Origin of the sequence: Petrotoga sp. Shatin.DS.tank11.9.2.9.3, assembly GCF_003665005.1 — a bacterium.
Classification (GTDB): domain Bacteria; phylum Thermotogota; class Thermotogae; order Petrotogales; family Petrotogaceae; genus Petrotoga; species Petrotoga mobilis.
Genome location: NZ_JGVT01000004.1, coordinates 142606 through 187189 on the forward strand (window position 1 = coordinate 142606; position 44584 = coordinate 187189).

A 44584-nucleotide genomic window follows, 5' to 3' on the forward strand; every position below is an offset into this window, starting at 1 on the left:
AGCAGTTCCCTGCTGGTCATCATGAAAAACTGGAATATTCATTGTTTTATTCAATTCTTCTAATATTAGAAAACATCTAGGAGCAGAGATGTCTTCTAAGTTTATACCTCCAAACGAAGGTTCTAAGTTCTTCACAATAGAAACAATTTCTTCTGGATCTTGTGTATTCAGGCAAATTGGAAAGGCATCAAGCTGGCCAAAAAGATTAAACAATAATGCCTTACCTTCCATAACGGGAAGCGCACCATATGGGCCTATGTTACCGAGACCTAATACGGCACTTCCGTCTGAAATGATACCAACGGTGTTCCAACGTCTTGTGTATAAAAATGTATTTTCTGGATCTTTAGAGCATTCTTCTGCAACATCTGCTACCCCAGGAGTGTATAGTAGGGATAACGATTCTTCGTTCAAATTGTCAACATTTGAAATTGTCCTGATTTTTCCCTTGAGTATTTTGTGTAATTCTTTTGCGTCCAAGATTAACTCTCCTTAAAAGTTAGAATATCTGACTACCGTTTGTATCTATTGCCACCATTAAAGGAAAATCCTCCACGTTTATGTTGTAAATAGCTTCTGGGCCTAATTCTGGGAAGGCTAGAATCTTTATATCCTTCACACACTTAGAAAGGTACGCAGCTGCACCACTTGGAGTTATAAAATAAACTCGCTTGTATTTTATACATAACTTTACTGCCAAATCACTTCTTTTTCCCTTTCCAACAGTTCCTAGCACACTTAATTTAAAGATCATTTCAAGATATTTGTCCATTCTTTCACTCGTTGTCGGACCTATAGAACCTATCTTAGAGTTCTTTGGAGGATTCGCAGGGCCTGCATAAAATACAATTTTTTCGTTTAAATCTACAGGAAGCTGAGAATTTTTTGAAAGTAATTCTAAAAGTTTTTGGTGGGCAGCATCCCTCATAACTATCAATTCGCCTGTGTATTGTAAGAGTTCTCTGACCTTTAATTTTTCAATTTCATCTATCTTCAAATTTTATCACACCTTTTCTACAAAGGTAACAATCTAAAGAAACCCCAACCGGAAGTGTTGCAATATGGGTGGGAGCATATTCTACATGTACCGAAAAAACCGAAACCCCCTCTTTTAATCCTTGAAACCCTATTTTTAAAGTATTTAAATCTTTCAAAAGCTCTTCCTCAAAAACTGCGTATACAGGGTCTTGATTTCTTTCTTTGAAACTTTTGGTCAATGCTAATTTGGATAAAACCATTGCTTTATCAGAAGTTCCACCTATTCCTATTCCAACATGTAAAGGCGGACAACCTTTTGCTCCGTTTTCTTTCACATGCCCAATTATTACATCTTTTAATTCTTGGACCCCGATTGATGGCTTTAACATGAACAAGGCTGAGAGATTTTCACTTCCCCCGCCTTTCACCAAAAATTTGATCTCTAAACTCTTCCCAGAGACTTGGAATATGTGTACCACAGGTGGAGTGTTGTTTTTAGTGTTTTTTCTTTCAAAAAGGGGATCACTCACCAGTGAAAATCGGAAGGGATTTTCCGTATATACCTTTTCAACCACCTCATTTAAAGTGGAAAATATAGGTTCTTCAAGTATAACTTCGTTTCCTAAAAAGACAAAGAATTCAACAATACCTGTATCTTGACAGAGGGGTAATTTTTCAGCTTCTGCGATTTTATAATTTTCTTTTAGCGCTTGAGAAAATGGACCATTGTATCCATCAAGATAAGTTTTTACTTCTGGATTTATCGTTTCATTTGTCTTTACTATATGGTTCGACAACTTTTCTAATATTTCACGCTTAGATATCATCTCAAAATTTCAAACTCCTTTTTTATAATCGATTACTCTCTTTAGCGATGCTAATTGTTTAATTTCTCAAGCTTCTATATTATCGTCTATTTTTCCATCTTTTTGAAATTTTAACATAAAAATGAAAAATTAAGAATTTTTAAGCTTTTAATTCCTAATCGCCTCTAATCGACTTTAACAATGCGACATCTAATATGATCTAAGGCAATGAAATGCTAACGTGAAATGGCAGATTTATAATATTATTCAAATCTTGTTAATAAATTACCTGTATAATAAAAGGGACTAAATTTATCCTAATTAAAGGAGGACTTTAGATGGCAAAAGTCAACGTTATATTCTACAGTATGTATGGCCATATCTATCAAATGGCAAAAGCCGAGGCTGAAGGAGCAAAAGAAGTAGAAGGAACGAATGTTAAGATCTACAGAGTTCCTGAAACCGTTCCTGAAGATATTCTGATCCAATCCGGTGCTAAAAAGGCACAAGAACAATTTTCCCATATTCCAATAGCAAATTTGGATTCACTTGTTGAAGCTGATGCAATAATTTTTGGAACTCCCACTAGATTTGGCATGATGGCGGCACAAATGAGGCAATTTCTTGATACAACAGGTCCACTTTGGGCAAGGGGAAGTTTGGTTGGAAAAATAGGGAGTGTCTTTACCTCTACTAGTACCCAACATGGAGGTCAAGAATCTACCATTTTAAATTTTCATACAACGTTATTGCATCATGGGATGATTATTGTGGGAATACCTTTCAATGAGCCAGGTCTGAGCGATGTGTCGAATATTCATGGAGGTACACCATATGGTGCCTCGGCAATTATTATCCAAGGCGAGGAAAATAGACCTAATGAAATAGAACTCAACATTGCAAAAAGTCAAGGAAGAAGAGTAGCTGAAATAGCAAAAAAGCTTTTTGGGTGATACTTCAGAGTATAAACTGTAAAATTAAAATATCGACTTTTAAAAACTTTTGAAGGCGCACGATCTGTGCGTCTTTATTTTTTTGAATTTAAAACTTCAATTGACTTTTAAAAAAATAACTGATATAATTGATTATGATTATTCACTTAGTGTATGAATGAAATGATTAGAGGTGATTTTCCTAATGCTCAATATTCAAAATTATACTTTTTTCAACCCTTCTCCGAATTTTAGAGAAATGGTGATCTTAAAGTTAATTTCTCAAGAAAATGATATTTCTCAAGATACAATGGCAAAAAAAGTAGGAGTCGTCCCATCGATGATAAACAAGTACTTAAAAGATTTTGAAGAGAATGGAAATATTATAAAAAGCGGTGAAAACAAACGTAATATGAGTTATGAGCTCACAGAGGCAGGAAAAAAAAGGTTGCAATTTTTAACCCTCAGTTTCGTTGACGAGGTTTCTGAGTTATATACAGAAACCAAAGACTCATTCAAAAAAGTTTTTCAAACTCTTAAAAAAGATAATTTAAAGGATATTCTTTTGTATGGTGCGGGGGTTGTTGGAGGAATTGTATTGAAGGTTTTGAAGGATGAAAATATTAATATAATTGGATTTTTGGATGATTCCCCTTTAAAACAAGGTGATAAACTTCAAGGAATAGATATTTACCCTCCGGAAAAAGCCAAAGAGCTAACCTACGATGCACTCATAATAGCTTCTTTTAGGAAGTCAGAAAAAATTTTGGAAAAGGCAACTGAAAAAAATTTGGAAAAATTATATGTTTTTAAGATAGATGAGGAAGGCAATATTTCTTTGGAGGGGAGATGAGATGGAAGACAAGATGAAGGTTCCTCTTTTTGATTTAACACGACAATACGAAAAATTGAGAAAAGATGTTCTAAAAAAGTTGGATGCTGTTTTCACTTCTGGAAATGTGGTTATGGGAAGTAATGTAAAAGCCTTAGAAGAGGAAATTGCAAAGTATATAAACGTAAAGTACGCTATTGGTGTTGCCAATGGCTCTGATGCCTTAAGGATATCCGTTCAAGCTATGGATATAAAAGAAGGAGATTACGTTATCACCACACCATATACTTTTTTTGCAACCGCAAGTGCAATTGCACTGAATGGTGCCACTCCTATATTTGTGGATGTAGAAGATAAATATTACAACCTTGATTTGGATAAAGTCGAAGATTTGCTTGAGAATCATCCAAAAAAAGAAAAAATTAAAGCAATCATTCCCGTACACCTTTTTGGAAAAACCGTTGATTTAGAAAGATTGGAAAGAATAAGAGAGAATTACAACATAAAAATTATAGAAGACGCCGCTCAGTCTATTGGATCTGTATGGCACTTTAAGAATGGTGAAAGAAAATTTAGTGGCAGCATCGGAGATTTGGGCATATTTTCCTTCTTCCCAACAAAAAATCTAGGTGGTTATGGTGATGGTGGAATGGTTGTTACAAACAATGCGGATTTGGCGGATAGGATCAGAAAATTAAGAGTTCATGGTGCTGCAAAAAAATATTATCACGATGAAGTTGGTTACAATTCAAGATTAGACGAAGTTCAAGCTGCAATATTGAGAATAAAACTAAACAATTTAGATGAATACATTGATAAAAGAATAAAAAAGGCAAAAAATTATGAAGAATTATTTGAATTACATAACCTCAACGAAGATTTAAGTTATCCTGCTTATTTTAACGACAGAACCCATGTCTATCACCAATACGTAGTCACTTTGAATAACCCCAAAGATAGGGATAAATTGAAAAAATTCTTAGAAAATAAAGGGGTTGGAACATCGATATACTATCCTCTTGGTTTGCACCTTCAAAAGTGTTTTGAGAACTTGGGTTATAAAGAAGGGAACTTCCCTGTAGCTGAAAATGCATCTAAATCGACGTTAGCCTTGCCAATGTTTCCAGAGCTCACCAAAAAGGAGCAGGAATACGTAGTTAAAAGTATTAAAGAGTTTTTTTCAAAATAGTTTTAGAGTTTCTAAAGATAGCGATATTTTAGAAAGAGGAGGACTAAAAAATGGCATTATTGGATAAAATAAAAGATAAAACTGCAAAGGTAGGGGTAATAGGTTTGGGTTATGTTGGTTTACCTCTTGCGGTGGAAAAGGCGAAGGCAGGGTACAAGGTTTTAGGATTCGATATTCAAAAAGAAAAAGTAGAAAAGGTCAACAAAGGGATAAATTATATTGGAGATGTTGTAAATTCAGAGTTAGAAAAGCTGGTTGACGATGGTTATCTAAGCGCTACAGGCGATTATGATAGAATAAAGGAGTGCGATTGTGTAACGATATGTGTTCCAACTCCTTTGGATAAATACAAACAACCTGATTTAAGTTTTGTTGTTGATTCAACCAAAGAGATAGCCAAAAGGCTTCATCCAGAAATGTTGATTGTTTTAGAAAGCACTACTTATCCGGGAACTACCGAAGAAGTAATTCTGCCGTTATTACAAGAGTATGGGTTCAAGGTTGGAAAAGATTTTTATTTAGCTTTTAGCCCAGAAAGGGTGGATCCGGGAAATTTGATTTACAAGACGAAAAATACTCCAAAAGTAGTCGGTGGAGTTACCGAAAAATGCACTTTACATGCAAAAACCCTCTATGAAAACGTATTAAACGCAGAAGTTTTCACCGTTTCATCCCCTAAGGAAGCAGAAATGTCAAAAATTTTGGAAAATACCTTTAGAATAGTCAATATTGGTCTCATCAATGAAATGGCTATCTTAGCAAAGAAAATGGGAATAAATATCTGGCAGGTCATAGATGCGGCTGCTACAAAGCCTTTTGGATTCATGCCCTTTTATCCAGGACCAGGTGTGGGCGGTCATTGTATTCCAATAGATCCTTTTTATTTAACGTATAAAGCTAGAGAGTTTGACTATCACACAAGGATAATAGAATTGGCTGGGGAAATAAACGATTATATGCCTGAGTATGTAATTGAAAGACTAATGGACATTTTAAACGAAAATAAAAAGTGTTTGAATGGTTCCAAAATATTGATGTTAGGGGTGAGTTATAAAAACGATATAGATGATTTAAGAGAGTCTCCTGCTTTGAAAGTTTTGGAGCTTTTGGAAAATAAGGGTGCAGAAGTGAAGATTCATGACCCTTATATAAAAAATTTTTCTCACAAAGGAATAGAGTATAAAACGGTAGACTTAACAAAAGAATTGTTAGAGGAATCAGATGCGGTTTTAATTACTACTGGGCACAAAAAGGTGAATTACAATTTCGTTTTGGAAAATGCCGATATAGTTTTTGATACAAAAAATGTCACAAAAGGACTTAGAGAGAAGTATCCAGAAAAAGTTTCTTTATTATGAAAAGTTTAAAAGTAGGTGATATTCTTTGCTTAAATTGGCTGTAATAGGTTGTGGAAGAATTGCTCAAACAAAACACTCAGAAGCAATTATAAAAAATTCTGATATCATTGAAAATGTGGCTGTTTGCGATCTAAAAGAAGAGAGAGCAGAACAATTTGCCAGTAAGGTTGAAAATTCTGGGTTAAAGAAACCAGAGATATACACGGACTATAGAAAATTGTTGAAAAGATCGGATATAGACGCCGTGGCAATCGCTACCGAAAGTGGGAAACATTATGAACTCACCATGGCAGCTCTGCAAAACAACAAACATGTGTTAGTGGAAAAACCAATGGCCCTATCGACAAAACATATGAATGAGATGATAGAGCTTGCAAAAAGAAAAAATTTAAAGTTAGGGGTTTGCTTTCAAAATCGGTTCAATCCACCTATACAAGAATTAAGAAAAAAAATTACAACAAATTCCTTTGGAAGAATTCTTCACGGTCAAGCTTCCATTAGGTGGAATAGAAACGAAGAATATTATAAACAAGCAAAATGGAGAGGCACTTGGGAATACGACGGTGGTACGTTGATGAACCAATGTACTCACAATATAGACTTGTTATTGTGGAATATGGGCTCTGAAATAAATGAAATATACGGTGTTATTCAGAACTTCACCCATCCTTACATAGAAGCCGAGGATTTTGGAGGAGCAATAATAAAATTTAAAAACGGTTCTGTAGGAATTATAGAAGGATCAGCAAATATATATCCCAAAAACTTGGAAGAAACTCTATCGATATTTGGAGAAAAAGGCACAGTGGTTATCGGCGGCTTAGCGGTGAATAAGATAAAATATTGGAGATTTGAAGGAGAAGATGGGCATCCATTTCAAAATCTTCCGGATCCTGATACCGTTTATGGTAGTGGGCACATTCCACTGTACAGAGATTTTTATCACTCGATAGAAGAGGATCGAGAACCTTTTATTAACGGTGAAGAAGGGAAAAAGGCTGTAGAAACTGTTTTGGGAATTTACAAGTCTGCCCTTTTGGACAGACCTGTGAAATTTCCAATCGATTTTTCAACTATGGAATTGAAGAGGGATATATAGTCAGTCTAGATCTTGTTATAATCAAGATCTACTCCCCTCTTCTTTTCACATATTGATTTCTATCCCTAAACCAGGTTTGTCCGAAAGAATTATTGTATCTCCTTCTACTTCAAATCCTCCTTTTATTCCTTCGTATTCTTCATAATACATGAAAGAATCTAAATCAGCGTCTGTTATATTTTTCTTAGCTGCAACTAAGCTTGCTCCCGCAGTAAGAGCCACCTTTGTTTCCACCATACATCCAACCATACAATTAATTCCAGCAGATTCAGCAATTGCGTTAATCTTTTCTGCTTCGTAAAGCCCTCCACTTTTCATCAGTTTTATATTGATCATATCGGCACTATCTTTTTTTATCACATGCATTGCATCGTGAGCGTTATGAACTGATTCATCTAAAATAATCTTCATATCAGTCTTTTTTCTCAAAAGTGCAGATCCATCAAAATCCCAGTCGGCTAATGGTTGTTCAAAGGCTTCAACGTTGTAACTTTCCATCATCTTGATTGCAGTTAATGTATCGTGTATATTCCATCCTTGGTTGGCATCTATTTTCAATCTTACTTTATCTCCCACCCTATTTCTTATTAGCCTGATAGCTTCAACGTCGTTTTTAAGATCAACGCCAGTTTTGATTTTTAATATATTAAATCCTTTATCTACGCTCTCTTTGGCTTCATTTGCCATTTCTTGTGGCGCACCAATCCCTATCGTGATATCTGTCTGTACTTTGCTTTCAAATCCACCAAGAAGCTTATAAAGGGGTTCTTGCATTACTTTCCCTTTTATATCGTAGAGAGCGATATCAACCGCTGCTTTTGCTGCTGTATTTCCTGCGATTGCTTTGTTTAATATATAATGAATTCTTTCTATTGCGAGTGGATCCTGCCCTATTAATATTTCTTTGAAAGTCGGAAGAATTGCTGTTACACTATCGATGCTTTCCCCCGTTACTGAACGAGAGGGAGTAGCTTCTCCAAAGCCGAAGTATCCCTCATCAGTAGTTATTTTTACAAGCACCGATTCACAATACTCCGTTGATCCTCGGGAGATAACAAAAGGTTTTTTGAGTTTAATTTTGATTTTTTCAAATTTTAAATCTGTTATTTTCATTCTCTGCCCTCCACAAGATTTTTTAAATAGTGCGACCCTTTGCCATAACCTTTTTTATTTCCAGATTACTTTTATCTAAGAACACTATATCTGCATCAAAGTTTTCTTTTATTTGGCCTTTGTTTTCTAATTTAAGAAAATTAGCAGGATTGATAGTGATAACCTTCAAAGCTTCTTCTAAAGGGATATCTTGTTGTAATACACAATCCTTAACCTCTTCAAAGAGTGTAGCTACATCCGCAACTGTTAAACCTAAATAATTCCCTTTGTCATCGAACTGTGGTAAACTCCCCTGTCCATCGGATGAGAATGATATATTGTCAATATTTACCCCATCTTCCAACAAAAGTTTCAAGGCTTTAGATGGTTTTGATGGATCCTCTTTGTCTTTCTTTTTTGACGAACTAGTTGTGAAATCTATCCTTCCACCCATTTCTATAAAATTTTTACATGTTTGAAGAGCTTTTTCTCCCTTGTTCATGTGAGTTGGAAGGAATTGTGTAATAGGTAATTCTGAATTTTCAACAACATCTATCAATATTTGAATAAATTTTTCTCCTCTGCCAACGTGAATATTTACTATCCCTGCCTTTTTTGATAAAATTCCGCCCACTCGAGCTTCTGAAGTCAATCTTATCAGTTCTTCTAAGGTTGGTTGGGAACCTCTATGGTCTGAAATAGCGACTTCTCCAACACCTATTATTTCTTCAATGAAAACCAAATCGTCTATAATTCTGCCGGTAAAAGTTTTTATAGGAAAATGATAAGAACCCGTATACGTGTAGCAGCTTATTCCTTCTTGTTTTAATGCTTTTGCTTTTGCGATTAAGTTTTGCATACTTCGAGTTGCGTTGTCGGTCCCCAAAACACCTACTACGGTAGTAATTCCAGAACTTACTATCTTAGAAGCAAATATCTCTGGGGTTCTTGTGCTGTATCCCCCTTCTCCACCTCCTCCTGTTATATGAACGTGAGAGTCTATAAAACCTGGAACTACTATATAATCCTCAGCATCGATAATCTCAACTTTAAGATTAGAATTTAATTCTATCGAATCGACTAGTTCTAAGATTTTTTCTCCACCAATTAATATATCTTTTTCCCCTAAAGCTTTAGGCGAGTAAACTGTTGCATTCTTTATGAGGGTAAGCAAAATGCTCTTCTCCTTTTTTATGATTATAAGTTTTATTTAAATCATGCCACAGAGAATATTAAAAAGTCAAGTTAACTCATTCTACCAATAATTTTTAAATAAAAAACAAAAAGCTCAAAAATCCGAAAAAGATTTTGAGCTTTCATAGAAAAAGAATTTGATAATGGTCGGGACGACTGGACTTGAACCAGCGACCTTTGGTTCCCGAAACCAACGCGCTACCAACTGCGCTACGCCCCGAATTCTTATTATTCTATAATTGATTTTATCATATTTTTTAATCGAAGTGAATAGTAACCAAAAAATTGAGGAATAATCAATTTGTTTAATAGCATCGGTGAAGTTACTACAAACCGCATATCCGTATATAACTTAACTGTTGCGTTATAATAGTTCATTTTATTGTTAATTTTAGGCACAGCTAACTCTTTTAAAAAGTGTTATAATTGAATTGAAATATTCGAAAGAGGTGATTATAATTTGCTAATTCCTTTACACGATTTGTTTATTGGGCAAAAGGGTAAGATAGTGAGTTTAAACATTGAAGAAGAAAGTACGAAAAATCGTCTTCTTGCAATGGGAATCACGCCAGGTAAATCTATAGAATTAGCTCATGTTTCTCCTTTTGGGGATCCTTTAGTATTTAAAATTGGAGAAAAAAAAGTAGTTTTAAGAAAAAGCGAAGCTTCTAAGATCCTTGTCGATGTTCCTTACAAAGTATTCAACCTTTTGGAAAGTGAAACTGGAAAATATGAAATTATCGATATTAAAGGCGGAAGGAATTTTGTAGAAGAAATGAGAAGTATGGGGTTGTATAAAGGAGTTAATATCAATTTAGTTAATAAGCTTGGAAATAGAATAATTATAGAGGTTGACGGGAAAAAATACGAATTGGGCAGGGGAAGAGCTTCCAAGATATTTTGTAAAAAGGTGGATTAGAAAATGGATATATCTGTTGTAGAAGAATACGTAAGAGAGAATAAAGAAGTTGATATTTTGGAATTAAAAGAGAAATTTCACTTAAATCAAAGTGAAATAAAACTTTTGATCCCTTTTTTAAGGATAATGGATCTTAGGATTGAAAGAATAAATAAAATAGAACCTGTATGTAAAAGTTGTCCATTGTCGGATAAATGTGGAAAAGGCCTGTTAAATAACTGTTATTACACTAATAACTCTACAAAACAAATTTAATATGGGGAGGAGCATGGATGAGCAAGGATACCCTCAAAGATGACGTTGAAACCGTTGACAATGAAGCTGAGATTTCAATAATTGGAAATCCTAATGTTGGAAAGACTTCTCTATTCAACCTTTTAACGGGCACAAAACAATATGTTGCCAATTGGCCAGGGGTTACAGTAGAGAAGAAAATTGGAAGTTTTAAGTATAAAGGGAAAACCTTTAAATTAGTCGATCTTCCAGGAGTTTATACCCTTTCAGCCAAAAGTGAAGATGAGAGAGTTGCTAAGGATTACTTAATAAGTAATACTTCAGAGATAGTAATTGTCGTAGCAGATGCCTTGAACTTGGAAAGTTCTATGTTTTTATTGTTTCAACTCATAGAAATTGGCGTGAAGACCATTTTGGTTATAAACGCCGTAGATGAAGCTCGTGAAAAAGGAAGAATCATTGATCCATCCCCGATTTCCAAAACTTTAAACATCCCTGTCATATTGACCTCCGCCAAGACAGGCGAAGGTAAGGAAGAACTTTTAGAAGAAGCATATAAACTTTCAAAAGAAAAAAATCTTACAAAAAAGAAAATAATGTATCCAGAAGAAATAGAGAATTTTATCGAGTTTTTTCAAGACAAAATCGCAAAGTATCATAAAATAAGTTCGAAATATCAAAATTATATAGATAGTAGTTGGTTACCAATATACTTTTTAGAGTTTGGAAGTGAAGATTTAGAACTTCCCAAGGATTTTTTGGCTGAGTTAAAAGAAAATTTTGATATAGAAGAGCTTAAAAACAAATATTTAAATTGGAAGTTTAATTTCATTTCGTATCTAGTTAGTTCTTCGATAATAAAAGAGGGAATAGACTGGTCTTTGAGAGATATTTTAGACCACGTTTTTACTCACAAGGTTTTGGGGATATTGATATATGTTTTTGCTTTGTTTGCGGTGTTTTCTCTAACATTCAGCCTCGCTCAACCATTATCGGATTTGCTGGATTCGGCTTTTACTTTTTTAGGTAATTCAATCAGCCAAATGGTAACTGTTCCTTGGTTAGAGTCACTACTAGTTGATGGGGTTATAGCCGGCGTTGGTGGGGTTTTGATTTTTATTCCACAGATTTTTATCTTATTTTTCTTCTTAGGATTTTTGGAAGAATCAGGATATTTGCCAAGAGCAGCCTTTTTAGTTGACAGAATTGCGAGAAATTTTGGATTAAGTGGTAGATCTTTTATGTCTATTATTTTAGGTTTCGGTTGCAATGTTCCAGCCATTATCTCTACCAAAACGATTGCCAATAAAAAAGAAAGACTGGCTTTAATTCTTAGCCTTCCCTTTGCATCGTGTAGCGCTAGGTTACCAGTTTACATACTTTTAATAAGTGCGTTCTTTTCAACACACGCAGCTACTATAATGCTTTTAGTTTATTTATCGAGCATAGCGTTAGTTTTACTATCCTCAAAATTTTTGCAAAGATTCATTACCCAATCAGAAGACATCCCATTCATAATAGAACTGCCCAGGTTTAGGATGCCTACTTTAAAAAATTTATCCATTTATACATGGAACAGAGGAAAGCACTTTTTACAAAAAGCCGGAGGCATAATTCTAATAGCCACCATACTAATTTGGTTTTTGTCTTTCTTCCCCAATTTTGGCACAGATATAAACAATAGTTTTGCCGCTTCTATCGGGAGAGTGTTTGAACCTTTAACCAATCACTTGGGATGGGATTGGAGAATAAACACCGGTTTGATTTTTGGTGTCGCTGCAAAAGAAATAGTTGTGTCTTCCTATGCCACAATTTTTAATGTTGGAGAAGGTTCTTTAACCTACGCTTTACAAAATGCATTAACCCCAGCATCTGCTTTAGCACTCATATTCTTCATTATGGCTTATATTCCTTGTTTTGCAACTTTAGCCACGATTAAGGCGGAGACAAATGGGTGGAGATGGGCGGTTTTCAGCCTTGTTTACACCACCGTTGTTGCTTATCTTATAGCTAATGTGGTATTTTTTGTAGGAGGAATCTTTTTATGAAACACAAAAACTTCACTCTTTCTTTGATAGCAATATTATCGATTATTTTCATGTTGCTGAATATACAGAAAAACTTTTTCTACGTCTTTTCTTTTTTTGTTATATTCTTAATTTCGATCTACGGTTTTTCTAATGACAATAGAATATGGTATCATAAATCTGCCCATATAATAGTTTCTTCTTTTATCGGTCTATTTCTTTTAGCTTATGAAATCTTGGATATGTTGTTCACTATGTTAGCAGGTGAATTTTCTGAAATAAATTTAAATATTTATGTTATAATCTTTGGTATACTAAGCATAATCATATTCTTTTTAGAATTGAGGTATCTAAGAAAAAAAAGAAATGAAGCATTGAATAAGGAGGAACGATAAATGTTAAAAGATATATTAAATAATGATTTAAAAAAATATATGAAAGAAAAAAATACCCTTGCTTTAAATGCGGTTAGATCTATAATATCTGAGATTAAAAATAAAGAGGTTGAAAAAGGAGCAGAGTTAACAGAGGAAGAAATAATCCAAGTAATAAAAAAGCAGATAAAAATGAGAGAAGACTCGATTGAACAGTTCGAAAAAGCAGATAGAATAGATCTTGCTGAAAAAGAAAGAAAAGAAGTTGAGATCTTACAAAGCTATCTTCCTGAACAACTTTCTGACGAAGAATTGAAAAAAATAATAGAAGAAACTATAAGCGAAGTCAATGCAACATCAAAAAAAGATTTTGGCAAAGTAATGAAATTGATAATTCAAAAGGTTCAAGGAAGAGCTGATGGAAAGAAAATAAGCGAAATACTGTCCTCACTTTTAAATTAACATACAATAATATGTGATATAATAACATTAGAAAGAATTTTTCGGAGGTGTTTTTGCAGTGCTCACAATAGTTTATTCGGTATTATTATTAGGAATTTTAGGGTTTGCTTCCGGCACTTTTTTGGCTTTTGCTGCAAAAAAATTTGAAGTAAAGGAAGATCCAAGAGAGGCTATTGTTAAAGCGGTATTGCCAAACAACGATTGTGGATCTTGTGGTTATCCTGGATGTGCAGCCTTCGCTAAGGCATTTATCAAGGGAGAGGTCGGAAAAGACGGTTGCGTTCCTGGTAAAGCTCAAGGAGTCCCAGAACTTTTAGAGAAAATTTCTAAGATGTCTATTGATGAATTGAACAAAATATATGAGGAAAGTGGGGAAGACGATTCTAAAATTTTAAAATTATTAAAGCAAAGCTAAAAGGGGTGATCAAATTGATCGATCCTATATCCTCTCAACAATACAAGCCACTTTATTTAAGGAGTTTTGATTATGGAAGTGATCAACTTCCGCGCATGAATAGTCAAAACACTAACCAGAGTCCCACAATGTCAAAGGAAGAGATGGAAAAACTTTTATCTTTTGTAATTTACAAACAAACTGGAATTTCAATGAAATTAGTTAGAACCGTTGGTGAATTGTATCAAGGTCAAAATTTGGATGTTTTAACCTAAGTAAAATTTTCTTAATTGCGGGCCAAGATTGCCCGCAATTTTAAATAAAGGAGGATTTTCCTTGTATCCAAAGGTTTACGTTTACTTGGAAAGGATTCAAGAAAATGCGAAATTTTTAAAATCATTGTGTGACGATTCGGGTGTAGAAATTGTAGGTGTCACTAAAGTAGTTTGTGGTGAACCTACAATAGCTCATGCACTTAAAGAATGTGGAATTAAAATACTGGGTGATTCAAGGATTCAAAACATAAAGAAAATGAGAAATTCTGGTATAAAAGGACCCTTTATGTTACTTCGAATACCTATGATTTCTGAACTTGATGACGTCGCAAATTATGTTGATTATACTTTAGTAAGTGACTTAGAAATCACTAAGAGATTGGGGAACGTTTCTTCTAAATTCAATAAGAGATCTAAAGTCATCTACATGATTGACGTTGGGGATCTAAGGGAAGGAGTTTGGTTTGAAAAAGCTGTTTCTGAGATTTCAAATGCAATGACTATAGAAGGAATAGATATTGTTGGAATAGGCACAAACTTAGGATGTTTTGGTGGAGTAATCCCCGATGAGACTAATATGGGAAGGCTTGTGAAAATAAAAGAAGAAATCCAAAGAGAAACTGGAAGAAGTCTGGAAATAATTTCCGGGGGAAATACTGCTGCCTTACCTTTAATTGAAAAAGGAAGTTTACCAAAGGGTATAAACCAATTTAGATTAGGGGAAGCGATCATCTGTGGAACGGACGCAACTAACAACCGCAACGTTCCAGGCAACAGGCAAGATACGATAATCTTGGAAGCAGAAATTGTGGAATTGAAAGAAAAACCTTCCGTCCCGTTTGGCAACATTGGTTATGATGCATTTGGTCGTAAACCAACATTTGAAGATAAAGGTAATAGAATGAAAGGCATTTTAGCCGTGGGAGAGCAAGATGTTGATCCTACAAGCATGCACCCGTTGGATGACGATATTGAAATACTCCATGCGAGTAGTGATCATACGATCGTAGATTTAACTGAATCTAAAGTGAGGTATAAAGTAGGAGATAAGATAAGATTTAGGCTAGGTTATTCCTCCGTTTTGAGAGCCTTCACAAGTCCTTATGTTGAAAAGGTGATACTTTAATGTTTGCTTTTATAAACACTCTTTTTGTAATTGCAATGATCCTTTTTATAATTTCAACGGTATTTTTATGGAGATCTGCTAAAATGATAAGAAACGGTAGTAAAAGTTCTGATGAAGACGTAAAAAAAATGGACAAAAATGGACTGTTAGGCCTTTTGATAAGTGTTGGAATTTTTGTTTTATCTTATTTTTTGAGCTTATTAGTTTGAGAGGTGGATACAAATGGAACTTACTTCTTTTACCCCTCCTAATAGTAAAGAAGCCGAAGAGTCGGTCATAGGCAGCATCTTTTTAGACCCTTCCATACTTCCTGACGTAATCGAAGAGGTAAGATGGGAAGACTTCTACTACGAAAATAATAAAATAATATTTAAAGTTATGGAAGAACTTTTTGACAAAGGGGAACCTGTTGATACTGTATCGGTGATTGAAAAACTAAGAGAATCCAATCTTTTACAGAAAATCGGTGGAGAAGATACAATAGTATATTTAGCCCAGGTTGTTCCAACAACGGCTAATGTGATGTATTATACTCAAATTGTAAAAGAGAAAGCCCTTTTAAGAGCTTTAATAAACGCATCTTCAGAGATAGTTGATGCTGTAAGAAATATTGGAGATGCCCAAGAAGTTTTAGAGTATGCAGAAAAGAGAATATTTTCTATAGCCGAAGCCCGCGCAACCAGAACATATGATCTTTTATCCAACGTAATGCATGATGTTTTTGAACAGATAGAAGAATTGAAGAACAGGGCTCAAAAAGGCGAGGGCGATCTCGTTACAGGAGTTTCTACTGGATTCAAACCTTTAGACAGCATGACTTCGGGATTTCATAGATCCGAGTTAATTATCATCGCCGCCAGACCATCAATGGGTAAAACCTCTTTTGCAGCAAATATTGCAACTAACATGGCTTTACAGGCAAATATTGCCGTAGCAATCTTTAGTTTGGAAATGTCGAAAGAACAGTTAGCTAACAGAATCTTATGTTCTGAAGCCAAAGTCGATTTACACAAGGTTAGAACTGGACAAATCTCTGACGAAGAGTGGGAAAAATTAGTTCAAAAAGCAGGAGAATTATCGAAATCAAGGCTTATCTTTGACGACGAACCAGATTTGACCCCCAGACTGCTGAGGGCTAAAGCACGGAGAATGAAAAGAGAGTATGGCATCGAAGTAATTTTTATCGATTACTTACAATTGATGACTTCTAGATCTAAAGGTTATGAAAGTAGGCAACAAGAAATCACAGAAATATCAAGATCCCTGAAATTGCTCGCTAGAGAGTTAAATATCACCGTCGTTGCTTTGTCTCAACTTTCCCGTGCGGTTGAGCAAAGAGAAGATAAAAGGCCTCGTTTAAGTGATCTCAGAGAATCAGGAGCAATTGAGCAGGATGCCGACCTCGTTATGTTCTTGTATAGAGATTCATATTACAAAAGAAAAAAAGATGAGCCCGGAAAAGATACTTTAAATGATGAACATGAAGCAGAACTTATTCTAGGTAAGCAAAGAAACGGGCCCGTTGGAACAATAAAACTAACTTTCAATCCTAAACTTGCAACTTTTTACACCTCTGATAGAGGATATCAGTAAGTTTAAAAATAAGATTCTGAATTAAAACGGTTACAGGGCGGAGCCGTTTTGCTGTTTTGTGCAAAAAGCTTTTTATAAAGCCTTAGAATTAATTTCCAATTCTCATTTGCTACGCAAATGATGTTTTTCGCAGATCTATGCAAAAAACTTTGATTTTGAACTTAGGGGATCTTAAGGGGTTTACCACTTAACGTTTGGGTTTAAGGGACCGCAGGTCCTTTCCTTAGAAGGGCGGGCTGCGGGGCAAAGGGGCGCTGAAATGAGTTTTAGCTTTTTTAAAAAGTATAATTACATTGAAAGGGGGTAAAATATGAATGAAGACAACTTAGAAAAACAAATATTAGAAATAATAGACAAAAATCCTACGATACAAAAAGAACTATATGAAAATCTAAATGCATTTCAAAAATCAGAAAAGGCTAACATTAGAAGAACCTTAAACAAACTCCTAAGTGAGGGTAAAATAATTAAAGATTCACAAAACAGATACAGAAAATTAGATGAAAACATGGCTATTGGAACTATTGAATTCACAAAGAGTGGAAATATGGCATTTGTACAATGCCCAGATGGAAGCGAAATTGCTGTAAAGGTTGAAAATTCTGGAATCAGTTTACATAAAGATTTAGTTTTAGTCGAAACAATTGGCAAATGGCGGGATTTAAAAGAAGGTAGGGTAGTTAGAATATTAAAAAGAGGGTTAAAATATGTAGTAGGTGAGTTCGTAAGAAAAGGGATCTTTGGATTCGTTATACCCATTGATGGAAAAATAAACACCGATTTTTACGTAGCCCCAGAAAGTATAGGAAAAGCTAAGAATGGTCAAATAGTGAAAGCCCAGATAACAAAATATCAATCTCCCACGAAAAAGCCAGAAGTCGAGATAGTCAACGTCCTTGGGGATAAAGATGACCCTTCCATAGATTTACCTATAGTGATCTTCAAACATGATTTACCTGAACCAGGTTATTTCCCTTCAAAAGTGTTACAAGAAGCCAAAGAACTTCCAAAAAAACTTTCTGAAAATGAAATTAAGGGAAGAAAAGATTTTAGAAAAGAAACCATATTTACCATCGATGGTGATACAGCAAAAGATTTTGATGATGCCGTCGGTATAAAAAAGCTAGATAATGGTAATTATTTACTTGGGGTACATATAGCAGATGTATCTCATTATGTGAAAAGCAACAGTGCTCTTGATAGAGAGGCATACAAACGAGGTACAAGCGTTTATCTTATCGACACCGTCATTCCAATGCTTCCATTTGAGTTATCCAACTGGATATGCTCTTTGGTTGAAGGTGAAGACAGATTGACAATGTCCCTAGTAATGGAAATTGACCTTTATGGAAACTTGGTAAACTCAAAAATATACAATGGAGTGATAAGAAGTACCAAAAGATTGACCTATAACAAAGTTAACGAACTCTTATCTGACAACTGTAGTGAAGAAGTAAAAAAAGAGATAGGCTTTTTAAAGCCGGAGCTTGAGATGATGAAAGAACTGATGGAAATACTTGCTGCAAAAAGAAAAGAAAGAGGATCCATAATTGATATAGAAAGCAACGAAGTATATTTTGAATTCGATGAAAAGGGTTATGTAAAGGATATCATCCCTGTTGAAAGAGGCCTATCGGAAAAAATGATTGAAGAGTTCATGGTTTTGGCCAACGAAACAGTTGCTTCATACTTTGATGTTCAAGGCTTACCCTTTATCTATAGAATCCATGAAAATCCCGACCCTGATGTATTGCTTCAGCTGCGAAATTATCTGGATATATTGGGAATAAATATAAAGTTCCCTCAAAATATTCATCCGAAGGTTCTACAAGAAATTTTGGAAAAAACAAAGGATCATCCTTTAAGTAAAAATATACAAATGATGCTCGTTAGATCTATGAAGAGGGCGTTGTACTCAGAGGAGAACGTAGGGCATTTTGGCCTCGCTTCATCATCCTATACACATTTCACATCACCAATAAGAAGATATCCTGACTTAGTGGTTCATAGATTGTTGAAAGAATTCATCAAACATAAAGGAACCCTTTCAAAGAAAGAAATTAAGAGGTATTCTGAAATGCTTCCTGAAATAGCTAAAAATTCTTCTGAAATGGAAAGGGTAGCAGACCAAGCCGAGTGGGATCTAATAGATATGAAAAAAGTTGAATACATTTCAAGACATATAGGAGAAGTCTTTTGGGTGTACATAACAGGCGTAACAAGGTTTGGCTTATTTGTAGAAATACCCCAAAAGATGATAAATGGATTGATACATATATCAGAGTTGAGCGATGATTATTATATCTACGAAGAACGTGACAATACGTTGAAAGGCGAAAGAACCGGCAAAGTTTATAGAATCGGAGACAAGTTACAAGCCAAAGTGGTAAGAGCGGATAAAATCGGAACTGAAGTAGATTTTATCCCATATACGGAAGATGATTTTGAAAAATTGAAAAAGGATCATCCTCATGCCAAAATAAAAGTTAACAAAAAAAATAAGAAAAAAAAGAAAAAATCATAAGTCATTTCCAAATCTCTGGCTCGACCTGTAGATCAACATTGTATTCGTCTTTTACAATACGTTTTACATACTCAATTAATGAAATTACATCATTGAAAGTGGCATTACCTTTGTTGATTATAAAACCTGCATGTTTTGTTGATATTTGAGCTTCGCCTATGGAAAAGCCTTTCAATCCTAAATTTTCTATCGCAGTACCCACAAAAAAATCTGGCTTCGGCCTTTTGAATATACTTCCCGCAGATGGTAAATCAATTGGTTGTTTCTCCCATCTGCGGGTTGAAAAATCTATCAATTTATTTTTAATTTTTTTAAGGTCATCTTTTTTTAGTAACAATTTAGTAGATAGAAGGACGAAAGAACCTTTCTGGAGAATGCTGGTTCTATAATCAAACTCTAAATCACATTTATTTAAAGTCTTTATTTTTCCATCCTTTAAATCGAGTACCGTTGTTTCTAAAACGACATCTTTCATCTCACCGCCGTAGGCTCCTGCGTTCATGAAAACTCCTCCACCTACACTTCCTGGAATGCCACAAGCAAATTCAAGTCCAGAGTATCCATCTTCCGAAAGCAAAAAAGAAAGAGCAGATAAAGAAACTCCGCTCTGCGCTTCTACAATCAAATCCATATTATTTTTTTCTTCAAAATTCATTTTACTTAAGTATTTCGTGGAAAGTACCACAAATTTTAAGGGCTCATCACTTACGATGAGGTTGGTTCCTTGACCTATAATTCTGAAAGGAATGTCCCTTTTAACTAATTGCGATAAAGCATTCACAAAAGCATTTAGAGTTTTTGGAAATAATATATATGGAACAGGTCCACCTATTCTAAAACTCGTATAATATTTGAGAAATTCATTTTGCTTAATATCGCATCCTTCTGCGTACAAGCTGAGTTTAAGATCTTCTGAAATCATTTAATACCCCTATAAATTATGCGTACTCTTCTTTATAATCCGAATTCAACTTTTCTAGCCACTCGGGTTCCTTTCCATAACCAAACATATCCATCAAATTCCCACAATGTTTTTGAAGTATCTGAGCCCTCTTTTTGTCCCAATTTTTCCAATGTGGTATCTTATACTCATCCGACGCAGAGTTTATTTTCTTCTTTAGGAAAGAAGGCTCAAAAGTATACTTTCTACTGAACCCATCATCAAACTTTGTAGAAAATTCTAATAAATCTATAAAATTTTCTTCTTTTTTCTCACCAAGGAACAAATCTTCGTAGCGATATAACTTGAAATTCTTTTTATTTTTCATAGATTCCAATACCAAGGTATTCAGTTTATTATAATACCAGGCAAACTTTTCAAATTTGCTCATACTATTCCATTTCGTCGAGTAAGGATCATCTTTGAAATGGAAAGCTCTCATGCTCATTCCCAAAAATGAAAAATCAACTTTACTATACAATAAATAAACAGGAGAACTTATGGCTGAACGGATCCATGTTCTTGGATCCCTTATAATAAACACGACTTTACTATTGGGAAAGACATCTCCCAATAGATCTATAACTCCGTGAAGATGGTTACTTGATTCGACGTATAAGCTTTCTTTTGTTTCCTCCAAAATTTGTTTTCTCAAACCTTTTATATACTCTTTAGTTTTTTCATCTGTTATTTTTCCCCTTCTCCTGTAAGTACTCAACTTGCACATGGATTTGGAAGGTAAAAACTGCCCCACGGTCATTTGATAAAAACCGAACCTTTTTATATCATCACTCCATTTTTTTAGATCTTTAATAAACACATTTGCAGGTTCATGGACCGCATAACAATCTTCAACCATTTTTGAAAGACTTTTTGCGAGAAATCTCGTACCTGTCCTTCCGGTTGAAGTGATAAATACACAATGTTTATCAAAAACATTATCCACTTCATTGCCTCCTTTCACAATTATAAGGCACCTATTCTTTTTAACAATTCTCTCAAGGATTCAGGATCCGTATATAATATACCTTTAATTCCAACTTCTTCGGCAGCCATTATGTTCTCAACAATATCATCCACAAAAAAAGTTTCTTCTGGTTTCAAATTATACCTATTAAGCAAAAGTTGATAAATTTCCTTTTCGGGTTTCAATAGCTTCTCTTTGTAGGAAATAATCATTCCATCAAAGATATCGAAAAAAGAGTATTTCCCTCTTATATAATTGAAGGCCTCTTCATGAAAATTAGACAATATGAAAAGTTTGTTGTTTTCTTTCAATTCAGGTAGAATTTCTATGTTTTCAGTTATGGGATGAAGATAATTCTTCCAGTCTTTGAGCAATATATCTATTTCTTCTTTTAAATCAGGATTTTTCTCGATGAAAATCTTTTTGGCTTCCTCAAAAGACAAGGTCCCCCTATCCAATTCTTTCCATATGCTTGTTTTAAAAACAGCCTCTTTTAACTTCCTTTTTATAAGCGGATCTTTGAAAAGACCATCTAAAATCTCATCAGGATCGAATTTAAAAAGGACATTTCCCAAATCAAAAACGATATTTCTCAAAAAAAATCCCCCTTCTTTAGTCTCTACCCTTCGACTAAATTTTATCACAAAAATATTAAAAGATTAAAAACAAAGATAAAAAAAGATTTTTTACTATTAAAAGCGCCATATTTCTTCAAAGGTATGAGGGGTTTCACAATATTCACATATTAACTCATTCTCCTCATTTCTAATGAAAGAGACCTGTACGTTTTCGTTGTTTTGAGGGTTGGTTATACAGTTTTCATTTTTACACCTTAACTCTTCGAAACCGTATATAATAGGCGGTAAAGAAATTCTGTATTTTTCTTTTACTCTTCCACCTTCAATAATATTCACAGTTGTATTTGGAGATATAGCTGAAAGCTTTTTTATTTCTTTCTTTGATAGATGAACGTCGGGCAAACTAATATAACCCTTTAATCTACCATCGGCTGATCTAAATATTCCGTCTGCACTATCAATATTATAAAACTTTAAAATCTTCCTTATTTTCATGATCGTCTCGTATATCTTTTCCGACTTTTGTCCTTTGGCTATGTGATCAATTACCGTTCCATTCTCAATCGGCTTGATCCCTCTTTTTCCTTCGCTCAACAACCCTTTTTTACCATCCTTTATCGGAGCAGGGATAATGAAATCCTCTTCATTAATTTCAACATTCTTTCTTGAGGTATCAAAGGGAGCAGTCAATGCACCACCAAACATAGAAAGTAAGATTATTCTTGTCCAATATCCGTTTATTGCTTGTTTTTCCCAGCCGTTAAGCGGTAAGGGATCTAAAAAGGTTGGGATAGTGGGGTAAGTTTTATGACGAGGGAGGGGGTGATAAAATTTTACGTTTTCGGAAATAAGGGGGAGAAATTCTTTTGTAAAAGTCACACTTTTTCTCAAAATATGTTCTTTTTCTAGAATATCTTCACCCATTCGTTCTAATTGAAGCCTTGTGAAATACCAAATGTTCGCTTTTTTACCTTGTTTTAGGTACTCTTCTATGGAAGAAAAGATTCTAACGTTGTACCCTTTTTGCTTCATTTTGCTAATATAGTGTTTTGGCATCTGTAATTCTTCCGGGGCTATCAAATCAACCTCAACATTTTTAAATATTTTTAAACCCTCCACTTTGGAATGGACCGTTCTTCCATGAAGAAGATCCCCAATAAGAGCTATATGAATATACTCGTTGCTGAAATCCATCTGTTCTAAAAATGTGAATTCATCTAATATCTCTTGAGTAGGATGCTCGTGCTTACCATCTCCGGCGTTTATAAAAGAAGGATGTGGTAGGTTATGCCTTGAAGCAAATTCTGATACCTTTTCGTCTAATAACTTACATGTACCTTCCAGTTTTGATCTGATAATGAATATAGAATAATCAGAATAGCCGGTCAACATATTGAAGGTATCTATATAACTTTCATTTTTATTAAACGAGGAGTGTTCTGATTCGAAGATGTTGATTTTAGCGTTTTTGTGGAATTTAGAAGCATTAATGAAGGATTCTTTGGTTCTGGTACTTGATTCGAGGAATACTATATAAATACCTGTTTGATTTTTTATTTGAAACTCAGTAAGATCTTCTTTATTTGCCCATTTTGCTTTTAGCCTTTTTGTTTGGTTGTAAAGAAATAACTGCTCTTCAACCATTAAATCATTCATAACCGTTAAACTTCTCCCTAAAAAATCATTTTTCATATGAATCCCTCCCAAGTAATTTCTCTTCTACTCTCTCTAAAATTCTAAAGCCTCTTTTAGTACCCCTTCGCCTCGCGGCCCACCCAAATTTCTCATGAGTCTAAGTAAAATTACTTTTTGTATTATACCATTTTTTTGTAAGATAAACAACATTGACAAATACAATATACAGTGGTATGATATAAAATATAACACAATAAATTGAGTCTTTTGTAAAACATTTTGACATTTAACTATAAGGGGGTTGAAAAATATGGATTTAGATTCTATCAAAGACAGTTTGTTGTTGAAACCAGTAACTATAAATAAACGCCAAGAAGGAGAATTAAGGAAAGAAAATTTAATTAAAGAACAAAAAAAACGCAGTGTAGAGAATTATTCAAATGCAGAAAAAATGAGTTTTGATGTAAGGAAAACGATAAATGAATATATCGAAATGAAAGACTGGCGAACCAACGAAAATTCAAACACTACTTATTCTTATCCGGGTTTGTACTTACACTTAGCTGGGAGCGCTTTAGCAAATTATGTGTTAAACGAAATATACCCTTCAGAAATATCACAGGCTCATTCATCAGGTGCTTTACATATTCATGACTTATCCCATGGTATAGTCGCTTACTGTGCCGGATGGTCACTTATGGATCTAATAAAGAAAGGTTTTGGGGGTGTAGAAGGGAAAATCAATGCCAAGCCTGCCAAACACCTTTCCGCCTTAACTGGACAAATGGTGAATTTTTTGGGTGTTATGCAAATGGAATTTGCAGGTGCCCAGGCTTTTAACTCTGTAGACACTTTGCTCGCACCCTTTGTAAGAGCGGATAAATTAAGTTATGATGAGGTGAAACAGTTCATTCAACAAATGGTCTTCGCAATGAACGTACCTTCTAGATGGGGATCGCAACCACCTTTTATAAACTTTACACTTGATTGGACAGTTCCTGATGATCTAAAAAACGAACCTGCAATTGTTGGCGGAAAGGAAATTGGAGTATATGGAGATTATCAAAAAGAGATGAATATGGTGAACAAAGCCTTCTTAGAAACTATGCTTGAAGGAGATGCAAATGGCAGAATTTTTTCTTTCCCCATCCCAACTTACAATATTACCAAAGAGTTCGATTGGGAAGGTGAAAATGTCGATTTATTGATGGAAGCTACAGCCAAATATGGGTTACCCTACTTCCAAAACTTCATCTCAAGTTCATTGAACCCGGGCGATGTAAGAAGTATGTGCTGCAGGTTACAACTCGATCTAAGGGAATTAAAAAATAGAGGTGGGGGCCTTTTTGGCTCAGCAGACAAAACAGGTTCCATAGGTGTAGTAACAATCAATCTTCCTCGAATAGGATATATATCTAAAACTAAAGAAGAATATTTTGAAAACTTAAAATCAATGATGGATTTGGCTAAAACTTCTTTAGAAATAAAAAGATACGTGATAGAAGAAAATCTTTCCAAAAATCTTATGCCCTATACAAAAGTTTATTTGGGCCATTTCAACAACCATTTTTCAACCATAGGAATAATAGGAATGCATGAGTCACTTTTAAATTTCATGGGGAGAGGTATTGAAACCAACGAAGGAAGAGAATTTGCAATAGAAGTTTTGAATTATATGAGATCAGTTTTGAAAGATTATCAAGAAGAAACTGGAAATTTATACAACCTAGAAGCAACACCTGCAGAAGGAGCATCTTATCGGTTAGCTAAAAAAGACAAACAACTTTATCCTGACATAATAACTTCAGGTGACGATGAACCGTACTACACAAATTCGACATTTTTACCAGTTGGAATCACTGAAGACCCGTTTGAAGTACTTGAGCATCAAGCACCATTACAAACTTTATACACATCCGGTACAGTAGTACATATCTTTTTGCAGGAAAAACCCCAAGCAAGTACTCTAAAAACTTTTATTAAAAAAGCTTTTAGTCAATACCCAGTTCCATATATGACTATAACGCCAACTTTTTCCATTTGCGAAACCCATGGTTACATTGCAGGAGAACATTTTGAATGTCCCATTTGTGGCAAACCTACCGAAGTTTATTCAAGGGTTGTTGGATATTACAGGCCTGTGAAAAGTTGGAATAAAGGAAAGCAACAAGAATTCAAAGAAAGGCTTGAGTACAGAGTATGAAAATCGCATCTATGCAAAAAGTAAGCTTTATTGATTACCCGGACAAAATAGCTGCCGTGCTATTTTGTCCCTATTGTAATCTAAGATGCCCCTATTGCCATAATCCTGAATTAGTTTTTTTCACAGGCAAATTGGTTGACGAAGAAAATATATTTTCTTATTTGAAATCAAGAGTCGGAGTTGTAGAAGGGGTTGTCATCACTGGAGGGGAACCAACTTTACAAAAAGATTTAAGAGATTTTATCATTAAAATAAAAGATATGGGATTTTTAGTAAAGCTTGATACCAATGGTCACAATCCAAAAGTTTTAAATACGGTTATAGATATTGTAGATATGATAGCGATAGACATAAAAACCAGCTGCCAAAAGTATAAAACTATCGGTGGAAATTGTGTTATACTAAAAGAAAGCTTAAATCTACTAAAAGATTTCAAAGGTGATCTGATTTTAAGAACCACACTATACCCACCCATGACAACAAAAGACGATTTAGAAGAAATGAAATCAATTATTCCGGATGATTTAAAATACTCAGATTGGATGTATAATGAATACAGAGACATTAAAACCCTTGAAAAATATATAAAAGAACACAACGAAGTATCTGGTGAAGGGGCGCTATATACAAGGTTTTAGAATTTCTCAAGGCGGTTATCAAAAACAAAAACGGAGGTAAAATTATGAAACTCGTCAGATTTCAAAAAGATGGAAAAATAAGTTACGGCGTTTTGGAAGAAAACATTATAAAAGTTATTAACGGCGATATCTTTGACGAATTCACAGTTACCGATAATATCTATCCGTTCACTGAGGTTACGTTAAAGGCTCCTTGTAATCCTAGCAAGATCGTTTGCGTTGGCTTAAACTATCGAGATCATGCGGCAGAAATGAAGGATAGAATTCCAGAAGAACCGGTTCTCTTCATAAAGCCGTCAACGGCTGTGATTGGGCCAAAAGAAAGTATTATATACCCAAAAATGAGCAATCAAGTAGATTATGAGGCAGAACTGGCAGTTGTAATTAAAGACAAAATCAAAGACATAGAAGAAGACCAAGTAAAAGAACATATCTTAGGATATACTTGCTTTAACGATGTTACCGCCAGGGATTTACAGAAGAAAGATGGACAATGGACACGAGCAAAATCCTTTGATACTTTTGCGCCCTTTGGTCCCACAATTGTAACAGATATTGATCCAAGTAACCTAAATATTCAACTTTTACTCAACGATCAAATCAAGCAAAACTCAAATACTAACCAATTAATCTTTTCTATGGAAAAACTCGTAAGTTTCATATCAAAAATAATGACCTTGAATCCTGGTGATGTAATTGCCACAGGTACACCTTCAGGGGTGGGACCAATGAATGTTGGAGATAAGGTGGCAGTTAAAATAGAGAAAATAGGGATACTAGAAAATTATGTTAGAAACTATGCATCTAGGCTCTGATTATAGATGCAGTGAATAGTTGATATCACTCATCTAAATATCCCAAATTCTTCAATCGTTTTTTAATCGCCTTTATTTCCTCTTCAGTCAATGTTTCAATTTGGTTAGTTGATTTGTTATTCTTTTTGGTTTGCTGGATCTCCTCAGAAGATACCAAATCTCTAAGCACAAACACAACAAACTCTGTAACACTTGAATAACCAGTATTTTCTATTATAGATTTAAGTTTATCATACAATGGTTTTGGTATTTTTAAGGTCACCTTATCAGACATGAAAGTCACTCTCCAAATGATTCTTTTAACTGTATTATATCACGTCGTTTTTGATTAATCAAAGGTTTTTCTTTTTGAAAGATCTTTATGTTATTATTTGTCTATAGCTTCTTTAAAGGAAGTGTCTTAATGAACAAAAAAATCGTAATCATCGGATTAGATTGTGCTTCACCAAATTTAATCTTTGATGAGTTTTTTGATGATTTACCCAATTTAAAAAAAATTATGGAAAATGGAGTTTACAATGCATTAGAGTCGACTATTCCTCCAATAACTGTACCAGCCTGGATGAGCATGTTTACAGGTAAAGATCCTGGTGAGCTTGGAATATACGGCTTTACAAATAGGCAAAATTATGATTATCACTCTTTCTCGTTGGTTTCTTCCAAAAGCGTGAAATATAAAAAATTGTGGGATATTTTTACACAAAAAGGCAAGCAAAACATCGTGATAGGCGTACCGTTGACTTACCCCCCTTCTCCTTTGAAAGGACATATGATTACCGGATTTTTAACGCCCTCTTTTGAATCTAATTATACCTATCCAAAACATTTAAAAAATGAATTACTAGCCAATACAGGGCATTTCATTTTTGATGTAAATGATTTCAGAACCGAAGATAAAGAAAGATTGTTAAAAGATATCTACGAAATGACGGATAATCATTTTAAAATTGCGAATTATTTAGCAAGAAACAAACCCTGGGATTTGTTTGTCATGGTTGAAATGGGGACAGACAGAATTCACCACGGATTTTGGGCTTTGCACGATAAAAAACATCCTAAATATATAAAAAGCAAATTTAATTCAGCTATTAGAGATTATTATATTCACTTAGATAAAAAGATAGGAGAATTTTTGAATGGTATAAAAGGCGATTTCGACGTTATAATAGTATCCGATCACGGCATAAAACCTATGTACGGTGGCATAGCCATTAACGATTGGCTCTTCAAGAAAGGTTATTTGGTTTTAAAAGAGTATCCAAAAAAACCTGTTTCTATAAACAAAGTGATAAGAGAAAAAAAGATAGATTGGAGTAAAACCAAGGTGTGGGGAAATGGTGGCTACCATGGCAAGCTATTTTTTAACATAAAAGGCAGGGAACCTTTGGGAGTAATTGAAAAAAATGAATTAGATAATTTCAAAACTAAACTTATAAAAGAGCTGAAAGACATTAAGAATGAAGATGGCAATGCGATGGATACAAAGGTCTATGAACCCCAAAAAATTTATAATAAGGTAAATAATATTCCCCCCGATTTGATTGTTTACTTTGATGATCTATCTTGGAGATGTCAAGGTAGCATAGGTAATGAAAGCATTTACACACACGATAACGACATTGGTCCTGATGATGCTAATCACGCCAGCCATGGGATTTTTATAAGTAGCAATAAAATGTTAAAAATCAACAAAATTACGGACTTCTTTAATTCAATAGTCTATAATTATTTGTCTGATTGAAATTAAAGTACGATCATTCTAACACTTAAGAAAGTAATGATGCAACCGAGAGAAACCATTAACACTTTAGTAGGAATTTTCTTGGTTATCAAAGCAGCGAATGGAGCCGCTAAACTTCCCCCGATGATTAATCCAATAATGACACTCCAATTGAATTGTGACAGCAAGGCTACGAATGTCATAACTTCAGCAACGGTGACAAAAAACTCAGCAGCGTTTACTGAACCTATAGTCTTTCTTGGATTCTTTCCATCAGAAACTAACGTTGACGTAACGATAGGTCCCCATCCGCCCCCTCCAATGGCATCAAAAAAACCTCCTACAAGACCCAAGACAGAGTAATGCCTTCTTCTCGTGATTTTCTCTTCTGATTGTTTATGCATGTTGAAAACTTTAAATAATATTCTTATCCCCATAATCAATAAATAGATACCAATGAAAGGTTTAATTTTATTTCCGTCTATATTTGTCAAGATATAAGCACCCAAAATCCCTCCGATTACACCAGGTATTAAAAGTTTTTTGAAAAGATTCTTATCAACGTTACCAAGTTTCAGATGAGAAAATCCTGATATAAATGTTGTAAAAACCTCAGCAAAATGAACGGAAGCACTTGAAATAGCAGGAGGTACACCAACAGTTAATAATAAAGCATTTGAAATAACACCATAAGCCATTCCTAAAGCTCCATCTACAACTTGAGCAAGGAATCCTACTATTATAAAAAACCATAAAGTTTCCACTTACTATCCCTCCCTCAAAACTCCTTTTTGAGTATTATACTCCAATTAGAGTGTAGTGTCAAGTGAACTTTGAATTTTCTTTTAAACATCTAAAATTCATGCCAAGCCCTTACTACTCCTTATGGGTAGGTGCGGGTGATAGGTCATTAGTTGTCAATTTTTAGAATTTTTATAGACAGTATATATAATTTTCTAAAAATAATGTAAAATATAATAGAAAGGAAATGTTTGCAATAATTCATTTACCTTAATACTTATCCACACAGTAAAATATAATATGGAGGTGGTCATATGGTTAAGATAGCGGTGGTTGGAGCGGGTAATGGAGGTCAGGCATTAGCGGGATATTTAGCTATGAAAGGGTTCGATGTAGCTCTTTTTAATAGATCTAAAAGAAGAATATCTCCTATCATAGACTCACATTCAATAAAAATAGAAGGTCAAGTAGTAGGTGAATATCATGTATCTTTTGCCACAACAAATATGGAAGAAGCAATAAAGGGAAGAAAGTTGATTATGGTAGTTGTTCCTGCCTTCGCACATAAAGAGATAGCCAAGCGGATGGCTCCTTATTTAGAAGATGGACAAATAATAGTGTTAAACCCCGGTAGAACAGGTGGGGCTTTAGAGTTCAACAATGTATTGAAAAAAGAAAACGTGAAAAAAGACATCATACTTGCCGAAGCTCAAACTTTTATTTTTGCCTCAAGAATGTCCAATCCAGGGGTAGCTAAAGTGTTTAGAATTAAAAATGCTGTTCCTGTTTCTGCACTACCAGCTACCAGAAATGGTGAATTAGAAGAAGTATTGTGTAATGCAATACCTGAATTTGAAGTAGTTAAGAATATAATTTACACCAGTTTTAACAATATTGGAGTTGTTTTTCACCCCGCAACATTAATATTGAATGCAGCAAGGGTTGAAACAACGGCAGGAAAGTTTGAATTCTATTTCGAAGGAATATCTCCTTCTGTAGCAAAGGTTTTGGAAAAGATAGATGAGGAAAGATGTAAAGTTATGGAGCTTTTTAATGCTGAGCCTATGACCGCAAAGGATTGGCTAAACTATGCATACGATGTAAGAGGAAACTCTTTATACGAAGCTATTAGAAACAATGTTGGTTATAGGGGAATATATGCGCCGCCAACGTTGGATAATAGGTATATTCTTGAAGATCTTCCAATGAGTCTTGTACCTATCTCTTCTTTTGGAGAAGAGTATGGTGTGAAGACACCTGTGATTGATTCTATTATAAATCTTGCCAATATAATGATGGGAAAAAATTTTTGGAGAGAGGGTAGAACGGTAAAAGATTTGGGTTTAGAAGGAATGAGTATAGAAGATATAATAAGACTTGTTGAGGAGGGGGAATGATGAAAAGGATTCTTGGTGCTTCTATGGGAAGTGACGTACATACAGCAGGTATTTTAAACTTTTTGGAGTTGGCAAGAAATGAAGGATATGATGTTATTTACTTAGGTGGAGCGGTTCCGATTGAGCAAATTATTAAAACCATAGAGGAAGAAACCCCCGATATTGTGTCAATAAGTTACCGTTTGGGAGCCGATGCTTTCGAAAATCTTATAAAGGAATTTATAGAAAAGATAAAACAATTAAAAAATTATGAGAAAATCGATTTTATCTTTGGAGGAACGGTTGAAACCTCACAGGTTGCAAAAAAATACGATTTCTTTAAAAAGATCTTTGATGGTTCAGAGGAAGAAGAAGATGTAGTTTTGTTTTTAAGAGGTCAAATCAAATATAAAGAAGAGAAAAATTTTCCTTCCACATTAGCCGAAAGAATTGCATTTAAATCCCCATATCCGTTAATTAGGCACCATATAGGACTTCAAACAATGGAGGAAACCATCGAGGAGATCAAAAGACTTGCAGAATCTGAACTTTTGGATATCATCTCTTTGGCGCCGGATCAAAACTGCCAACAATACTTTTTTGAGCAAGAAAAGATGGACCCCAACCAAGACGGAGCTGGAGGAGCTCCCATTAGAAATGAAAAAGACTTTGTTGCCATGTATGAAGCAAGTAGAAGAGGCAATTATCCTTTGGTAAGATGTTACTCTGGAACCAACCACATGGTCGAATTTTCTCAAGTTCTAAAAAAAACTATCAACAACGCATGGGCAGCGATACCTATATTTTGGTATTCTGAACTTGATAGAAGGTCTGAAAGGAACTTATTAGATGCGATAAAAGAAAATATGGAAGGAATAAAGTGGAACGCCAGGAACAACATACCGGTAGAAATTAACGACGCTCACCAATGGGAACTAAGGTACGCGCACGACAGTTTAGCAGTCGCAACTACTTATTTAGCTGCTTATGTAGCTAAAAAGCTTGGGGTAAGATGGTATGTTCAACAATATATGATGAACACCCCGCCAAAGTTATCTCCAAAGATGGATATAGCTAAGTCTTTAGCCAAATTAGAACTGGTAGAAACACTAAAAGATGAAGCCTTTACACCTTACAGGATGGTAAGAACGGGGCTTCTTTCTTTTCCAGCCGACCCCAACAGCGCTATGGGACAACTTGTTTCTTCGATGTTTTATTCATCTTACTTACAACCACATATAATCCACGTGGTAGCGTACTGCGAAGCCATGAAAAGGGCAACTTCAAAAGAAATAATAGAAAGTGTAAAAATGGTAAAAAGGGCGAACTCTTTAGCCTCTCGTGGATTACCTGATTTTGCCAGCGACCCTGAGATCAAAGAAAGGGTTAATTTATTGAAAGAAGAAGCTATGGTCATAATAGAAAAAATTAAAAGTATCTCCCCTCAAAAAGAGGATCCTTTGACTGACCCAGAAACTCTCTATTTAGCGGTAAAAGAAGGAATTTTAGATGCAGTTGGATTACAAGGCAACTCTGCTGCCAAAGGGCAAATAAAATCGGCTGTAATTAACGGAGCTTACGAAGCTGTGAAAGAGAACGGCGAAGTGCTGAGAGAAGCTGAAAGAAACCGTGGAATAAAGTAAATTAGAATTATCCAGAAACTTGAGGAGATGGAAAAAATGGATTCTATAAAAATAAATGCAGTAATTAAATGTGTTGAAGACCTTCGTATGAAACTGAATAGGTACCGAAAGCATGGTCTTAAAGAATATCCAACGCGAACAATATTTGTAGATCAATTACTCGAAGCTCTCGGGTGGGATATAAGAGATCCGGATGAAGTGGAACTTGAGTATCCCACTATTGATGGAAAGTCTGTTGACTATGCTGCCAAAATAAACCGCAGGCCTGTCTTATTCATTGAAGCGAAAGCCTTAAATGATCCACTTACAGATGTCAAAGCTATTACTCAGGTAGTTGGTTACGCTGCCAATGCGGGTGTGGAATGGTGTATCCTTACCAATGGTATTAACTATAAGGTTTACCATAGTACCGAAAAGACAGAGGCTCCGAAAAAACTACTTTTTGAAATTTCTCTTGATCCAAAAGAAACCGAAGGAATGTCGATTCAGCAAGTTGCAGAACAATTTGCACGTTTCTCACGTGATTCAATGGCTAAAGGTGTGCTTGATGAGATTGGTGAACAAATCTTTACAACAGGAAAGATAAGAAAAGCTTTAGATAAACTCTTTACGGATCCCCCAAACACATTAATTAAGCTTATACGCTCAACCCTGGAGGACGACTCCATCAAACCAGCTCAAATCAAGAAAGCCCTCAAGATGCTTTGGTCCCAACCATCGGAAACAGAAATACCTTCAACTTATAAATATACTAAAAAGCCAGTTCCTTCATCAGAATCTAAAGTAAAAGAGTATAATGAAGAGCACCACTTAAATGAAAAACCGCAAGAAGTCGTAGAATTATTTAAGACACTTGATAAATTTTGTAGAGAACTTGATCCAAACATAGTTCAAAGAGAAGCCCTTAAACACTATATAAAATACACACATGGTAATAACATTTTTTGTTGTGCTCGTATTCATAAAAGTGGACTTCGTGTTTGGTTAAAGTTGAATTATTCGGATTTAGAGAGTCCAGCTAAATATGTTCGTGATGTTTCAAATATCGGACACCTGGGAGTCGGAGATGTTGAGTTAACAATCGATAGTCTCGAGAGATTTCAAAATGCCAAGAGCCTAATACAAAAATCATTTGAAGAAAACAAATCAAAATGAGGGCAAAATAATTGAGGAGCGGATAGATCCCTATTTGAAAACCGGTTGGGACTTTGGATATGTAATAAAGACTCCTACAGAACGAATATTGTTGAGAAAACAAAAGAAATGGCTCCTCTGCACATTGGGTTGAAGCTTTTTTTGCCCCTCTTCCATAAGTGTGGATAAAAAAGTCAAAAAACGAGGAGAATATTATTATGACTTGCAAATGGTATTTAGTTTGTCCAATGAAGAGATATTATGATGAGGGTAAATTAGATAAAAAGTGGATAGAAAATTATTGTCATGGTGACTATAAAAGTTGCGTACGCTACCAAATGGAAGAAACAGGTAAGTACCATCCGGACAATATGTTACCTGATGGAACAATTGATAAACGTTTAAAATAAGATATTAACTAGTTAAAAGACAAAAATATTCTGCTCTCTCAAGTGTTTCTTTAAAACGAGCAGAATATTTTTTTATAGAGCAAGATGTGACTTAGGGCAAAAAATTAAAAAGGTCTATTGAGCAAAAGACTTTAGAACTGTTTTTCTTAAAAGATATGCAAATAGAAATATTAGAAACAGTGTCAGGACTATCATTGGACCTGATGGAACGTTTAAGTAGTATGATAAAAAAATACCCAGAACAGATGAAAATACACCAACTATTACAGATATTATTAGCATTTGGTTTATACTTTTTGCATAAAGCTTTGCTATAACACCAGGGGTTATAAGTAGAGAAGTTATCAGTATGATCCCTATTATTTTAACGGAAACAACTATTGTAACAGATGTGATCGTTAAAAACACTAAGTTTATTATGTTTGCGGGTACCCCAAATATTTTACTTAATCTTTGATTGAACGAGTAATATTTAAGCTCCTTGTTTAAAAAAATAACCATAAAAAGAATAAGTAAGTCAAAAATTCCCAATAAAATCAAATCTTCTTGAGTTATCATTAATACGTCGCCAAATAGGAAACTATCGATTTCGGGAACATATCCTTTTTTGAATGAAAGTAAAATTATACCTATAGCCATAGAAAGCGATAAGAGCATACCTATCACGCTATTTTCTTGCACTCTTTCTTTCTTGCCCAGTTGATGTATAGTTATTGCAAATATAATGGCAACTATTATAGACAATAGGTTCATATTTAATCCAAAGAAAAGAGCAAAGGCGATAGCACCAAACGCCACATGGGCCGCTCCGTTTCCAATAAACTCCATCTTTTTTAGGACTATGAAATTTGATAACAACGCGCTACCAAAACCTGAAAGAATGGCACCAATTAAGGCGTATCTCATAAAAGGGTAACTTAGAATATCAATCATCTTTATTGCTAACCACCTTCATCTTTTCATTGATGTGAATAAATAGTTCAAAGTCTTTAGAGTACAAAGTTCGTAAATCATTGATATCGAGATCAGCGGTGTTTTTATGGCAATGCAGTGTTTTGTTCATACACATAATTTTGTTTGTTTCTTTGAAAATCATGTTCAAATCGTGACTAATTAAAATTATACTCATATTGCTATTATGTTTGAGATCTCTAAGAGTTCCATAAAGTATATTTTGTCCCTCTTTATCGATATTTGCTTCAGGTTCGTCCAATATTAATATATCGGGATCGGAAACCAAAGCCCTTGCCACCATCAACCTTCTGTACTCTCCTCCAGATAATTTCCCCACTAACCTGTCGTATAGATGATCAATTTGTAAAAGTCTGAGGGTTTGTCTTACTTTTTCATAATGTTTTTCTCTAAACCTTTTAAATGGACCAACTTCATTGTACAAACCCATTAAAGCGACTTCATATACTTTGATCGGAAAATCTCTTTCCCTTTCCTCGGATTGTGGAACATATCCTATTTTTCCATTTATCTTTATTTCTCCCGTATAATCTTGTATTTCCCCGATTAGAGTTTTTATTAAGGTTGATTTTCCAGCTCCGTTAGGTCCAATTATCCCTACAAAGTCTCCTTTATATATATCGAAAGATATATTGATCAGTATATTGTTGTTTTCAGCTGAATAATTCAAATCTCTAACGGATATTAAAGGATCAGTAGCCATAATTCACCACCCGTATAATTTCAAACAAATTGTATATGTATAAAGACTCTAAATCGAATACTCTTTCAACACTTCCTAAAGGATCCAAAACCCCTATACTTAAATTCAAGTTTTCAGCTACAGCATTCACAGCCTTATCACTGAGTTGAGGTTCATTGAAAATAGCCTTAACATTTTCCTCTTTAGCAACGTTCGTTAATTCAACTAACTGCTTTGGAGTTGGTTCTACCCCGGGAGAAAGTTGAATTACACCAGCAATTTTTATATCGTATCTTCTTGCGAGATAATCGTAGGAGTTATGAAGCGTAAATATTGAACCATCGATGACCTTCGCTTTTTCAGCAAGGTATTTATCAAGCAAAATCAATCTGTTTATATATCTTTCAGCGTTTTGAGTGTAGTAATCTTTATTTAAAGGGTCTAATTCTCCAAAAACCTCTGCCAAACCTGGAATGATGTAAGTATACATAATATATGGATCTAACCAAATGTGCGGGTTGTATGCAAAATCTTCATGCTCATGATCTTCGTCAATTCCGCTCATACTTATAAGTTTTTCAGGTGGAATGAAATCGGAAACTTCAATTATTTTCACACCCTGATTTTCCAGATTCTTGGTTAGATTAGAGATAAAAATTTCTAAAGCTAAACCGTTTGTAATTAAAATATCAGATTCGTACAAGGGCACTAGTTCCTTTGGTGTTGGCGAGTATGTATGTGGACTCTTGCCTGGAGGAACAACAAGGTTCACTTGACCTTTTTCTTGTATTATTTCTTTACTTACATAGTAATAGGGTAATATCGACGTTGAAACGTTTATAGCGAATACTAAGAATGAAGCTAATAAAACGATGGTTGTTAAAATCGTTTTTTTCATACCTTCTCTCACCTACTTTTCATATTTTTGATTACTTCAAAAATCCTTCTACTCATCGAAATTATCATATTGGTTGTCTTTTGTAATCTTCTGACATTCTTTACATATTCCTTCAAAATAAAGCGTATGAGTCAAAACTCTGAAGCCCAATCTTTCTTTTATATACTTACTCATCTGCTCGGAATAACATAGATCGAACCTTTCAAATTTCTTGCATTTTATACAGTATATGAAATGGAAATGCCCTTGTCCCTTAAAAAAATATTTGATCTTGTCGGAAAAAACTATGGATTTAATCTCTCCGTTTTCTTCGTAATTTTTCAAGTTTCTGTAAATTGTAGATTTATCATAATCTTCGTTGAGTTTTTCATAAATCTGTTCGGCGTTGAGTGGATAATCGTACTCATCTAACACGCCTAAAATGTCTCTGCGAGCTTTAGTGTTTCTCATGAAAAGTTCACCTCTTCGGGATAAACATGGATGATGTTAAACTGTTTATAGCATAAAATGCAAACGATTTGTTTTTGCAACTGATTTGCATAAGCATTATACAACAAAAATTTTAAAATGTCAAGTTTTGTTATATTGTCTTTTTAATTACCTTATGATATAATTCAAAAAAAGGGGAGTAGCATAAGCTTTACGCTTCTAACTGTTCGTCAGTACGGCGCAAGCCCGGACGGTTAGCTCATAAAGAGATTGCAAGACCTTTGTTCTTATTAGTGAGCAAAGGTCTTTTTTTGTTTATCAAATAAATTTTTTCTATTTATAATCTGAGAGAGGTGAAGTTTGTGTGGTTTACAAAAAGCAAAGACGAAGTTATCAAAGATCTTCAGGTTAATACTATTCAAGGACTTTCAACCCAAGAAGCAAAGGAACGTTTGAGCAGATATGGGGAAAACAAGCTTGCTACCCAAAAAAACAGGAGCTTGCTACAATTATTTTTTGCTCAACTCAATGATGCAATGATCTATGTTTTGTTGGGTGCAGCTTTGATCTCTGCAATATTGGGGGAACTCAGTGACGCAATAATAATTGCTGTTGTTATCTTAATAAATGCAGTAGTCGGACTTATTCAAGAGTATAGAGCTGAACAAGCTTTGGAGGCTTTAAAAAAGCTTTCTACACCTAAGTCCATCGTTAAAAGAGATGGAAAACTTATCGAAATTCCTTCAGAAGAGGTAGTCCCCGGAGATATTGTTATTATTGATGCAGGAAGATATATTCCGTGTGATTTAAGACTTATCGAAACTGTCAACCTTCAAATTGACGAATCTGCCCTTACAGGTGAATCAGTACCTGTTGATAAAAATGCTGATTTAATCTTAGAGACGCTTGATACTCCCCTTGGAGACCAAAAGAATATGGCTTTCATGTCAACTTTTGCTACTTATGGCAGAGGTGTTGGGGTTGCAGTAGCTACTGGTATGAAAACAGAAATAGGTAAAATTGCTAAGATGCTCGAAGAAACTGACACAGAACAGACTCCACTTCAAAAGAAACTTGCAGAGCTTAGTAAAATACTTGGCTTTGCAGCTCTTGGAATTTCTATTGCTATGTTCCTTGTCGGTATCATCCAAGGAAGACCTTTATTTGAAATGTTCTTTACGGCAATAAGTCTTGCAGTAGCAGCAATTCCTGAAGGACTTCCTGCAATAGTTACAATAGTACTTGCTATGGGTGTTCAAAGGATGGTTAAAAAGCACGCCATAATTAGAAAGCTTCCGGCGGTTGAAACTTTAGGTTCTGTAAACATAATATGCTCTGATAAAACGGGTACCTTAACTCAAAATAAGATGACTGTGGTAAAATTCTACGCAGACAATGCTTTTGGCGATGTTGACTCACTTAATATTAATAATCCAGCTCATAAACTCCTTTTGGAAAGTTTGGTACTATGTAACGATGCTACTTATTCGCAGGAATCAAAGACTGGTGATCCAACTGAAACAGCCTTACTTGAGATGGGAGCTAAATTCAATATATTTAAAACTGCTTTTGAAGAGCAACACCCAAGAGAAAATGAAGTACCCTTTGATTCGGATAGAAAGCTTATGTCCACTGTAAATAAATATGATAATGAGTATTTAGTGTTTACTAAGGGAGCCCCGGATAATCTTCTTAAGATATGTAACAATGCATTTGTCAATGGTGAGATTGTTCCACTAACACAGGAAATTATAGATAACATAATGGATAAAGTAAATTCAATGTCTCAGGATGCCCTTAGAGTTTTAGGAGCAGCCTTCAAAAAAATAGATTCTCCTCACGGAGATATTGATAAATTAGAAACCGACTTAACCTTTATAGGCTTAATAGGTATGATTGACCCGCCAAGACTCGAGGTGAAGGATTCTATATTTTTATGCAAACAGGCTGGTATAAAGACTATTATGATAACAGGTGATCATAAAAATACTGCCTTTGCTATAGCAAAAGAACTTGGTATAACTGATGATCCTTCACAGGTAATATCCGGAGTTGAACTAGATAAGCTTACCGAGGAGGAGTTAATTAGTAAGATCGATAACTTGAGAGTATTTGCAAGAGTCTCACCTGAACATAAGGTAAAAATAGTTCGAGCTCTTAAAGCCAAAGGTAACATCGTTGCCATGACTGGAGATGGGGTAAACGATGCTCCCTCATTAAAGGCTGCAGATATTGGGATTGCAATGGGTATTACAGGTACAGATGTTGCAAAGGGTGCTTCTGACATGGTCTTAACAGATGATAACTTTAGCACTATAGTTTCTGCTGTTGAGGAAGGAAGAAATATATACAATAATATTAAAAAGTCCATCGTCTTCCTGCTGTCATGTAATATTGGTGAAATAATTACGTTGTTCTTTGCCATATTATTTGGTTGGGCTACACCGTTAAAGCCTATACACATACTATGGGTTAACTTAATAACTGACACTTTCCCGGCGCTATCTCTTGGAGTAGAGCCAGGGGACAAAGATGTTATGAAAGAAAAACCACGTAATCCAAATCACAGTTTGTTTGCAGGCGGTACAGGAGTAAGTTTAATACTAAACGGTGCATTAATTGGTCTAGTAACATTAACCGCCTTTGTGATTGGGGCAAGAGTTTATACAGGTACTACTAATTTATTCCCAATATTTCCTGCGAATATTTCAGATGATGCGTTAACTCACGCACAAACCATGGCGTTTGTAGTGTTAAGTGTATCTCAACTAATACACTCTTTGAATATGAGACATCCAACCAAATCCATATTCCAAGTTGGTTGGTTTACAAACAAGTACCTTATCGCCTCTATCCTATTTGGAATATTCCTTCAGGAAATTGTCATAACAGTTCCATTTCTCAGAAATGTGTTTGGGGTCTTCGATTTAAGACTTTATGACTGGTCAATTGTTGTATTGCTATCTATAGTTCCTTTGGTAGTTAATGAAATAGTAAAGATATTTATTAGGCATAAGGTATCTTAATCTACCTCATCAGTATTTTTTTATCTATCACTCAAAAACATATGGTATAATTAATTAAATTATCAAAGGAGGAAAAGTATGGGTGCTATTTCTCAAATCATATCGGTTATATCTGGGTTTATCGGATTAATTTTTACCGTTTTTTTGGTGTTCAATATTTTAGAAAAATCCCCTGGGAATGAAAAAATGCAGAAACTTTCAAAAATTATTCAAGTGGGAGCTCGCTCTTTTTTATTCTCTGAATATAGGATCCTTTTTGTTGTTATATTTTTATTCGCAGCTTTTCTGTGGCTTGTAAGTTCTTATCAAATGGCTTTGTCTTTTATTTTAGGATCAGTATTTTCTGTTTTATCAGGTTTTCTAGGGATGTCAATAGCCACCAGAGCCAATGCCAGAACAACCAATGCAGCGATAAACAATTTAAAAGACGCATTGGCTGTGTCTTTTAATGGTGGAGCGGTTATGGGTATGATTGTTACTTCTTTAGGATTAATGGGATTGGGAGGTATATTTTTTCTTGGCAAAGGAAATACTGAACTAATGAGTGGTTACGCTATGGGAGCATCTTTTGTGGCACTCTTTGCAAGAGTGGGAGGAGGCATTTTCACAAAAGCCGCCGATGTAGGAGCTGATCTAGTCGGTAAGGTTGAAGCAAATATTCCAGAAGATGATCCAAGAAATCCGGCAGTTATCGCTGACAACGTCGGAGATAATGTGGGAGATGTTGCAGGTATGGGAGCTGATCTGTATGAATCCTACGTTGGTTCTATTTTTTCTGCCTCAGTCTTAGGAAGTATCGTTTTTTCTGCTAAGGGAGCACTTTTCCCGTTTTTTGTTGCTTCATCAGGTTTGATATTATCAATTTTTGGTATTATTTTTGTTAATTACTACATCAAAAAAGCAAAGGAAGTTGAGCCTGAAAAGGTCTTACACTTTGGTACATATATGACGGCATTTCTTCAATCGATAGTTGTCTTTTTCTTATCTAATATTGTATTCGGAGATTTTTCTGGCGGTTTAATTGTTATTTTAGGTATGGTAGTTGGAATTCTTATAGGGGTTTCCACTGAATACTACACTGCAAAAAAACCTGTAATAGAGCTAGCTAAAAGCGCTCCATCAGGTTCGGCTCCATTGATTATCAATGGTCTTGCGCTAGGGATGGAATCAACGCTTATCCCTATTCTTCTAATAGGAGCAGCTATTGTAATTTCATTCTACGTTTATGGTCTTTTTGGAATAGCTATTGCGGCCGTTGGAATGCTTTCAACACTGGGTATGAGTTTATCAATCGATGCTTACGGCCCTATCGCTGATAATGCAGGTGGAATTGCTGAAATGGCTCATTTAGAACCATACGTTCGAGAAAGAACGGACAAGTTGGATGCTGTTGGAAATACAACCGCCGCGATGGGAAAAGGTTTTGCTATAGGATCTGCTGCATTAACGGCATTGGCTTTGTTCGCTTCTTATTTGCAAGTAACAAATATTTCAGTAGTTGATTTGAATGATGCAAATGTGTTCACAGCAATGTTAATCGGTGCCATGCTTCCATTTCTGTTTTCCTCTTTGGTAATGAAAGCGGTTGGTAACGCTGCAAATCTTATGGTTGAAGAAGTAAGAAGGCAATTTAAAGAAATTGTTGGATTAATGGAAGGAAAAGCTGATCCAGACTACGGTAAGTGTGTAAAGATCGCTACCGATGGTGCTTTGAAATATATGATACTTCCTTCTTTAATCGCTGTAATAGCTCCAATAATTATTTATCTCTTGTTAGGCAAGCAAGCTGTTGCTGGAATGTTAGCTGGAACAACAGGCTCAGGCGTTATGTTAGCGATATTCATGGCTAACTCTGGAGGTGCCTGGGATAACGCTAAGAAGTTAATAGAAACAGGAAAATATGGTGGAAAAGGGTCTTTGGCTCACAAGGCTTCTGTTGTAGGAGATACTGTGGGGGATCCTTTAAAAGATACAGCAGGACCTTCGATAAATATTTTAATAAAACTTATGTCCATAGTTTCTATAGTGATTATTCCCGTCTTAATTAGAATTTTTGAGTGAAACTCTTGGTTAAAGTGGTTGGTGTGAATACCATCCTCTTTACGGGTGGGCTGCGGGGCAAAGGGGCGCAAACACAAGGTTTTTGAGATATAACTATTTTCAAAAATAAGACTTTGATTTTAAAAGGGTTACAGGGCGGAGCCCTCCCACCTGCTGGGTTAGGGACCGCAGGTCCCTTCCTTAAAAGGGTGGAATGCGGACAAAGGGAATGAATACCATCTTTCCTTATGGGTGGGGAGCGGGGCGAAGGGGCGCTATCTATAAAGGTTTTAGAGTTCCTAAAGTTAGTATAATCAAATTAAAATGTGGAGGTGTATATAATGAAAAGAGTCGCTGTTTTAAATGTAGGTGGAGATTGTCCAGGATTAAATGCCGTAATCCGGGCACTCATCGTTAAAGGCGCCGAAGAGGATATCGAAGTTGTCGGCGTTTACGACGGTTTTCTAGGTCTCGTGGAAGATAAATTAACAATCTTAGCTAAAGAACATGTCTCAGGTAAATTACCTGAAGGTGGCATAATTTTGGGTTCGTCAAAATACGATCCTACTGTTAATCCAAACGATTTGAAAAAGTTGAAAAATAACTTTGAGAGATATCAGATAACTAGTCTTATATTGTTAACAGGCCATACCGGAGCAAATATCGCCTTAAAATTGGCAAATGAAGGTATACCTTCGATAATAATACCTGCTACCGTTGATAATGACTTATACTGGACGGATCTTAGCGTTGGTTTTCTAACGGCATTACAGATCGTCACCGATGCATTAGATAAACTTCATTCAACTGCGAGTGCAGGTCATAGGGTAATAGTTGTAGAAACCGGAGGAGACGAAGCAGGATGGTTAGCAACAATTGGTGGTATGGCAGGTGGTGCTGATTATATAATAGTACCAGAGTTCAAGTTAGACCCTAAAGATATGATTGAAAATATTAAAAGGAGATATTCTGCAGGTAGAAGATTTTCCATAGTTGTAGTAGAAGAAAAAGTCAAACTCCCCGAAGAAGTTCAAAATATAATAGGCGATCCAAAGGTTCGTCAATACATGAAACCAGCAGAATTAATCACAGAGTACATAAAAGCTAATCTGCAAAATGTTGAATGTAGAACCGTTGATTTAGATTATTTACAAAGAGGAGGAACACCTTCGTCTTTTGATAGATACCTGGCTTTCAAATTCGGTGTTTCGGCTATAGACGCTGTTAAAAAAGGAAAATCTAATGTGGCTTTAGGTTTGGATGGTTTTGATGTTGTGGAAAAACCATTTACCCACGAAATTTTGAAGAACAAAGAGATAAGTAGAGAATTATACGAAATGGGTAGACTTTTCTTCTAAAAATATTTAGCGGTGCTTTTTGCACCGCTATTTTTAAACGCATTATTAAAATCCACAAATAATAAACTTGCTTGACTTTTTGATCATATTTTATAAAGTTTTTCCTGAGTTTGACAGTTGAGAGACGATTTTTCAGTAAACCAAACGGAAGAAAGCGGGTTTGAGGGGATAAAACACCTATTTTTTTGAAAAAAATTTTTTGATGTAGTGACACTTTTTTCTATTTTAATTATATTATTCTCTTGACTTCATAATATTTCTGTGGTATAATATTAAAGACATTATGAAGTCGGGAGATGATTTGGATGTATGTTAGAACGGTAAAAAACAATCAAGGGAAAGAATACTTAAGAATAGTAGAAAGTTACCGTGAAAACGGTAAGAATAAACAAAAGATAATCGCTAATTTGGGTAGAATTGATACTATCAGTAGAAAAGAAGTGGAAAATATTGTCGATAAACTCGTACAGATATATGATATAAAAGGTTATGTGAATTTGAATAGTGTTGAAGAAGCACCCGATAAGAAGAATTATGGGATAAAGGTAATAGCAGATAAGTTGTTTGAAAGGTATGAGATGGATAAGTTCTTTGAAAAGATGGATAAAAAGATAAGGTTCGATGTGGAAGATTTGTTGAAAATAATGGTTATGAACAGAATAATAGAACCTAAAAGTAAGTTGGGAATATTCAACGATCTAGATTATTACGGGTTCAAAAGAATAGATGAGGCAGAGACAGATGAAGAAGGGATAGCCTTACAATGGCTGTACAGGACGCTAGATGTGTTAGCGCAAAAGAAGGAAGAGTTAGAGAAACATCTGTACAGTCAAAGGATAAGTTTATTCAATTCTGTAGTAGACTTAGTGTTTTACGATGTAACGACGTTAGCCTTTGAGACACAACAAACGAACGAGTTAATGCAGATGGGGTATTCTAAAGATAAGAAGTTCAACGAATCACAGGTAGTT

42 protein-coding genes, 1 tRNA gene and 1 pseudogene (1 of these 44 cut by a window edge) are annotated in these 44584 nt (G+C 34.9%); 28 read left to right on the plus strand and 16 right to left on the minus strand.

Annotated features, from left to right (window positions below):
- The 3 genes in view from BZ25_RS04770 to BZ25_RS04780 are tightly spaced (at most 19 nt apart) and all read right to left on the minus strand, a layout consistent with a single transcriptional unit that may run on beyond the window.
- On the minus strand, positions 1-480 hold the 5' portion of the coding sequence (locus tag BZ25_RS04770) for an NADP-dependent malic enzyme (RefSeq protein ID WP_121514978.1). The gene continues 660 nt to the left of window position 1, outside the view; the window shows 480 of its 1140 coding nt (coding positions 1-480); the start codon lies at positions 478-480; the stop codon falls past the left edge of the window.
- Positions 481-499: 19 nt separating this feature from the next.
- Positions 500-997, minus strand: coding sequence for a FumA C-terminus/TtdB family hydratase beta subunit (locus BZ25_RS04775; protein WP_103079449.1), 498 nt, complete (start codon positions 995-997; stop codon positions 500-502).
- On the minus strand, positions 984-1805 hold the full coding sequence (locus tag BZ25_RS04780; protein WP_121514979.1) for a fumarate hydratase: 822 nt from the start codon (positions 1803-1805) through the stop codon (positions 984-986). Before BZ25_RS04780 ends, BZ25_RS04775 begins: the two co-directional genes overlap by 14 nt.
- A gap of 317 nt (positions 1806-2122) precedes the next feature.
- On the opposite strand from BZ25_RS04780, the gene wrbA reads away from it, so the two are divergent.
- The 5 genes from wrbA (at position 2123) to BZ25_RS04805 (ending at position 7194) form a co-directional block, all read left to right on the plus strand.
- Entirely contained in the window at positions 2123-2737 is a 615-nt protein-coding gene (gene wrbA / locus BZ25_RS04785) for an NAD(P)H:quinone oxidoreductase (RefSeq protein WP_121514980.1), read from the plus strand.
- Between the two features lie 184 nt (positions 2738-2921).
- Positions 2922-3569 (plus strand): winged helix-turn-helix transcriptional regulator, encoded by a 648-nt coding sequence (locus BZ25_RS04790; protein ID WP_012208784.1) that lies wholly within the window; start codon positions 2922-2924, stop codon positions 3567-3569.
- 1 nt (position 3570) lies between these two features.
- On the plus strand, positions 3571-4737 hold the full coding sequence (locus BZ25_RS04795) for a DegT/DnrJ/EryC1/StrS aminotransferase family protein (protein ID WP_121514981.1): 1167 nt from the start codon (positions 3571-3573) through the stop codon (positions 4735-4737).
- A 50-nt stretch (positions 4738-4787) separates the two neighbouring features.
- Positions 4788-6095: a nucleotide sugar dehydrogenase gene (locus BZ25_RS04800; RefSeq protein WP_121514982.1), complete on the plus strand. Its 1308-nt coding sequence runs from the start codon at positions 4788-4790 to the stop codon at positions 6093-6095.
- A gap of 25 nt (positions 6096-6120) precedes the next feature.
- Positions 6121-7194, plus strand: coding sequence for a Gfo/Idh/MocA family protein (locus tag BZ25_RS04805; protein WP_121514983.1), 1074 nt, complete (start codon positions 6121-6123; stop codon positions 7192-7194).
- 45 nt (positions 7195-7239) lie between these two features.
- Here the strand turns inward: BZ25_RS04805 and BZ25_RS04810 are convergent, their stop codons facing one another.
- The 3 genes from BZ25_RS04810 to BZ25_RS04820 form a co-directional block, all read right to left on the minus strand.
- On the minus strand, positions 7240-8307 hold the full coding sequence (locus tag BZ25_RS04810; protein ID WP_121514984.1) for a mandelate racemase/muconate lactonizing enzyme family protein: 1068 nt from the start codon (positions 8305-8307) through the stop codon (positions 7240-7242).
- A 22-nt stretch (positions 8308-8329) separates the two neighbouring features.
- Positions 8330-9460: a beta-aspartyl-peptidase gene (iadA, locus tag BZ25_RS04815; RefSeq protein WP_121514985.1), complete on the minus strand. Its 1131-nt coding sequence runs from the start codon at positions 9458-9460 to the stop codon at positions 8330-8332.
- A 164-nt stretch (positions 9461-9624) separates the two neighbouring features.
- Positions 9625-9700 (minus strand) — tRNA-Pro (locus BZ25_RS04820).
- Between the two features lie 240 nt (positions 9701-9940).
- On the opposite strand from BZ25_RS04820, the gene BZ25_RS04825 reads away from it, so the two are divergent.
- The 11 genes from BZ25_RS04825 (at position 9941) to rnr (ending at position 19408) form a co-directional block, all read left to right on the plus strand.
- Complete coding sequence (locus BZ25_RS04825) at positions 9941-10399, plus strand: ferrous iron transport protein A (RefSeq protein ID WP_121514986.1); 459 nt, start codon at positions 9941-9943, stop codon at positions 10397-10399.
- Positions 10400-10402: 3 nt separating this feature from the next.
- On the plus strand, positions 10403-10654 hold the full coding sequence (locus BZ25_RS04830) for a hypothetical protein (protein WP_121514987.1): 252 nt from the start codon (positions 10403-10405) through the stop codon (positions 10652-10654).
- Between the two features lie 17 nt (positions 10655-10671).
- On the plus strand, positions 10672-12681 hold the full coding sequence (feoB, locus tag BZ25_RS04835; RefSeq protein WP_121514988.1) for a ferrous iron transport protein B: 2010 nt from the start codon (positions 10672-10674) through the stop codon (positions 12679-12681).
- Positions 12678-13055, plus strand: coding sequence for a hypothetical protein (locus BZ25_RS04840; protein ID WP_121514989.1), 378 nt, complete (start codon positions 12678-12680; stop codon positions 13053-13055). The genes feoB and BZ25_RS04840 overlap by 4 nt, the downstream gene beginning before the upstream one ends.
- The gene (locus BZ25_RS04845; protein ID WP_103927437.1) at positions 13056-13496 is read left to right on the plus strand and encodes a GatB/YqeY domain-containing protein; all 441 of its coding nucleotides are present in this window, start codon (positions 13056-13058) and stop codon (positions 13494-13496) included.
- A gap of 58 nt (positions 13497-13554) precedes the next feature.
- On the plus strand, positions 13555-13911 hold the full coding sequence (locus BZ25_RS04850) for an RnfABCDGE type electron transport complex subunit B (RefSeq protein ID WP_121514990.1): 357 nt from the start codon (positions 13555-13557) through the stop codon (positions 13909-13911).
- A 14-nt stretch (positions 13912-13925) separates the two neighbouring features.
- Positions 13926-14165, plus strand: coding sequence for a hypothetical protein (locus tag BZ25_RS04855; protein ID WP_121514991.1), 240 nt, complete (start codon positions 13926-13928; stop codon positions 14163-14165).
- Positions 14166-14226: 61 nt separating this feature from the next.
- A complete protein-coding gene (locus tag BZ25_RS04860; RefSeq protein ID WP_121514992.1) occupies positions 14227-15291 on the plus strand; it encodes an alanine/ornithine racemase family PLP-dependent enzyme in 1065 nt (354 codons plus the stop codon).
- The gene (locus BZ25_RS04865) at positions 15291-15500 is read left to right on the plus strand and encodes a hypothetical protein (protein ID WP_103927441.1); all 210 of its coding nucleotides are present in this window, start codon (positions 15291-15293) and stop codon (positions 15498-15500) included. The genes BZ25_RS04860 and BZ25_RS04865 overlap by 1 nt, the downstream gene beginning before the upstream one ends.
- A gap of 13 nt (positions 15501-15513) precedes the next feature.
- Positions 15514-16884, plus strand: coding sequence for a replicative DNA helicase (dnaB, locus tag BZ25_RS04870; protein ID WP_121514993.1), 1371 nt, complete (start codon positions 15514-15516; stop codon positions 16882-16884).
- Between the two features lie 310 nt (positions 16885-17194).
- On the plus strand, positions 17195-19408 hold the full coding sequence (gene rnr, locus BZ25_RS04875) for a ribonuclease R (protein ID WP_121514994.1): 2214 nt from the start codon (positions 17195-17197) through the stop codon (positions 19406-19408).
- Position 19409: 1 nt separating this feature from the next.
- Here rnr and murB read toward each other — a convergent pair whose 3' ends face one another.
- From murB to BZ25_RS04895, 4 genes are all read right to left on the minus strand, one after another.
- Positions 19410-20330, minus strand: a complete 921-nt coding sequence (murB, locus tag BZ25_RS04880) for a UDP-N-acetylmuramate dehydrogenase (RefSeq protein WP_121514995.1) — start codon at positions 20328-20330, stop codon at positions 19410-19412.
- 16 nt (positions 20331-20346) lie between these two features.
- Positions 20347-21294 carry a sulfotransferase gene (locus tag BZ25_RS04885; RefSeq protein ID WP_158584859.1) on the minus strand — a complete coding sequence of 316 codons (948 nt, stop codon included), beginning with the start codon at positions 21292-21294 and terminating at the stop codon, positions 20347-20349.
- Positions 21295-21314: 20 nt separating this feature from the next.
- Positions 21315-21911, minus strand: coding sequence for an HAD family phosphatase (locus BZ25_RS04890; protein ID WP_121514997.1), 597 nt, complete (start codon positions 21909-21911; stop codon positions 21315-21317).
- 96 nt (positions 21912-22007) lie between these two features.
- Positions 22008-23585 (minus strand): bifunctional aspartate carbamoyltransferase catalytic subunit/aspartate carbamoyltransferase regulatory subunit, encoded by a 1578-nt coding sequence (locus BZ25_RS04895; protein WP_121514998.1) that lies wholly within the window; start codon positions 23583-23585, stop codon positions 22008-22010.
- A 253-nt stretch (positions 23586-23838) separates the two neighbouring features.
- Between BZ25_RS04895 and BZ25_RS04900 the strand changes: the two genes are divergently transcribed.
- From BZ25_RS04900 to BZ25_RS04910, 3 genes are read left to right on the plus strand one after another with little or no spacing between them, the layout of a single operon-like run.
- A complete protein-coding gene (locus BZ25_RS04900; protein ID WP_012208803.1) occupies positions 23839-25731 on the plus strand; it encodes a ribonucleoside triphosphate reductase in 1893 nt (630 codons plus the stop codon).
- Positions 25728-26369 (plus strand): anaerobic ribonucleoside-triphosphate reductase activating protein, encoded by a 642-nt coding sequence (locus BZ25_RS04905; protein WP_012208804.1) that lies wholly within the window; start codon positions 25728-25730, stop codon positions 26367-26369. Before BZ25_RS04900 ends, BZ25_RS04905 begins: the two co-directional genes overlap by 4 nt.
- Before the next feature lie 44 nt (positions 26370-26413).
- Positions 26414-27184 (plus strand): fumarylacetoacetate hydrolase family protein, encoded by a 771-nt coding sequence (locus tag BZ25_RS04910; protein ID WP_012208805.1) that lies wholly within the window; start codon positions 26414-26416, stop codon positions 27182-27184.
- A 25-nt stretch (positions 27185-27209) separates the two neighbouring features.
- On the opposite strand, the gene BZ25_RS04915 is transcribed toward BZ25_RS04910, so the two are convergent.
- Entirely contained in the window at positions 27210-27458 is a 249-nt protein-coding gene (locus tag BZ25_RS04915; RefSeq protein WP_041534070.1) for a DUF5320 domain-containing protein, read from the minus strand.
- A gap of 129 nt (positions 27459-27587) precedes the next feature.
- On the opposite strand from BZ25_RS04915, the gene BZ25_RS04920 reads away from it, so the two are divergent.
- Positions 27588-28925, plus strand: coding sequence for an alkaline phosphatase family protein (locus BZ25_RS04920; protein ID WP_121514999.1), 1338 nt, complete (start codon positions 27588-27590; stop codon positions 28923-28925).
- Between the two features lie 2 nt (positions 28926-28927).
- Here BZ25_RS04920 and BZ25_RS04925 read toward each other — a convergent pair whose 3' ends face one another.
- Positions 28928-29668, minus strand: coding sequence for a sulfite exporter TauE/SafE family protein (locus tag BZ25_RS04925; protein ID WP_121515000.1), 741 nt, complete (start codon positions 29666-29668; stop codon positions 28928-28930).
- 291 nt (positions 29669-29959) lie between these two features.
- Here BZ25_RS04925 and BZ25_RS04930 point away from each other — a divergent pair, with 291 nt between their 5' ends.
- From BZ25_RS04930 to BZ25_RS04945, 4 genes are all read left to right on the plus strand, one after another.
- Positions 29960-31042, plus strand: a complete 1083-nt coding sequence (locus BZ25_RS04930; RefSeq protein ID WP_121515001.1) for an NAD/NADP-dependent octopine/nopaline dehydrogenase family protein — start codon at positions 29960-29962, stop codon at positions 31040-31042.
- Positions 31042-32664, plus strand: a complete 1623-nt coding sequence (locus tag BZ25_RS04935) for a cobalamin-dependent protein (protein ID WP_121515002.1) — start codon at positions 31042-31044, stop codon at positions 32662-32664. Before BZ25_RS04930 ends, BZ25_RS04935 begins: the two co-directional genes overlap by 1 nt.
- Positions 32665-32700: 36 nt before the next feature.
- Positions 32701-33819 (plus strand): DUF5655 domain-containing protein, encoded by a 1119-nt coding sequence (locus BZ25_RS04940; RefSeq protein ID WP_158584860.1) that lies wholly within the window; start codon positions 32701-32703, stop codon positions 33817-33819.
- Positions 33820-34016: 197 nt separating this feature from the next.
- Positions 34017-34208, plus strand: a complete 192-nt coding sequence (locus BZ25_RS04945; protein ID WP_121515004.1) for a uracil-DNA glycosylase — start codon at positions 34017-34019, stop codon at positions 34206-34208.
- A gap of 114 nt (positions 34209-34322) precedes the next feature.
- On the opposite strand, the gene BZ25_RS04950 is transcribed toward BZ25_RS04945, so the two are convergent.
- Genes BZ25_RS04950 through BZ25_RS04965 form a run of 4 tightly spaced genes read right to left on the minus strand, consistent with a single transcriptional unit; the run spans position 34323 to position 37210 of the window.
- A complete protein-coding gene (locus BZ25_RS04950) occupies positions 34323-35141 on the minus strand; it encodes a metal ABC transporter permease (protein ID WP_121515005.1) in 819 nt (272 codons plus the stop codon).
- Positions 35134-35883, minus strand: coding sequence for a metal ABC transporter ATP-binding protein (locus BZ25_RS04955; protein ID WP_121515006.1), 750 nt, complete (start codon positions 35881-35883; stop codon positions 35134-35136). The genes BZ25_RS04950 and BZ25_RS04955 overlap by 8 nt, the downstream gene beginning before the upstream one ends.
- Positions 35873-36760: a metal ABC transporter substrate-binding protein gene (locus BZ25_RS04960; RefSeq protein ID WP_121515007.1), complete on the minus strand. Its 888-nt coding sequence runs from the start codon at positions 36758-36760 to the stop codon at positions 35873-35875. The genes BZ25_RS04955 and BZ25_RS04960 overlap by 11 nt, the downstream gene beginning before the upstream one ends.
- Before the next feature lie 48 nt (positions 36761-36808).
- Positions 36809-37210: a Fur family transcriptional regulator gene (locus BZ25_RS04965; RefSeq protein ID WP_012208815.1), complete on the minus strand. Its 402-nt coding sequence runs from the start codon at positions 37208-37210 to the stop codon at positions 36809-36811.
- A gap of 341 nt (positions 37211-37551) precedes the next feature.
- Between BZ25_RS04965 and BZ25_RS04970 the strand changes: the two genes are divergently transcribed.
- From BZ25_RS04970 to BZ25_RS04985, 4 genes and pseudogenes are all read left to right on the plus strand, one after another.
- Positions 37552-40215 carry a calcium-transporting P-type ATPase, PMR1-type gene (locus tag BZ25_RS04970; protein WP_121515008.1) on the plus strand — a complete coding sequence of 888 codons (2664 nt, stop codon included), beginning with the start codon at positions 37552-37554 and terminating at the stop codon, positions 40213-40215.
- 78 nt (positions 40216-40293) lie between these two features.
- A complete protein-coding gene (locus tag BZ25_RS04975) occupies positions 40294-42276 on the plus strand; it encodes a sodium-translocating pyrophosphatase (RefSeq protein WP_121515009.1) in 1983 nt (660 codons plus the stop codon).
- Between the two features lie 320 nt (positions 42277-42596).
- Positions 42597-43613, plus strand: coding sequence for a 6-phosphofructokinase (locus BZ25_RS04980; RefSeq protein WP_012208818.1), 1017 nt, complete (start codon positions 42597-42599; stop codon positions 43611-43613).
- Between the two features lie 305 nt (positions 43614-43918).
- Positions 43919-44584 (plus strand): annotated as a pseudogene (locus BZ25_RS04985) (IS1634 family transposase); the annotation flags it as partial.

Bases quoted from the DNA above. Each gene is read 5' to 3' on its own strand.
- BZ25_RS04780 (WP_121514979.1), bottom strand. From the start codon at position 1,805: ATGATATCTAAGCGTGAAATATTAGAAAAGTTGTCGAACCATATAGTA.
- wrbA (WP_121514980.1), top strand. From the start codon at position 2,123: ATGGCAAAAGTCAACGTTATATTCTACAGTATGTATGGCCATATCTAT.
- BZ25_RS04790 (WP_012208784.1), top strand. From the start codon at position 2,922: ATGCTCAATATTCAAAATTATACTTTTTTCAACCCTTCTCCGAATTTT.
- BZ25_RS04795 (WP_121514981.1), top strand. From the start codon at position 3,571: ATGGAAGACAAGATGAAGGTTCCTCTTTTTGATTTAACACGACAATAC.
- BZ25_RS04800 (WP_121514982.1), top strand. From the start codon at position 4,788: ATGGCATTATTGGATAAAATAAAAGATAAAACTGCAAAGGTAGGGGTA.
- BZ25_RS04810 (WP_121514984.1), bottom strand. From the start codon at position 8,307: ATGAAAATAACAGATTTAAAATTTGAAAAAATCAAAATTAAACTCAAA.
- BZ25_RS04830 (WP_121514987.1), top strand. From the start codon at position 10,403: ATGGATATATCTGTTGTAGAAGAATACGTAAGAGAGAATAAAGAAGTT.
- feoB (WP_121514988.1), top strand. From the start codon at position 10,672: ATGAGCAAGGATACCCTCAAAGATGACGTTGAAACCGTTGACAATGAA.
- BZ25_RS04840 (WP_121514989.1), top strand. From the start codon at position 12,678: ATGAAACACAAAAACTTCACTCTTTCTTTGATAGCAATATTATCGATT.
- BZ25_RS04845 (WP_103927437.1), top strand. From the start codon at position 13,056: ATGTTAAAAGATATATTAAATAATGATTTAAAAAAATATATGAAAGAA.
- BZ25_RS04865 (WP_103927441.1), top strand. From the start codon at position 15,291: ATGTTTGCTTTTATAAACACTCTTTTTGTAATTGCAATGATCCTTTTT.
- dnaB (WP_121514993.1), top strand. From the start codon at position 15,514: ATGGAACTTACTTCTTTTACCCCTCCTAATAGTAAAGAAGCCGAAGAG.
- rnr (WP_121514994.1), top strand. From the start codon at position 17,195: ATGAATGAAGACAACTTAGAAAAACAAATATTAGAAATAATAGACAAA.
- murB (WP_121514995.1), bottom strand. From the start codon at position 20,330: ATGATTTCAGAAGATCTTAAACTCAGCTTGTACGCAGAAGGATGCGAT.
- BZ25_RS04895 (WP_121514998.1), bottom strand. From the start codon at position 23,585: ATGAAAAATGATTTTTTAGGGAGAAGTTTAACGGTTATGAATGATTTA.
- BZ25_RS04900 (WP_012208803.1), top strand. From the start codon at position 23,839: ATGGATTTAGATTCTATCAAAGACAGTTTGTTGTTGAAACCAGTAACT.
- BZ25_RS04905 (WP_012208804.1), top strand. From the start codon at position 25,728: ATGAAAATCGCATCTATGCAAAAAGTAAGCTTTATTGATTACCCGGAC.
- BZ25_RS04910 (WP_012208805.1), top strand. From the start codon at position 26,414: ATGAAACTCGTCAGATTTCAAAAAGATGGAAAAATAAGTTACGGCGTT.
- BZ25_RS04915 (WP_041534070.1), bottom strand. From the start codon at position 27,458: ATGTCTGATAAGGTGACCTTAAAAATACCAAAACCATTGTATGATAAA.
- BZ25_RS04920 (WP_121514999.1), top strand. From the start codon at position 27,588: ATGAACAAAAAAATCGTAATCATCGGATTAGATTGTGCTTCACCAAAT.
- BZ25_RS04930 (WP_121515001.1), top strand. From the start codon at position 29,960: ATGGTTAAGATAGCGGTGGTTGGAGCGGGTAATGGAGGTCAGGCATTA.
- BZ25_RS04935 (WP_121515002.1), top strand. From the start codon at position 31,042: ATGAAAAGGATTCTTGGTGCTTCTATGGGAAGTGACGTACATACAGCA.
- BZ25_RS04940 (WP_158584860.1), top strand. From the start codon at position 32,701: ATGGATTCTATAAAAATAAATGCAGTAATTAAATGTGTTGAAGACCTT.
- BZ25_RS04945 (WP_121515004.1), top strand. From the start codon at position 34,017: ATGACTTGCAAATGGTATTTAGTTTGTCCAATGAAGAGATATTATGAT.
- BZ25_RS04950 (WP_121515005.1), bottom strand. From the start codon at position 35,141: ATGATTGATATTCTAAGTTACCCTTTTATGAGATACGCCTTAATTGGT.
- BZ25_RS04955 (WP_121515006.1), bottom strand. From the start codon at position 35,883: ATGGCTACTGATCCTTTAATATCCGTTAGAGATTTGAATTATTCAGCT.
- BZ25_RS04960 (WP_121515007.1), bottom strand. From the start codon at position 36,760: ATGAAAAAAACGATTTTAACAACCATCGTTTTATTAGCTTCATTCTTA.
- BZ25_RS04965 (WP_012208815.1), bottom strand. From the start codon at position 37,210: ATGAGAAACACTAAAGCTCGCAGAGACATTTTAGGCGTGTTAGATGAG.
- BZ25_RS04975 (WP_121515009.1), top strand. From the start codon at position 40,294: ATGGGTGCTATTTCTCAAATCATATCGGTTATATCTGGGTTTATCGGA.
- BZ25_RS04980 (WP_012208818.1), top strand. From the start codon at position 42,597: ATGAAAAGAGTCGCTGTTTTAAATGTAGGTGGAGATTGTCCAGGATTA.